Origin of the sequence: Rhodococcus olei (assembly GCF_039540555.1) — a bacterium.
GTDB lineage: Bacteria > Actinomycetota > Actinomycetes > Mycobacteriales > Mycobacteriaceae > Rhodococcus_G > Rhodococcus_G olei.
Genome location: NZ_BAABFB010000029.1, coordinates 515,025 through 571,610, shown reverse-complemented (window position 1 = coordinate 571,610; position 56,586 = coordinate 515,025). Strand labels below are relative to the sequence as shown.

Annotated in this window: 55 protein-coding genes (1 of these 55 cut by a window edge); 26 read left to right on the top strand and 29 right to left on the bottom strand. The window is 71.2% G+C overall.

Annotated features, from left to right (window positions below):
- Window positions 1-32: 32 nt before the first annotated feature.
- The 3 genes from ABD951_RS09185 to ABD951_RS09175 form a co-directional block, all read right to left on the bottom strand.
- Complete coding sequence (locus ABD951_RS09185) at window positions 33-1,616, bottom strand: MDR family MFS transporter (protein WP_345343805.1); 1,584 nt, start codon at window positions 1,614-1,616, stop codon at window positions 33-35.
- A gap of 104 nt (window positions 1,617-1,720) precedes the next feature.
- On the bottom strand, window positions 1,721-2,989 hold the full coding sequence (locus ABD951_RS09180) for a class I SAM-dependent RNA methyltransferase (protein ID WP_345343803.1): 1,269 nt from the start codon (window positions 2,987-2,989) through the stop codon (window positions 1,721-1,723).
- A complete protein-coding gene (locus ABD951_RS09175) occupies window positions 2,986-5,061 on the bottom strand; it encodes an APC family permease (protein WP_345343801.1) in 2,076 nt (691 codons plus the stop codon). Before ABD951_RS09175 ends, ABD951_RS09180 begins: the two co-directional genes overlap by 4 nt.
- Window positions 5,062-5,226: 165 nt before the next feature.
- Between ABD951_RS09175 and ABD951_RS09170 the strand changes: the two genes are divergently transcribed.
- From ABD951_RS09170 to ABD951_RS09155, 4 genes are all read left to right on the top strand, one after another.
- On the top strand, window positions 5,227-5,892 hold the full coding sequence (locus ABD951_RS09170) for a potassium channel family protein (protein ID WP_345343799.1): 666 nt from the start codon (window positions 5,227-5,229) through the stop codon (window positions 5,890-5,892).
- Window positions 5,893-5,952: 60 nt separating this feature from the next.
- Window positions 5,953-6,615, top strand: coding sequence for a potassium channel family protein (locus tag ABD951_RS09165; RefSeq protein WP_345343797.1), 663 nt, complete (start codon window positions 5,953-5,955; stop codon window positions 6,613-6,615).
- 83 nt (window positions 6,616-6,698) lie between these two features.
- Window positions 6,699-8,243 carry an MFS transporter gene (locus ABD951_RS09160; protein ID WP_345343795.1) on the top strand — a complete coding sequence of 515 codons (1,545 nt, stop codon included), beginning with the start codon at window positions 6,699-6,701 and terminating at the stop codon, window positions 8,241-8,243.
- The gene (locus tag ABD951_RS09155; RefSeq protein WP_345343792.1) at window positions 8,240-8,836 is read left to right on the top strand and encodes a TetR family transcriptional regulator; all 597 of its coding nucleotides are present in this window, start codon (window positions 8,240-8,242) and stop codon (window positions 8,834-8,836) included. Before ABD951_RS09160 ends, ABD951_RS09155 begins: the two co-directional genes overlap by 4 nt.
- A 212-nt stretch (window positions 8,837-9,048) precedes the next feature.
- On the opposite strand, the gene ABD951_RS09150 is transcribed toward ABD951_RS09155, so the two are convergent.
- On the bottom strand, window positions 9,049-9,804 hold the full coding sequence (locus ABD951_RS09150) for a DUF3159 domain-containing protein (protein WP_425569800.1): 756 nt from the start codon (window positions 9,802-9,804) through the stop codon (window positions 9,049-9,051).
- Between the two features lie 28 nt (window positions 9,805-9,832).
- Entirely contained in the window at window positions 9,833-10,207 is a 375-nt protein-coding gene (locus ABD951_RS09145) for an OB-fold nucleic acid binding domain-containing protein (RefSeq protein WP_345343787.1), read from the bottom strand.
- Window positions 10,208-10,363: 156 nt separating this feature from the next.
- On the opposite strand from ABD951_RS09145, the gene ABD951_RS09140 reads away from it, so the two are divergent.
- Window positions 10,364-11,077, top strand: coding sequence for an alpha/beta fold hydrolase (locus ABD951_RS09140; RefSeq protein ID WP_345343785.1), 714 nt, complete (start codon window positions 10,364-10,366; stop codon window positions 11,075-11,077).
- 13 nt (window positions 11,078-11,090) lie between these two features.
- On the opposite strand, the gene ABD951_RS09135 is transcribed toward ABD951_RS09140, so the two are convergent.
- Together ABD951_RS09135 and dut are read right to left on the bottom strand one after the other, a co-directional pair.
- A complete protein-coding gene (locus tag ABD951_RS09135) occupies window positions 11,091-11,921 on the bottom strand; it encodes a DUF3710 domain-containing protein (protein WP_345343972.1) in 831 nt (276 codons plus the stop codon).
- A complete protein-coding gene (gene dut / locus ABD951_RS09130) occupies window positions 11,921-12,379 on the bottom strand; it encodes a dUTP diphosphatase (protein WP_345343970.1) in 459 nt (152 codons plus the stop codon). Before dut ends, ABD951_RS09135 begins: the two co-directional genes overlap by 1 nt.
- A gap of 150 nt (window positions 12,380-12,529) precedes the next feature.
- Here dut and ABD951_RS09125 point away from each other — a divergent pair, with 150 nt between their 5' ends.
- The gene (locus tag ABD951_RS09125; protein ID WP_425569813.1) at window positions 12,530-12,958 is read left to right on the top strand and encodes a DUF3093 domain-containing protein; all 429 of its coding nucleotides are present in this window, start codon (window positions 12,530-12,532) and stop codon (window positions 12,956-12,958) included.
- A 222-nt stretch (window positions 12,959-13,180) separates the two neighbouring features.
- On the opposite strand, the gene ABD951_RS09120 is transcribed toward ABD951_RS09125, so the two are convergent.
- Window positions 13,181-13,483, bottom strand: coding sequence for a DUF4193 domain-containing protein (locus ABD951_RS09120; RefSeq protein WP_345343781.1), 303 nt, complete (start codon window positions 13,481-13,483; stop codon window positions 13,181-13,183).
- Window positions 13,484-13,997: 514 nt separating this feature from the next.
- On the opposite strand from ABD951_RS09120, the gene cei reads away from it, so the two are divergent.
- Entirely contained in the window at window positions 13,998-14,690 is a 693-nt protein-coding gene (gene cei / locus ABD951_RS09115; protein WP_345343779.1) for an envelope integrity protein Cei, read from the top strand.
- Between the two features lie 4 nt (window positions 14,691-14,694).
- Here the strand turns inward: cei and ABD951_RS09110 are convergent, their stop codons facing one another.
- Complete coding sequence (locus ABD951_RS09110; RefSeq protein WP_345343968.1) at window positions 14,695-15,528, bottom strand: inositol monophosphatase family protein; 834 nt, start codon at window positions 15,526-15,528, stop codon at window positions 14,695-14,697.
- A 141-nt stretch (window positions 15,529-15,669) separates the two neighbouring features.
- On the opposite strand from ABD951_RS09110, the gene ppgK reads away from it, so the two are divergent.
- Window positions 15,670-16,494, top strand: a complete 825-nt coding sequence (ppgK, locus tag ABD951_RS09105) for a polyphosphate--glucose phosphotransferase (protein WP_345343776.1) — start codon at window positions 15,670-15,672, stop codon at window positions 16,492-16,494.
- 120 nt (window positions 16,495-16,614) lie between these two features.
- Entirely contained in the window at window positions 16,615-17,961 is a 1,347-nt protein-coding gene (locus tag ABD951_RS09100; RefSeq protein ID WP_345343774.1) for an RNA polymerase sigma factor, read from the top strand.
- A 1-nt stretch (window position 17,962) separates the two neighbouring features.
- Here ABD951_RS09100 and ABD951_RS09095 read toward each other — a convergent pair whose 3' ends face one another.
- Genes ABD951_RS09095 through ABD951_RS09085 form a run of 3 tightly spaced genes read right to left on the bottom strand, consistent with a single transcriptional unit; the run spans window position 17,963 to window position 20,039 of the window.
- The gene (locus ABD951_RS09095) at window positions 17,963-19,183 is read right to left on the bottom strand and encodes a cation:proton antiporter (protein ID WP_345343772.1); all 1,221 of its coding nucleotides are present in this window, start codon (window positions 19,181-19,183) and stop codon (window positions 17,963-17,965) included.
- 3 nt (window positions 19,184-19,186) lie between these two features.
- Window positions 19,187-19,669 (bottom strand): cation:proton antiporter regulatory subunit, encoded by a 483-nt coding sequence (locus ABD951_RS09090; RefSeq protein WP_345343770.1) that lies wholly within the window; start codon window positions 19,667-19,669, stop codon window positions 19,187-19,189.
- Between the two features lie 37 nt (window positions 19,670-19,706).
- Window positions 19,707-20,039 (bottom strand): DUF952 domain-containing protein, encoded by a 333-nt coding sequence (locus tag ABD951_RS09085; protein WP_345343966.1) that lies wholly within the window; start codon window positions 20,037-20,039, stop codon window positions 19,707-19,709.
- A 227-nt stretch (window positions 20,040-20,266) separates the two neighbouring features.
- Between ABD951_RS09085 and ABD951_RS09080 the strand changes: the two genes are divergently transcribed.
- Complete coding sequence (locus ABD951_RS09080; RefSeq protein ID WP_345343768.1) at window positions 20,267-20,470, top strand: DUF7455 domain-containing protein; 204 nt, start codon at window positions 20,267-20,269, stop codon at window positions 20,468-20,470.
- Between the two features lie 89 nt (window positions 20,471-20,559).
- On the opposite strand, the gene ABD951_RS09075 is transcribed toward ABD951_RS09080, so the two are convergent.
- Complete coding sequence (locus ABD951_RS09075; RefSeq protein ID WP_345343766.1) at window positions 20,560-22,284, bottom strand: DEAD/DEAH box helicase; 1,725 nt, start codon at window positions 22,282-22,284, stop codon at window positions 20,560-20,562.
- Between the two features lie 226 nt (window positions 22,285-22,510).
- Here ABD951_RS09075 and ABD951_RS09070 point away from each other — a divergent pair, with 226 nt between their 5' ends.
- Window positions 22,511-23,815 (top strand): YihY/virulence factor BrkB family protein, encoded by a 1,305-nt coding sequence (locus tag ABD951_RS09070; RefSeq protein WP_345343764.1) that lies wholly within the window; start codon window positions 22,511-22,513, stop codon window positions 23,813-23,815.
- Here the strand turns inward: ABD951_RS09070 and ABD951_RS09065 are convergent.
- Window positions 23,788-24,024 carry a DUF3039 domain-containing protein gene (locus ABD951_RS09065; RefSeq protein WP_345343762.1) on the bottom strand — a complete coding sequence of 79 codons (237 nt, stop codon included), beginning with the start codon at window positions 24,022-24,024 and terminating at the stop codon, window positions 23,788-23,790. The two genes, ABD951_RS09070 and ABD951_RS09065, sit on opposite strands and share 28 nt — an antisense overlap.
- 107 nt (window positions 24,025-24,131) lie before the next feature.
- Between ABD951_RS09065 and ABD951_RS09060 the strand changes: the two genes are divergently transcribed.
- The 3 genes from ABD951_RS09060 (at window position 24,132) to ABD951_RS09050 (ending at window position 27,113) form a co-directional block, all read left to right on the top strand.
- Window positions 24,132-24,488: a DUF3099 domain-containing protein gene (locus ABD951_RS09060; protein WP_345343760.1), complete on the top strand. Its 357-nt coding sequence runs from the start codon at window positions 24,132-24,134 to the stop codon at window positions 24,486-24,488.
- A gap of 25 nt (window positions 24,489-24,513) precedes the next feature.
- Window positions 24,514-25,989 carry a DUF7782 domain-containing protein gene (locus ABD951_RS09055; protein ID WP_345343758.1) on the top strand — a complete coding sequence of 492 codons (1,476 nt, stop codon included), beginning with the start codon at window positions 24,514-24,516 and terminating at the stop codon, window positions 25,987-25,989.
- Between the two features lie 155 nt (window positions 25,990-26,144).
- Window positions 26,145-27,113 carry a sigma-70 family RNA polymerase sigma factor gene (locus ABD951_RS09050; protein ID WP_345343756.1) on the top strand — a complete coding sequence of 323 codons (969 nt, stop codon included), beginning with the start codon at window positions 26,145-26,147 and terminating at the stop codon, window positions 27,111-27,113.
- A gap of 179 nt (window positions 27,114-27,292) precedes the next feature.
- Here the strand turns inward: ABD951_RS09050 and ABD951_RS09045 are convergent, their stop codons facing one another.
- Window positions 27,293-29,974 (bottom strand): bifunctional acetate--CoA ligase family protein/GNAT family N-acetyltransferase, encoded by a 2,682-nt coding sequence (locus ABD951_RS09045; RefSeq protein WP_345343754.1) that lies wholly within the window; start codon window positions 29,972-29,974, stop codon window positions 27,293-27,295.
- Window positions 29,967-31,247, bottom strand: a complete 1,281-nt coding sequence (locus tag ABD951_RS09040) for an acetoin utilization protein AcuC (RefSeq protein ID WP_345343751.1) — start codon at window positions 31,245-31,247, stop codon at window positions 29,967-29,969. The genes ABD951_RS09045 and ABD951_RS09040 overlap by 8 nt, the downstream gene beginning before the upstream one ends.
- Window positions 31,248-31,385: 138 nt before the next feature.
- Between ABD951_RS09040 and ABD951_RS09035 the strand changes: the two genes are divergently transcribed.
- The 3 genes from ABD951_RS09035 to ABD951_RS09025 all read left to right on the top strand — a co-directional run bounded on the left by ABD951_RS09035 (window position 31,386) and on the right by ABD951_RS09025 (window position 34,200).
- Window positions 31,386-32,072 carry an iron-dependent transcriptional repressor DtxR gene (locus ABD951_RS09035; RefSeq protein WP_345343964.1) on the top strand — a complete coding sequence of 229 codons (687 nt, stop codon included), beginning with the start codon at window positions 31,386-31,388 and terminating at the stop codon, window positions 32,070-32,072.
- Between the two features lie 6 nt (window positions 32,073-32,078).
- Window positions 32,079-33,065 carry a UDP-glucose 4-epimerase GalE gene (galE, locus tag ABD951_RS09030; RefSeq protein WP_345343749.1) on the top strand — a complete coding sequence of 329 codons (987 nt, stop codon included), beginning with the start codon at window positions 32,079-32,081 and terminating at the stop codon, window positions 33,063-33,065.
- Window positions 33,066-33,177: 112 nt separating this feature from the next.
- Window positions 33,178-34,200: a phosphatidylinositol-specific phospholipase C gene (locus tag ABD951_RS09025; protein WP_345343747.1), complete on the top strand. Its 1,023-nt coding sequence runs from the start codon at window positions 33,178-33,180 to the stop codon at window positions 34,198-34,200.
- A 27-nt stretch (window positions 34,201-34,227) separates the two neighbouring features.
- On the opposite strand, the gene ABD951_RS09020 is transcribed toward ABD951_RS09025, so the two are convergent.
- Together ABD951_RS09020 and ABD951_RS09015 are read right to left on the bottom strand one after the other, a co-directional pair.
- Window positions 34,228-35,298: a DUF4192 domain-containing protein gene (locus tag ABD951_RS09020; RefSeq protein WP_345343745.1), complete on the bottom strand. Its 1,071-nt coding sequence runs from the start codon at window positions 35,296-35,298 to the stop codon at window positions 34,228-34,230.
- 106 nt (window positions 35,299-35,404) lie between these two features.
- Complete coding sequence (locus ABD951_RS09015; protein WP_345343743.1) at window positions 35,405-36,112, bottom strand: sensor domain-containing protein; 708 nt, start codon at window positions 36,110-36,112, stop codon at window positions 35,405-35,407.
- A gap of 253 nt (window positions 36,113-36,365) precedes the next feature.
- Here ABD951_RS09015 and ABD951_RS09010 point away from each other — a divergent pair, with 253 nt between their 5' ends.
- The 6 genes from ABD951_RS09010 (at window position 36,366) to ABD951_RS08985 (ending at window position 44,693) form a co-directional block, all read left to right on the top strand.
- Window positions 36,366-37,322, top strand: a complete 957-nt coding sequence (locus ABD951_RS09010; protein ID WP_345343741.1) for a proteasome assembly chaperone family protein — start codon at window positions 36,366-36,368, stop codon at window positions 37,320-37,322.
- A gap of 116 nt (window positions 37,323-37,438) precedes the next feature.
- Window positions 37,439-38,476: an alpha/beta fold hydrolase gene (locus ABD951_RS09005; RefSeq protein WP_345343739.1), complete on the top strand. Its 1,038-nt coding sequence runs from the start codon at window positions 37,439-37,441 to the stop codon at window positions 38,474-38,476.
- 53 nt (window positions 38,477-38,529) lie between these two features.
- Window positions 38,530-41,034, top strand: coding sequence for a DEAD/DEAH box helicase (locus ABD951_RS09000; protein ID WP_345343737.1), 2,505 nt, complete (start codon window positions 38,530-38,532; stop codon window positions 41,032-41,034).
- A complete protein-coding gene (locus ABD951_RS08995; protein ID WP_345343735.1) occupies window positions 41,031-42,473 on the top strand; it encodes an amidohydrolase in 1,443 nt (480 codons plus the stop codon). Before ABD951_RS09000 ends, ABD951_RS08995 begins: the two co-directional genes overlap by 4 nt.
- A gap of 262 nt (window positions 42,474-42,735) precedes the next feature.
- Entirely contained in the window at window positions 42,736-42,897 is a 162-nt protein-coding gene (locus ABD951_RS08990; protein ID WP_345343733.1) for a hypothetical protein, read from the top strand.
- 296 nt (window positions 42,898-43,193) lie between these two features.
- Window positions 43,194-44,693 carry a multicopper oxidase family protein gene (locus ABD951_RS08985; protein ID WP_345343962.1) on the top strand — a complete coding sequence of 500 codons (1,500 nt, stop codon included), beginning with the start codon at window positions 43,194-43,196 and terminating at the stop codon, window positions 44,691-44,693.
- Window positions 44,694-44,705: 12 nt separating this feature from the next.
- Here ABD951_RS08985 and ABD951_RS08980 read toward each other — a convergent pair whose 3' ends face one another.
- The gene (locus tag ABD951_RS08980) at window positions 44,706-45,140 is read right to left on the bottom strand and encodes a DUF5997 family protein (protein ID WP_345343731.1); all 435 of its coding nucleotides are present in this window, start codon (window positions 45,138-45,140) and stop codon (window positions 44,706-44,708) included.
- Between the two features lie 32 nt (window positions 45,141-45,172).
- On the opposite strand from ABD951_RS08980, the gene ABD951_RS08975 reads away from it, so the two are divergent.
- Window positions 45,173-45,916, top strand: a complete 744-nt coding sequence (locus ABD951_RS08975) for a LysR substrate-binding domain-containing protein (protein ID WP_345343729.1) — start codon at window positions 45,173-45,175, stop codon at window positions 45,914-45,916.
- Window positions 45,917-45,979: 63 nt separating this feature from the next.
- On the opposite strand, the gene ABD951_RS08970 is transcribed toward ABD951_RS08975, so the two are convergent.
- From ABD951_RS08970 to ABD951_RS08950, 5 genes are all read right to left on the bottom strand, one after another.
- Window positions 45,980-47,176: an acetyl-CoA C-acyltransferase gene (locus ABD951_RS08970; protein WP_425569799.1), complete on the bottom strand. Its 1,197-nt coding sequence runs from the start codon at window positions 47,174-47,176 to the stop codon at window positions 45,980-45,982.
- A gap of 11 nt (window positions 47,177-47,187) precedes the next feature.
- On the bottom strand, window positions 47,188-47,502 hold the full coding sequence (locus ABD951_RS08965; RefSeq protein ID WP_345343725.1) for a hypothetical protein: 315 nt from the start codon (window positions 47,500-47,502) through the stop codon (window positions 47,188-47,190).
- The gene (locus ABD951_RS08960; RefSeq protein WP_345343723.1) at window positions 47,499-48,728 is read right to left on the bottom strand and encodes an acyl-CoA dehydrogenase family protein; all 1,230 of its coding nucleotides are present in this window, start codon (window positions 48,726-48,728) and stop codon (window positions 47,499-47,501) included. Before ABD951_RS08960 ends, ABD951_RS08965 begins: the two co-directional genes overlap by 4 nt.
- A 446-nt stretch (window positions 48,729-49,174) precedes the next feature.
- A complete protein-coding gene (locus tag ABD951_RS08955) occupies window positions 49,175-49,771 on the bottom strand; it encodes a TetR/AcrR family transcriptional regulator (protein ID WP_345343721.1) in 597 nt (198 codons plus the stop codon).
- Between the two features lie 87 nt (window positions 49,772-49,858).
- The gene (locus ABD951_RS08950) at window positions 49,859-50,782 is read right to left on the bottom strand and encodes a hydrogen peroxide-inducible genes activator (protein WP_345343719.1); all 924 of its coding nucleotides are present in this window, start codon (window positions 50,780-50,782) and stop codon (window positions 49,859-49,861) included.
- Window positions 50,783-50,867: 85 nt separating this feature from the next.
- Between ABD951_RS08950 and ABD951_RS08945 the strand changes: the two genes are divergently transcribed.
- Window positions 50,868-51,542, top strand: a complete 675-nt coding sequence (locus ABD951_RS08945; protein ID WP_345343717.1) for a PhzF family phenazine biosynthesis protein — start codon at window positions 50,868-50,870, stop codon at window positions 51,540-51,542.
- 36 nt (window positions 51,543-51,578) lie between these two features.
- Here the strand turns inward: ABD951_RS08945 and ABD951_RS08940 are convergent, their stop codons facing one another.
- Window positions 51,579-52,148, bottom strand: a complete 570-nt coding sequence (locus ABD951_RS08940; RefSeq protein ID WP_345343715.1) for a transglycosylase family protein — start codon at window positions 52,146-52,148, stop codon at window positions 51,579-51,581.
- Window positions 52,149-52,576: 428 nt separating this feature from the next.
- Window positions 52,577-53,263: a hypothetical protein gene (locus ABD951_RS08935; protein ID WP_345343713.1), complete on the bottom strand. Its 687-nt coding sequence runs from the start codon at window positions 53,261-53,263 to the stop codon at window positions 52,577-52,579.
- 17 nt (window positions 53,264-53,280) lie between these two features.
- On the opposite strand from ABD951_RS08935, the gene ABD951_RS08930 reads away from it, so the two are divergent.
- Window positions 53,281-53,541, top strand: a complete 261-nt coding sequence (locus tag ABD951_RS08930; protein WP_345343711.1) for a hypothetical protein — start codon at window positions 53,281-53,283, stop codon at window positions 53,539-53,541.
- 37 nt (window positions 53,542-53,578) lie between these two features.
- On the opposite strand, the gene ABD951_RS08925 is transcribed toward ABD951_RS08930, so the two are convergent.
- The 3 genes from ABD951_RS08925 to ABD951_RS08915 form a co-directional block, all read right to left on the bottom strand.
- Window positions 53,579-54,772, bottom strand: coding sequence for an aminotransferase family protein (locus ABD951_RS08925; RefSeq protein ID WP_345343960.1), 1,194 nt, complete (start codon window positions 54,770-54,772; stop codon window positions 53,579-53,581).
- Window positions 54,773-54,804: 32 nt separating this feature from the next.
- Window positions 54,805-55,500: a Pr6Pr family membrane protein gene (locus ABD951_RS08920; protein ID WP_345343709.1), complete on the bottom strand. Its 696-nt coding sequence runs from the start codon at window positions 55,498-55,500 to the stop codon at window positions 54,805-54,807.
- A gap of 105 nt (window positions 55,501-55,605) precedes the next feature.
- Window positions 55,606-56,586, bottom strand: the final stretch of a protein-coding gene (locus ABD951_RS08915; RefSeq protein WP_345343707.1) for a glutamate--cysteine ligase. It continues 1,368 nt past the right edge of the window; the window shows 981 of its 2,349 coding nt (coding positions 1,369-2,349); its start codon lies off the right edge, out of view; it ends in the stop codon at window positions 55,606-55,608.

The following is a 56,586-nucleotide window of genomic DNA, read 5'->3' as shown; positions in this document are numbered from 1 at the left end:
GAGTGTGGGGCCGGGCCGCTGTCCGTGTGTGCCTAGACCTTGGCGTACTCCTCGTCCGCGGCGGAGGGCTTCAGGTCGATCGTGGTGCGCAGCGGCTTGTTGGGCAGCAGGCACACCGCGATCACGGTGATCACCGCGACCGCCGCCGCAACCAGGAAGATCCGTCCGGTCGCGTCGCCGTAGGCGACCCGGATCACGTCCTGCACGGGAGCCGGCAGTGCCTGCAGGTTGAGGTTCGCGCCGCCGCCGGGCGTGTGCGTGTCGATGCCCAGCTTCGCGAAACCGGCCGCGGTCAGGTCGGTGACCCGGGTGGCGAGAATCGAACCGAGCACCGAGACGCCGATCGCGCCACCGAACGTCCGGAAGAACGCGACGACGCTGCTGGCCGCGCCGACGTTGTGCACGCTGACGGTGTTCTGGACGGCGAGGACGACGTTCTGCATCAGCATGCCGGTGCCGAGTCCGAGGATCGCGATCATCACGCCGATCACCCAGATGGCCGTCTCGTGGTCGATCGTGCCCAGCATCAGGAATCCCGCGACCTGCAGCAGTGCGCCGCCGACCACGAATCCCTTCCACTTGCCGAACCGGGTGATGAGCTGGCCGGAACCGACGGAACCGGTGAGCATGCCGAGCACCATCGGGATGGTCAGCAGACCGGCCTCGGTCGGCGAGTAGCCGCGCGCGGTCTGGAAGTACTGGCCCAGGAAGGTGGTGGCACCGAACAGTCCGACACCGACCGCGACCGACGCGATGATCGCCAGGGCCGTGGTCCGCTCGGTGACGATCTTCAGCGGGATGATCGGCGACGAGGCCTTCGACTCGACGACGACGGTCGCGATCAGCAGCAGCAGACCGGCCCCGACCATCAGCGCCGACTCGGTCGAGATCCAGTCGTAGTAGGTGGCCTTGCCGGCGAAGGAGACCCACACCAGCAGCACCGAGACACCCGCGGTGAGCAGGGTCGCGCCGAGCCAGTCGATCCGCACGCCGTCGACCCGGGTGGTGTCGATGTGCAGGGTCTTCTGCAGCAGGAACAGGGCGATCACGGCCAGCGGGACACACACGTAGAAGCACCACCGCCAGCCGAGGCCGTCGGCGATGGCGCCGCCGAGGACCGGGCCGCCGGCCATCGACACGGCCATCACCGCGCCCATGTAACCGGAGTACCGGCCCCGGTCGCGCGGCGGGATGATCGTGCCGATGATCGCGACGACCAGCGCGGTCAGGCCGCCCATCCCGACACCCTGGATCACCCGGGCGCCGAGGAGGACCGGCACGTTCTGCGAGGCGCCGGCGATCACGGATCCGACGACGAAGACGACGATCGCGCTCTGGACGAGAACCTTCTTGTTGTACAGGTCCGAGAGCTTGCCCCAGATCGGTGTCGAGGCAGCGGTGGCGAGCAGCGACGTGGTGATCACCCACGCGTACTGGGTCTGGCTGCCGTTGAGGTCACCGATGATCGTCGGCAGGGCAGTCGAGACGATCGTGGAACTGATCAGCGCGGTGAACAGGGCCGCGAGGAGGCCGGCGAGCACTTCGAGGATCTCTCGGTGCGTCATCAGCTGCGCCGTCGGCGCCTGCTGCCCAGCGGTGATGTCGGCGTTGGTCACGAAACGATCTCCCCCAGGTTAGGTAAAGGCGAACTTTAATATGCTTGCGTTATGCAACTATATATTGGTTGCATTGTGCAATCAAGTTCTCCGGAGCCGCGCGGTCACCGCACCAGGCGGGCGATGCACTCCACGTGGTGGGTGAGCGGGAACGCATCGAACGCGCGCACCGCGTCGAGCCGGTACCCCTGTCCGAGGAACAGGCCGACGTCGCGGCCGAACGCGGCGGGGTCGCATCCGATGTGCACGACGGTGCGCGGGCCCGCCGCCGCGACCGACTCGACGACCGCCCGGCCGGCACCCGATCGCGGCGGGTCCAGCACCACGGTGGTCACCGGTCCGGACAACCCGGACACCGCCGCCTCGACGCGCGCCGCCTCCAGCCGCACCTGCGGCAGGTCCGCCAGCGCGCGGCGGCCGTCGTCGACCGCACCGCGCGCCGACTCCACCGACAGCACGGCACCGCGCTCCCCCACCTGCGCGGCGAGCGCGGCCGCGAAGACGCCGACACCGCCGTACAGGTCCCAAGCGACGTCCCCCACGCCGAGCCCGGACCAGTCCGCGACGACCTCGCTGTATCGCTCTGCGGCCCCGCGATGCGCCTGCCAGAACCCGGTGGCGGACAGCTCCCATTCGCGGTCGCCGACCCGCTGCACCGCCCGGCCGCCCCCGATCACGGGGTGCTCGCGCCGGGGTCGCGACACGGCGGCCCGCCGGGCGGTGGCTCCGCGCCGGCCCGGGCTGCGTCTGCCGGTCCGCGTCAGGTGGGCAGGTTCGATCTCGACGACGTGCCGCACGCCGTCGGCGTCGACCGTGACCTGCAGCTCGCCACCCGGACGCCAGGACCGTTCGGTCAGCCCGGCGTAGGTCCCCGGAACCGGTTGGGGGCACAGGAGATCCGGGACGACCCGGTCACTGCGGTAGGCGTGGAACCCGGCCCGGCCGTCGGCGTCGACCGCCAGCCGCACGCGGCTGCGCCACCCGGTCCCGTTCCCGGTCCCGGGCAGGTCCTCGACCTCGACGTCGCGGTCCACCCCGGCGAGCCGCCGCAGCTGTTCGGCGACCACCGACGCCTTGATCGCCCGCTGCGCGGGCAGCGTCGCGTGGGAGAAATCACAGCAGCCGGCGCCACCGGGTCCCGAGATCGGGCAGAGCGGGTCGACCCGGTCCGCGGACGGCTCGACGATCTCCACGGCGTCGGCGCGGCAGAACGAGCCACCGCGATCCTCGGTGACGGTGGCGCGCACCAGTTCTCCCGGCAGACCGTGCCGGACGAACACGACCCGACCCTCGTGCCGGGCGACACAGAACCCGCCGTGACCGGGGTTGCCGAGCCGGAGCTCCAGTTCCCTGCCGTGCCAGTCCTCGCTCACCGGGTGCCTTCCGCCCCGGTGCCCTGCGCCCCGCCGCCCTGCGAACCGCTGCCCTGCGAACCGCTGCCCTGCGAACCGCCGCCGTCCGGCGCGTCGAACCCGCGCCGGGTCCCGCCCGGGCCGGCGGGCACCGTGTAGCGCTTGACGCGTTCCGACGAGTTCAGCTGCCACGGCACCGACGTCACCATCACGCCGGGCTGGAACAGCAGCCGGCTCTTCAGCCGCAGCGCGCTCTGGTTGTGCAGGATCTGCTCCCACCAGTGCCCGACCACGTACTCGGGGATGAACACGGTCACCACGTCGCGGGGCGAGTCGCGGCGCACCCGGCGCACGTAGTCCAGCACCGGCTTCGTGATCTCCCGGTACGGCGACTCGATCACCTTGAGCGGCACCGTGATGTCGCTGCGCTCCCACTCCCGCACCAGCGCGCGGGTGTCGGGTTCGTCGACGTTGACGGTGACCGCCTCGAGCGTGTCGGGCCGGGTCGCGCGCGCGTACGCCAACGCCCGCATCGTCGGCATGTGCAACTTGGAGACCAGGACGATCGAATGGGTGCGGCTCGGCAGCACCCCGTCCCACTCCTGCTCCTCGAGTTCGGCGGCGACGCTGTCGTAGTGCCTGCGGATCGACTTCATCACCACGAAGATCGCCACCATCGCGACCATCGCGATCCAGGCACCGGCGGCGAACTTGGTGATGAGCACGATCACCAGCACCGCGCCGGTCATCGCGAGGCCGATCGAGTTGATGACCCGCGAGCGCTGCATGTGCCTGCGCTGGGCCGGATCGGTTTCGGACTTCAGGTGCCGGGTCCAGTGCCGGATCATGCCGGTCTGACTCAGCACGAACGAGACGAACACACCGACGATGTAGAGCTGGATCAGCTTGGTGACCTCGGCACCGAAGAACACGACGAACGCGATCGCGGCACCCGAGAGGAACAGGATGCCGTTGCTGAACGCGAGCCGGTCGCCGCGGGTGTGCAGCTGCCGGGGCAGGTAGCGGTCCTGCGCGAGAATCGAGCCCAGCACCGGGAAGCCGTTGAACGCGGTGTTCGCGGCGAGCACCAGGATCAGCGCGGTGACGGTCGCGATGAAGTAGAAGCCGACCGGGAAGCCGGAGAACACCGCCTCGGCGATCTGCGCGATCAGCGTCTTCTGCTGGTAGCCCTCCGGCGCCCCGACCAACTGGGTGGCCGGGTCGTGCGCCATCACCACGCCGATCTTCTGGGCCAGCACGATGATGCCCATCAGCAGCACGATCGCGATCGCGCCGAGCAGCAGCAGGGTGGTCGCGGCATTGCGCGACTTCGGCTTCCGGAAGGCGGGCACGCCGTTGCTGATCGCCTCGACACCGGTCAGCGCGGCACACCCGGACGAGAAGGCGCGGGCGATGAGGAACGCGAACGCGATCCCGTACAGATGCGAGTCCTCGGCTTTCAAATCGAAGCCCGCGGACTCGGCCTGGATGTCGTCGCCGAGCAGGAAGACCCGGAACAGTCCCCAGCCGAGCATCAGGAACATGCCGACGATGAACGCGTAGGTCGGGATCGCGAACGCGGTGCCCGATTCCCGGATGCCCCGCAGGTTCATCGCGGTGAGCAGGACGATCGCGGCGACCGCGAACAGCACCTTGTGGGTGGCCACGAACGGCACTGCCGAGCCGATGTTCGACGCCGCGGACGAGATCGACACGGCGACCGTGAGCACGTAGTCGACCATCAGTGCGCTGCCGACGGTCAGCCCCGCCGTCGGACCCAGGTTGGTGGTGGCGACCTCGTAGTCGCCGCCGCCCGACGGGTAGGCGTGCACGTTCTGCCGGTAGCTGGCCACGACCACCGCCATCACCAGGCAGACGGCCAGACCGATCCACGGCGTGAACGCGTAGGCCGAGATGCCGGCGACCGACAGGACCAGGAAGATCTCCTCGGGCGCGTACGCGACCGAGGACATCGCGTCCGACGCGAAGACCGGCAGCGCGATCCGCTTGGGCAGCAGGGTGTGCCCCAGCTTGTCGCTCCGGAACGGTCTACCCACCAACAGCCGCTTCGCAGCGGTCGAAAGCTTTGACACCGGCAAAGCGTAAGCCGTCGGAACCGATACAGCGCCATCCGCCACCTACGACGGCCAATTCGGCACGCATCCGGACGCCCACTCAGCGGGAGCGGTACGGTTCGGATCGAGGAGCGGTGGCGCGAGGGGCGAACCGCGACAGCGTCTGGAAAGCGGAGGCCACACGTGTACGTAGTCGTGATGGGGTGCGGCCGGGTCGGATCGGCCCTCGCGGCCGGGCTGGCCCGGATCGGCCACGAGGTCGCGATCATCGACCGGGACCCCGATGCGTTCCGCCGGCTCGATCCCGAGTTCACCGGCAGGCGGGTCGTGGGCATGGGCTTCGACCGCGACGTTCTGATCAAGGCCGGAATCGAACGGGCCGAGGCGTTCGCGGCCGTGTCGTCCGGCGACAACTCGAACATCATCTCCGCCCGCGTCGCCCGGGAGACCTTCGGCGTGAACCGGGTCGTCGCGCGGATCTACGACGCCAAACGTGCTGCCGTGTACGAACGCCTCGGCATCCCGACCGTCGCGACCGTCCCGTGGACGACGGACCGCTTCCTGCACCACCTGACGCGGGAGTCGCACACCACCAAGTGGCGGGACCCGTCCGGCACCGTCGCGGTCGCCGAACTGGACCTGCACGAGGACTGGGTCGGGCACAAGATCACCGAACTCGAGGAGTTCACGAACTCCCGGGTGGCGTTCCTGATCCGCTTCGGCACCGGGCTGCTGCCGAACGCGAAGACGGTGATCCAGGCCGACGACCAGGTCTACATCGCCGCGGTGTCCGGCACGGTCGCCGAGGCCGTCGCCCTCGGCGCCACCGCACCACCCGCCGACGAGTGAGCGCCCCGTGACCGCCACCGCACCGACCACCGTCTCCCCCAACCCGATCGGATGGACCCGATGAGAGTCGCTATTGCCGGCGCCGGCGCCGTCGGCCGCTCGATCGCCCGCGAGCTCGTCCGCGGCGATCACCATGTGATGCTGCTCGAACGCAACCTCGACCACGTCGACCCGGAGGCCATTCCGGACGCGCACTGGGTGCACGCCGACGCGTGCGAGCTCGCCCTGCTCGAGGCCGCGAAGCTCGAGTCGTACGACGTCGTGATCGCCGCGACCGGCGACGACAAGGTCAACATCGTCGTCAGCCTGCTCGCCAAGACCGAGTTCGCGGTCCGCCGTGTCGTGGCCCGCGTCAACGATCCCCGCAACGAGTGGCTCTTCGACGAGTCCTGGGGCGTGGACGTCGCGGTGTCGACGCCCCGGATGCTGGCCTCGCTCGTCGAGGAGGCCGTCTCGGTCGGCGACCTGGTGCGGCTGATGACGTTCCGTCAGGGTGAGGCGAACCTGGTCGAGATCACGCTGCCGCCGGACACACCGCTGGCCGGCAAGCCGGTGCGCAAGGTGCAGCTGCCGCGGGACGCGGCGCTGGTGACCATCATCCGCGGCGGGCGGGTGATCGTGCCGCAGCCCGACGACCCGATCGAGGGCGGCGACGAACTCGTGTTCGTGGCCTCCGTCGAGGTCGAGGACGAGCTGCGGGGAGCCGTCGGTCTCGTGCGGTGACCGATCGGTCCGCGACCCTTGTCGCGGACCGATCGTGAGAGTTACTCTCAGTTCGTCGTAACTCTCGTTTCGAGGTGACTGTCATGGTCGTCGCATCGAACACATCCCCGTACCGTCGCCGCTGGTGGGCCCTGGCCGCCCTCGCCGTCGCGATGCTCACGATCGGCCTCGACACCACGATCCTGATCGTGGCGCTGCCGACCCTCGCCGTCGACCTGCACGCCGGGACCGAGCAGCTGCAGTGGTTCGCGTCGTCGTACACGCTGGTGATGGCCGCGGTCCTGCTGCCCGCCGGCGCGATCGGCGACCGCGTCGGCCGCAAACGACTGCTGGTCACCGCGATGGCCCTGTTCGGTCTCGCGTCGGTTGCGTGTGCGTACGCCGACACCGCCGGACGGCTGGTCGCCGCGAGGTCGATTCTCGGCTTCGCCGCCGCGGTGATGATGCCGATGTCGATGGCCGTGCTGCCGGTCCTGTTCCCCGACAAGCGCGAACAGGCACGGGCGCTGTCGGTCTGGGTGACGGCCACCGCGATCGGTCTGCCCCTCGGCCCCCTGGTCGGTGGCTGGCTGCTGCGCAGCTACTGGTGGGGGTCGGTGTTCCTGATCAACGTCCCGCTGGTTGTCCTCGGCCTCGTCGCGGTCGCGGTGCTGGTTCCCGAGTCCCGGTCGCACGAGCGGCTGCCGTTCGACCTGCCTGGCGCGCTGCTGTCGAGCCTGGGACTGCTCGCCCTCACCTACGGCCTGACCCGTGCGGGCACGTCGGGATGGACGGACGCGACCACCCTCGCCGCACTCGCCGCGGGCACTGTCGCACTCGCCGCGTTCGCGGTCCGTCAGCGCACCGCCACCCACCCGCTGATCGATCCGGCGCTGTTCGGCAACCGCGAATTCACCTGGGGCGCAACGCTGGCCACGGCCATCAGCCTCGTCATGTTCGGGTTGTTCTTCGCGCTGCCGCAGCTGCTGCAGTCGGTCCAGGGCAACGACGCCCTCGCGACCGGCGTCAGGCTGCTGCCGCTGATCGCCGGACTCGCGGCCGGCGCCCGCGCGGGCGACGCCCTGAGCGGACGGTGCGGCCCGGGAGCGGTGGCGGCGCTCGGGTTCGCGACGCTGGCCGCCGCTGCCGTGATCGGCACCGTCACGCGTGTCGACACCGGATATCCGGTCACCGCGACATGGCTCACACTCGCGGGTGCCGGGCTCGGGCTCGCGCTGCCGACGGCGATGGCCGCCGCGGTCGGGGCGCTGTCCGAGGACCGGGCCGGGTCCGGGTCCGCGCTCGTGCAGGCGCTGCGCCAGGCCGGTGGCACGATCGGTGTCGCGGTTCTGGGCACCGTCCTGAACGCGACCTATCGGGCTCATCTGGACACCGGTCCCCTCCCCGAGCCACTCGCCGCCCGCGCCCGCGAGGGGGTGACCGCGGCGACCGAGATCGCCCGCACGCTGAACCTGCCGATGCTCGCGCGGTCCGCCGCCGACGCGTTCGTCTCCGGCCTCGACACCGTGCTGTGGGTGACCGCAGCGGTGTCCGCCGGTTGCGCGGTCGTCGCGGCGCTCGCGTTGTCGTTGCGACCGGCGCCGCCCACCGCCGACGCCCACCCCGACCGGGAAAGGCTGGGGACGTGACCGCGCGCGTCACGGCGCCGGGCCTGCGCGAGCGGAAGAAGGCACGGACCCGCGATGCGATCCGCGCGGCCGCGATGCGCCTGTTCACCGAGCGGGGCTACGACGCGACCACGGTCGAGCAGATCGCGGAGGCGGCGGAGGTCTCGCCGAGCACCTTCTTCCGGTACTTCCCGACCAAGGAGCGCGTGGTGCTCGCGGACGACCTGGACGCCCCGACGCTGGCCGCCCTCACCGCGATACCGCTCGACGTTCCCCCGCTCACCGCGTTCCGTCAGGCCTTCGAGACGACACTGGCGGCGATGAGCCCCGAGCAACTCCACCTCGAGACGGCGCGCAACCAGCTGCTACTGGCCGTCCCCGCGCTGCGAGCGGCGTTCACCGACGAGCTGTACCGCAGCATCGACATGGCCGCCGCCGTGATCGCGGAGCGGCAGGGCACGCCGCCCGACGACCGGGTCCGGGTGCTCGCCGGGGCGATGATCGGCGCGGTGGTGGCGATGGTCGAGACCGCGCCGGACGACCTGCGCTACGCGATCCGGGCCCTCGAGCTGCTCGAGGGCACCCTGGCGTCGCAGGCCCCCGATCCCCGGTGACGGCGGTCTCGCACCGGCGCGGACGGCACCCCGGACAATTCACCCGCATTTCACGCTGACACGAAATACACCCACACCGCGCAATACCCCCGCAAACAGCAAAACCGCAATTTCGGGCATGCTTTTGTCGCAAATTAATCTCATTGAACGACAAAACATTCCGGTGAGATCACAATTCGCACGCAACTCGATAACGCGCCCCCGGATCCGCCCTACGGGCGGCCGTCGGTGTCGCCGTCGCGCGCGCCCGCCGCGGGAGCGTCCGGGCCCTCCGCGACCTCCGGGGTGTCCACGGGGTCCGGGGTGTCGGGGGTCCCCTTCGGAGCCGCGTCGGCGTCGAGCGCGTCGGTGTCCACGTCGCGGTCCGCCCGGCGCACCGCCCACACCGTCACCAGCAACACCAGCGCCGTCAGCGGCCAGCCCATCCCGATCCGGGCCACCGCCAGCCATCCGGTGTGGTCGGTGTCGTAGAGCTGCGACTGCACGAGGTACCGGGCGCCGAACACCACCGCCCACGCCGCGGTCGCGACGTCGTACGCCCGGATCGCGTCCTTCGACCGCCGCCAGCTGTTGCCGTGGCCGTTGAGGAATCCCCACACGACGCCGACCAGCGGCCACCTCGCCAGGATCGACACCACGAACACGCCCGCATACAGCAACGACGTGTAGATGCCGAACAGGAAGTAGCCCTTGGCGCTGCCCGTGCGGTGCGCGATGAACGCGCACACCGCGACCCCCAGGAAGCCGGAGATGGCCGGCTGCACGGTGCCGCGCACGACCAGGCGCCACACCAGGACCGCCGCGGCCACCGCGAGAGCGGACCAGATCGCGGCGGTCAGCCCGAAGAATCCGTTGACCGGAACGAACACGAGGACCGGCAACGTCGAGTACACCAGCCCGCTGATGCCGCCGAGCTGTTCGAGAATCGTGGGCTGCTGCCTGTCCGTCACCACACGAGAGTGCCACATCCGAGCCGAGGCGCGGTGCAACCGGCTGTCAGTCGCCCAGCAGCTCGTAGTACGGGTTGTAGATCACCTTCTGACCGTTTCGGTCGCCGAGCCTGCCGCGGACCTTCAGGCGGGTGCCCGGTTCGATGCCCGGGATCCGGCGCCGACCGATCCACACCAGCGTCACCGGGTCGGTGCCGTCGAAGAACTCCGCCTGAACCGTCGCGTTCGACGACTTCGGACAGGCCTCGACGCTGCGGAGACGACCGAGCATCGTCACCTCTTCGCCGCGCTGACAGTCACAGGCGCGCTGCGCTCCAGACGCCTGCGACGACTCCGCCATCTCCTCGGCGTCGAGCTGATCGATGTCCTCGGTCAGTCGCCGGGTCAGTCGTCGGAAATATCCGTTGGCCGCGAGTGCCATTGCGCGCTCCTCCGAGCAGGTTTCGGAGCGATCCCTCGCTCCCGCTGTAGGTCTGGGTGGACTGTAGGTCCCTGTGATCGCCACTGTAGACCCAATGCCGAACCGGTCAACCAGACCGGTTCACACCGCGGGCGAACGACCGTGCACTATCGACGTATGGCGCAGCTGACGCTGCCACCGGTCGCGGTGGCGCTCCCCGGGACCGGATCCGACGCACACTTCGCCGCACGGGCGTTCACCGGCGCGTTGTCGCAGGTCGGGGTGCACGTCATCGCGGTCGAACCGGACCCGAGGCGGGTCGTCGGGAGCTATGTCGACGCGTTGAATGCCGCCGCGGAGAGCCACGGACCGGTGCTGGCGGCCGGCATCTCGATCGGTGCGTCCGTCGCGCTGCAGTGGGCGACCCGGCACCCGGAGCGGGCGACCGGGGTGCTCGCCGCTCTGCCCGCGTGGACCGGCGATCCGACCGACGCGCCCGCCGCACTCAGCGCGTCCCTGACCGCGAACCGGCTTCGCGCGGACGGACTCGACGCCGTCACCGGGGCGATGATCGAAACGTCACCGGCCTGGCTTGGCGGCGAGCTCGAGCGGTCCTGGCGGTCGCAGTGGCCGCACCTGCCCCGCGCCCTCGACGAAGCCGCGGCCTATCACGGCCTGACCGAGGAGGAGATGGCGCACACCGCGGTCCCGGTCGGGATCTGCGCGGCGGTCGACGACGCCGTGCATCCACTCGAGGTGGGCGCCCTGTGGTCGCGGGTGTTGCCGCACGCCGCCATCGACACCGTCACCCTCGACGACATCGGCGCCGACCCGGAGGTCCTGGGCCGCGTCAGCCTCGCCGCGCTGCGACGGGCCGCCGACCCGATCTGACCTGGGCCGACCGCTACCGACGGTCGATCTGCTGCATCGCGGACCCGCCGCCACCGGGGCGGTCCTCCGGCGGCGTCGCGTCGCGCTCCTGCGCGGCGAGCGCCGCGGCGGCCGCGGCCTGCTGTTGGGCCGCCTGCTGCTGCTCGGCCGCCTGCTGCTGCGCCTGCAGCTGCTGTTGCTGGGCCGCCACCAACTGCTCGGCCAGCATCTGCGGCAGGACCACCGGCAGCGGAGTGCGCACCGGATGCGGTTCGTCGCCGCGCCGGACCACGGTGTCGCGCAGCACCTCCCGCGCGACCTGGGCCAGTGGCGAATCCACCCCGGCCGTCCCGGCCGGACCGGCGACGACACAGCGGATCATCCAGCGGTAGCCGTCGACACCGATGAAACGCAGATCCGCGTTCGGGGTGACCGCGTGCAGTTCCCGGCCCCACGGACCGCCCTCGACACTGACCTGCGCACCGTCCGCGCGCAGCGACTCCGACAGATCGGAGGTGACCTCACGCCACTGGCCGGGCGACTTCGGTGCGGCGTAGGCCGCGACCGTGATCCGACCGTGCTGGGTGACCAGGTGCACCGCCTGCGGCGACCCGTCCGGCGCCATCTCCACCTGGATCTGGCCGCCCTCGGGCATCGGCAGCAGCACCGACCCCAGGTCCAGCCGGCCACCGGCGACCCCCTCGGCCGGGTCGGCGCCGTCCAGGTCGTCGATGTCGTAGGGGCCGCGGTCCTCGGTGCCGAGCGCCGGGAACTCGTCGGTGATCGGCTCGTCGAGGGTTCCCTCGGCGCCCTCCACCGGCAGGTTCTCGGTCGGCTCGGAATCCTTCTTCTTGCGTCCGAACATCATCGTGCCTCTCCGCCGTCGGGCACCGCGTGCAGCAGGGCATGGCCGCCACTCGAACCGTGCCCCGCGACGCCCCGGCTGGTGTCGTCGAGCGTGTCGACCTCCACGAACGTCACCAGTTCGACGCGCTGGACCAGCAGCTGCGCGATCCGGTCGCCACGCCGGATGTCGATCGGGGTGCGGGTGTCGTGGTTGATCAGACACACCTTGATCTCCCCGCGGTAACCGGCGTCGATCGTGCCCGGCGTGTTCACCACCGACAGGCCCGACTTCGCCGCCAGCCCCGACCGCGGGTGCACCAGTCCCACCATCCCGATCGGCAGAGCGACCGCGATCCCGGTACCGACGAGGGCACGCTCGCCGGGCGCGAGGGTGATGTCGACCGTCGAGCACAGGTCGACCCCGGCGTCACCCTCGTGGGCGCGTTGCGGCAGTGGTGTTTCGGGGTCGAGTCGCATCAGCTCGACGGCAGGAAGATCGCTCACGTGGACCGAGACTACTCTGGATGCGTGCCTGCGAAGCCTCAACCTGGGAACCACCGACCGACCTCCGACGACGCCCCCGTTCCGGCGGCGGCTCCGAGCTACTCCGAGCGGCTCTGGGTCCCGTTGTGGTGGTGGGCCGCCGGTCTCGTCGTGGCCGGACTGCTCGCCGCCGAGGTGAACATGGGCGCACCCGGCCTGATCGCGTGGCTGCCCTACGTCCTGCTGTTGCCGCTGCCCGCCTGGGGCCTGGTCTGGTTGAGCCGGATGCGCGTCGAGGTCGTGCCCGGGGCGCCCGGTGAACTGCGGGTCGGCCGGGCCCATCTACCGGTGGACGTGATCTCGCGGGTCGCGGTCGTGCCACCGTCGGCGAAGTCGGCGGCGCTGGGCAGGCAGCTCGACCCGGCCGCGTTCGTCCAGAACCGGACGTGGATCAAACCGATGCTGCTGATCGTGCTCGACGACCCCGACGACCCGACGCCCTACTGGCTCGTCAGCACCCGCCGGCCCCACGACCTCGCCGCAGCACTCGGCTGGAACACCACCCGGTCCTGATTCCCGGGACACGACGAACGCCCGTGCCGGATCCGACTCACGTCAGGTCCGGTACGGGCGTCGATGTATTCGGGCGTCGATGTGTCGGAGGTCGCGTCGCCGCGACCGGACCGCAGTCCACCGCACGGCCGCGGCCACGCTCCGGGCGTGACCGGGGCCGCCTGCACCGCCGCCGAGCTCGCGGCTCGACCCGGCGGTCCGCACGGCCGTGGTGCACCGCCGTCAGGCGGCGCAGTCCATGCAGATCATCACGCCGTTGGTGTCGCTCGCCAGCCGGCTGCGGTGATGCACCAGGAAGCAGCTCGAGCAGGTGAACTCGTCCGCCTGCTTGGGCACCACACGAACCGACAGCTCCTCGCCGGAAAGGTCGGCACCCGGAAGCTCGAACGACTCCGCCGTGTCCGACTCGTCGACGTCGACGACCGCGGACTGAGCCTCGTTACGCCGCGCCTTCAACTCCTCGAGCGAGTCCTCCGACACTTCGTCGGATTCCGAACGCCTCGGTGCGTCGTAGTCGGTTGCCATTTCGTCTACCCCTCGTCCTCTCTCGTCAACTGTCCCCGTCCCCACGCCCCGGTGGGCGTGCCGCCCGTCGCTGCACAACGCGTCGAAACGTGAAATCGTGCCCGGAAGTTAGCGGCGGAAAATATGATTCCCCTCACATTCTCCGCGACTTGCAGCACTCCCGGACCGTCGTTCTGTCACGATCAGGCGGCCAGACAATAGCCGAACTCGGCGAAAAAGTCGCGGTCCAATTCGCTGTGGCCCGAAAACCGTCCGGCAATCGAGACAAACACCGGCGCCGACCAAGACATTCCGGGTGCGCGCCGCCTTCTTCCGACATCCTCACCGCCGGGCGTGTCGCCCGAGGTGCACGGCCGTGTCACCCGATGTCTCCCGCCGTGCCGTTCGGTGGCCGGCGCCGTGTCGGGCACCTCCGACGGTCCGCACCGTGTCCTGTCGCTCGGCACGTCGAGGCGTTCACTACGCTGTGCGCAGCCAGCAGCACCCGACGAACACCGAGAGGTCAGGACGCAACGTGGTTTCACTGATCACCGAGGGCCGGTCCACGGACCCGGACGGCAAGCCGTTCCCGTATCGGCGCGCCACGCCGGTGGTCGTCCTGATCCTGGTGGTGGCCGTGCTCGGCGCCGGCGTGTGGTTCCGGATCCTGACGAAGCCGGAGGAACTGTCCGCGCCCGTCGTGTGCAACCCGCCGACGGCGTCCGGTCCGCAGGACCCGGGCTCCCCCGAGCCGCAGCCACTCGGCGAGCCGGTCCCGGCGACCACCCTCCTCGACGTCGAACCGGCACCGCTCGCCGCGACCCGGGTCCGGGTGTTCAACGCGAACGGCGAGCGCGGCCAGGCCGCCGACGTCGCGTCCCAGATGAGCGACTACGGCTTCGCGTCCGCCCCCGACGTGCAGTCCGGCAACGACCCGGTCTACGTCGACCAGAACATGCAGTGCCAGGGCCAGATCAGGTTCGGCACGAACGGCCGAGCCGCCGCCAGCGCGGTGTGGCTCGCGATGCCCTGCGCGGAGCTGATCGAGGACGGCCGATCCGACGACACCGTCGACCTCGCGCTGGGCACCTACTTCCGCAAGATCCAGCCCAACACCGACGCCGAGGAGGTGCTGGCGTCCCTGAAGAACACCGCGCCCGGCGGCGGCGCGGGCGCCGCACCCGTCGACATCGCACTGCTGAAGGCGGCGCGCACCACCCACTGCTGACCGGTCATTCCGGGATCGCGTCCAGCGCACCGACCTCGGACAGCACCGCGTCCAGCGCGGCCGCGACACCCGGAGCCGCGGCCACCACGACCGCGCCGTCGGCGGCCGTGGTGCGCGGCGACGGCACCCGCACCACGGCGCCCGCCTCCGCGGCGATCAGCGAGCCGGCCGCCCAGTCCCACGGGCTCAGCCCGTGCTCGAAGTGGGCGTCGACCCGACCGGACGCGACCATGCACAGGTCCAGTGCCGCCGACCCGATCCGCCGGATGTCCCGCACCCGCGGCAGCAGCGCCGCGATCAGTTCGCCCTGCCGCCGCCGCCGCGCCGGCGCGTACCCGAATCCGGTCGCCAGCAGCGCCATCGACACCTCGGTGACGTCGGTGCACCGCAGGGCGTGGACCGCGCCGTCCGCCTCGTGCCGCGTCGCGCCGTGCCCGCGTGCGGCCGTGTAGACGGCGCCGGCGGCGACGTCGACGACGGTCCCGGCGACCGAGACCCCGTCGACCTGCGCGGCCACCGAGATCGCGTAGGCCGGGATCCCGTACAGGAAGTTGACGGTCCCGTCGATCGGGTCGACGATCCAGCGCACCCCGTCGGTCCCGTCGTCGCCGCCCTCCTCCTCGCCGAGGACGGCGTCGCCGGGACGCAGTTCGGCCAGCCGACCGCGGATCAACTCCTCGGTCTCGGTGTCGACCACGGTCACCGGGTCGGTGCGGGTGCTCTTCGTGGTGACGGCCCGCGCCGCCGACTCCGAACCGACCGCGGTGAAGACCTGCGGCCGTCGGGTGGCCACGTGCGCGGCCGCCGCGACCGCCACCGTCACCGACACCGCGCGCAGCGCCCGCGGATCGTCTGCGGGGACCTGGGACGCGGCGTCGAGGGCGGTGCGGAGAGCGGGATGATCCTCGGAGAACGGCACGCCTCATGGTGCCTCACGGGTTCCCGCCGTGCAGGGCGCGCAGCCACTATCGTGACCGCCATGACCGAATCGGCAGTCGAACGGACATCGGACGAGTCGAGCCCCCGCACCCCGGTCACCCCGCCCGCCGGCGGGGGTCGCCGGGGCTTCGGCGTCGACGTCGGCGGCAGCGGCGTCAAGGGCGGCGTCGTCGACCTGGACACCGGGCAGCTGATCGGCGACCGGATCAAGATCCTCACCCCGCATCCCGCGACGCCGGCCGCGGTCGCCGCGACCGTCGCGCAGATCGTCGAGCAGGCCGGCTGGGACGGACCGGTCGGTGTGACACTCCCGGCGGTCGTCACCGCGGGTGTGGCCCGCACCGCCGCCAACATCGACTCGTCGTGGATCGGGACGGACGCCCGCGCGTTGTTCGCGGAGGCGCTCGGCGGGCGGCCGGTCGTCGTCCTGAACGACGCCGACGCCGCGGGGGTCGCCGAGGACCGGTACGGGGCAGGCAAGGACGTCGACGGCGTCGTCGTCCTGCTGACGTTCGGCACCGGGATCGGTTCGGCGATCCTCAATCACGGCGTGCTGCTGCCGAACACCGAGTTCGGGCACATGGAGGTGGACGGCAAGGAGGCCGAGCACCGGGCGTCGTCCGCGGTCAAGGAACGCAAGGGCTGGTCGTACAGGGAGTGGGCGAAGGAGGTGTCGCGGGTGCTCACCCGCTACGAGGACCTGCTGTGGCCGGACCTGTTCATCGCCGGTGGCGGCATCAGCCGCAAGAGCGAGAAGTGGATTCCGCACCTGACGAACCGGACACCGGTCGTGGCCGCCACCCTGCTCAACGAGGCGGGCATCGTCGGGGCCGCTCTCGCGGCCGAGACCAGCATCAAGACGTAGCTCTCCGCCGCGATAGTTACAATGGTGACGCCGACGTCCAAGCCGGCCGAACTCAACTGACCTCTCCGCCGGAAACCACTCTGGCGTGACGCCGCACGATTCCGTCACGAAAGGGCGTACGTGGCCGCCACCGAAACCAGTCCGACTGCCGACTCTGCGACCGAATCGGCGGTCACCGGTACCGCTCCCGCGGTGAAGAAGGCCCCCGCGAAGAAGGCGGCCGCCAAGAAGGCCCCCGCGAAGAAGGCGGCCGCCAAGAAGGCCCCGGCCAAGAAGGCCGCCGCCAAGAAGGCACCCGCCAAGAAGGCGACCAGCAAGGCCGCCGACCCCGACGCCGTCGACGAGGGCCTCGACGACGGTGACATCGGCGATCTCGAGGTTCCCGAGGGCGACCTGACCGACGAGGTCGTCGAGGAGGTCACCGTCGAGGACGAGGAGGAGACCACCGCGGAGCCGTCCGAGAAGGACAAGGCGTCCGGTGACTTCGTCTGGGACGAGGAGGAGTCCGAGGCGCTGCGGCAGGCCCGCAAGGACGCCGAGCTGACCGCGTCCGCCGACTCGGTGCGCGCCTACCTCAAGCAGATCGGCAAGGTGGCGCTGCTCAACGCCGAGGAGGAGGTCGAGCTCGCCAAGCGCATCGAGGCCGGCCTCTACGCGACGCACATGATGGAGCAGTTCGCCGAGAAGGGCGAGAAGCTCCCGGTCGCGCAGCGCCGCGACATGAACTGGATCACCCGGGACGGCAACCGGGCGAAGAACCACCTGCTCGAGGCCAACCTGCGTCTGGTCGTCTCGCTCGCGAAGCGCTACACCGGCCGCGGCATGGCGTTCCTGGACCTGATCCAGGAAGGCAACCTGGGCCTGATCCGCGCGGTCGAGAAGTTCGACTACACCAAGGGTTACAAGTTCTCCACGTACGCGACGTGGTGGATCCGGCAGGCGATCACCCGTGCGATGGCCGACCAGGCCCGGACCATCCGCATCCCGGTGCACATGGTCGAGGTCATCAACAAGCTCGGCCGGATCCAGCGCGAGCTGCTCCAGGACCTGGGCCGCGAGCCCACCCCGGAGGAGCTCGCCAAGGAGATGGACATCACGCCGGAGAAGGTGCTGGAGATCCAGCAGTACGCGCGTGAGCCGATCTCCCTGGACCAGACCATCGGCGACGAGGGCGACAGCCAGCTCGGCGACTTCATCGAGGACTCCGAGGCCGTCGTGGCCGTCGACGCGGTCTCGTTCACGCTGCTGCAGGATCAGCTGCAGTCGGTGCTCGAGACGCTGTCCGAGCGCGAGGCCGGTGTGGTCCGGCTGCGGTTCGGCCTGACCGACGGTCAGCCGCGCACCCTCGACGAGATCGGCCAGGTCTACGGCGTCACCCGTGAGCGGATCCGGCAGATCGAGTCGAAGACGATGTCGAAGCTGCGGCACCCGTCGCGCTCGCAGGTGCTGCGGGACTACCTCGACTAGGTCAGATCTCACCCAGTTCGTCACGTCCGGCCGTCGGCTCCTGAGCCGACGGCCGGAGGCGTAGCTGAGGCACCACGAACCGGGCGACCGGTTCGACGATGCGCGCGGCGACCGGTCCCAGGATGGCCATCAGCAGCACGTACGCGGTCGCGAGTGCGGCGATCTCGCCGTCGACGGCGCCCGCCGACACCGCCAGCCCGGCGATCACGATCGAGAACTCGCCGCGGGCGACGAGGGCGGCGCCGGCGCGGGCCTGGCCCATCCTCGCGACCCCCTGGCGGCGCGCGGCCCACACACCGGTCCCGACCTTCGTCACGGTGGTGACGACGGCGAGGGCCACCGCCCAGCCGAGGACCGGCGGAACGGTCGCCGGGTCGGTGTTGAGTCCGAACACGACGAAGAACATCGCCGCGAAGAGGTCCCGGAGCGGCTCGAGCACCTGGGCGGCGTTGCGGGCCGTCGCCCCCGAGATCGCGATGCCGAGCAGGAACGCACCGACCGCGGCCGACACCTGCAGCGAGGACGCGAACCCCGCCACCAGCAACGCCGCGCCGAGCAGTTTCAGCAGGAACACCTCGCGGTCCTTGGCGTCGACGATCGCGGACACCAGGTGGCCGTAGCGCAGCGCGACCGTCAGTACGAGGGCCAGCATCACCAGGGCGACGACCAGCGCCTTCACTCCCCCGACGAGCCCGACCCCGGCCAGGATCGCCGTGAGGATCGGCAGGTAGACCGCCATCGTCAGGTCCTCGAACACCAGGATCGAGAGCACCACCGGGGTTTCGCGGTTACCGAGCCGACCGAGGTCGCCGAGTACCTTGGCGACGATGCCCGACGACGAGATGTAGGTGACACCGGCCATCACCAACGCGCCGACCGGACCCCAGCCGAGCAGCAGCGCGACGGCCATGCCGGGGGCCGCGTTGAGAACCAGGTCGAGCACGCCGGCCATCCACGACTTGCGCAGTCCGGTCATCAGTTCCGACGCCGAGTACTCGAGTCCGAGCAGCAGCAGCAACAGGACGACACCGATCTCGCTCGCCACGTGGCCGAAGCCGCTGATGTCACCGAGCGAGACGAAGCCGCCCGCGCCGAAGCACAGACCCCCGATCAGGTACAGCGGCACCGGGGACATGCCGACGCGGCCGGCGAGGCGACCGAGCACACCGAGGACGAAGAAGACCGCACCCAGCTCGATGAGCGCGAGCGCGGTGCTATCCACGGCTCACCCGTGGTGCAGGATCTTGGTGGCGGCGTCCAGGCCGTCGGAAGTACCGACTGCGACCAGCAGGTCGCCCTCGGTGAGGTTGAAGTCCGGGTTCGGGGACGGGTACACCTGCCCCGCCCGCATCACGGCGACCACCGACACACCGGTCCGGGTCCGCATCGCGGTCTCCCCCAGCGTTCGGCCGTCGTACGGCGACTCCTCGCTGATCGGCAGCTGCCGGGTGGTGATCCCGGGCAGGTCCCGGTGCTCCTCGACCAGCTGCGACACCAGCTGCGGTGCCCCGAGCAGGTTCGCCAGCACCGCGGCCTCGTCGTCGGTCAGCCGCACCGACGCCTGGCAGGCGTCGGGGTCGTCCTTCTTCGAGACGATCAGGTCGGTCCCGCCGTCGCGCAGCGTCACCACACCGACGCGTCGCCCGGTCGCGAGTTCGAAGTCCTTGCGGACCCCGATCCCGGGCAGGGGCGTCACTTCCACGTTCATGTCTCAACGGTAGCCCCGGATGAGGTACGCCCGCCGGTCATCGCGCCGGTGGTGGTTCGAACGCGCCGTCCGGTCCGCGGCGGTACGGCCGGACCGCGGTCACCGCGTGCGCCGGAAGCGGCCCGTACAGGTGCGGGAACAGCATCGAAGCGGGGTCGGTCGGCACGCCCGGTTCCCACCGGACATCGGATCCGAGCGCGGACGCGTCGAGGTACAGCAGGACGATGTCGTCGCGGCCGGCGAACAGCCGGTTGGCCGGCAGGTGCACCTGCCCGGTCGTGGACAGGTGCACGAACCCGTCGGCGGCGAACGTGTCGGGAATCCGATGCCCGGTGGCGCGGCACCGCTCCCACTCGTCCGCGCTGCACATGTGCACGAGTGTCGTATCGGTCACGACCCGAACCCTAACCCGCGCAGCGTCGGTGATCCGCGTCACGTTCCGGCCGATGTTCCCTGTTAGTGAAACCACAAAGAAACGCCGCGGGGAACATCCCCGGGAGCCCGAACGTCTGACAGAGTGATGCCACCGCGTCATCCCGACGCGGCGGACCAGCCCCCAGGTCCCCGGGTCACACCGGGAGCCAGTACGGAGGAGTCATGCCCGGAACACTGACCAGCCCCCCGTTGACCGCGGCCGACCGGTGCGACCGGTGCGGTGCCGGAGCCCGCGTCCGCGCGGTCCTCGCCACCGGTGGCGAACTGCTCTTCTGCCAGCACCACGCGAACGAGCACGCCGACCGCCTCCGCGCGATGAACGCCACGATCGTCACCGGCACCGACGACGACGACGAAGCGATCTAGGCCGTCAGATCCGGGCGGCCTGAGCGCAGACCCCCGACAACAGAAGGAGCCCGCACCGTCACGGTGCGGGCTCCTTCGTCATCCGGCCGTCACCACTTCCGCAGCGTCGCGATCCGTTCGGTGAGCTGGTCGACGGTCGCGATCGCGGTCGGCGGTCCGCCACAGACACGCCGCAGCTCGCCGTGGATCCAGCCGTGTGGTTTGCCGGTCCGGTGGTGCGTCATCGCGACCAGGCCGTTGAGTTCCTTGCGCAGCGCCGCGAGCTGGGCGGCCGACCCGACCCGATCGGTCACGGCGGGCGGCGGCACCGGTGCCGCCTCGGCCTTGGGCTTGTCGAGTTGGGCGGCCTGCCGTTCCCGCAGCAGCGCCCGCATCTGGTCGGCGTCCAGCAGGCCGGGCAGGCCCAGGTAGTCGGCCTCCTCGTCGCTCCCGGCGAACGTGGCGGTGCCGAACGAGGACCCGTCGTAGATCACCTGGTCGAGTTCGGCGTCGGCACCGAGCGAGGTGAACGCCTTCTCCTCCTCGCCGGGTTCGTCCTTCTGCTTGTTCGCGTCGGCGATCAGGTCGTCGTCGAGGCCGTCCTTCTCCCGGTGCGGCTTGCCGAGGACGTGATCGCGCTGCACCTCGAGCTGGCTGGCGAGGTCGAGCAGCACCGGCACCGACGGCAGGAAGACGCTGGCGGTCTCCCCCTTCTTCCGCATCCGCACGTACCGGCCGATCGCCTGTGCGAAGAACAACGGAGTCGAAGAGCTGGTCGCGTACACGCCGACCGCAAGGCGCGGCACGTCGACGCCCTCGGACACCATCCGCACCGCGATCATCCACGGCTCGGTGTTGTCGTTGAACTCGGCGATCTTCTTCGAGGCGGTCGGGTCGTCGGAGAGGACGACCGTGGGAGCCCGCCCGGTGAGCGCTTCCAGGATCTTCGCGTAGGCGCGCGCGACGGTCTGGTCGGTGGCGATGACGAGGCCGCCGGCGTCGGGCATGCCGCCGGACCGCAGCTGCTGCAGCCGGGTGTTCGCGGCGGACAGGACCGCGGGAATCCAGTCCCCGGCCGGGTCCAGCGCGGTGCGCCACGCGCGGGCGGTCTGTTCGGCGGACAGCGGCTCACCGAGCCGGGCCGCGAACTCCTCGCCCGCGTTGTTGCGCCAGCGCGCCTCGCCCGAGTACGCGAGGAACACCACCGGGCGCACGACGCCGTCGGCGAGCGCGTCCGAGTAGCCGTACGCGTGGTCGGCCTTCGACCGCAGCAGACCCTCCTTGTCGGGTTCGTACTGCACGAACGGGATCGCCGAGTCGTCGCTGCGGAACGGCGTGCCGGTCAGTGCGAGCCGCCGGGTGGCCGGCTCGTACGCCTCGCGGATCGCGTCGCCCCAGCTCTTCGCATCGCCGCCGTGGTGGATCTCGTCGAGGATCACGAGGGTGCGACGGTTCTCGGTGCGGACCCGGTGCTTGGTCGGATGCGAGGCCACCTGCGCGTAGGTGACGGCGACGCCGTGGTAGTCGGCCGACGTCTGGCCCGTCGAGTTCGTGAAGTTCGAGTCCAGCGCGATACCCATGCGGGCGGCGGACTCGGCCCACTGGTGCTTGAGGTGCTCGGTCGGCGCGACGACGGTGACCTGGTCGACGGTCCGGTCACCGAGCAGTTCGGCGGCGACCCGCAGCGCGAAGGTCGTCTTGCCTGCGCCCGGGGTCGCGACGGCGAGGAAGTCCCGCGGCTTCGTGGACAGGTACTTGGTCAGCGCACGCCGCTGCCAGGCTCGGAGGTTCGTGACGGGTGCGGGGGCTGGTGTTTCGGTGTTACCCGTGAGCACTGTCGCTTCCGCTCCTTCTCGACTTGCTTCGATCCCCGTTGCGGGATCGTGACGACCGCGGTCGAGCCTAACCCCGAGCGCCGACGTTCCCCGCATCCGGCGACGTCCGTCACGCCGGTGTCGCGGACGCGACGCCCGGACCTCGTGACACCGCCGACAATTCCGCCCGACACGGCCGCGACCGGTGCACCGGGTTGGCACGCGGTCAGGGATGCTGGGGGGCGACATGAGCGAACCGATCGGCCGAGAGCACCCCGGGCAGGTCCCCGAGGTGCTCGACGATCTGCCCACTCACCATGCGGTTCCGGGGCGGCGACATCCGCTGCGGATCGCCTGGCAGGTGGTCGTGCGCACCGCGGACAAGGCGTGGGCGGACTCGATCTTCGGCAAGGCCGCGACGGCCGCGTTCTGGCAGACCCTGTCGCTGCCTCCGCTGCTGCTCGGTCTGCTCGGCACCCTCGGCTACGTCGGCGGCTGGTTCGGGCCCGACACGGTGCGGATCATCGAGTCCAAGATCGTCACGTTCAGCAGCACTGTGTTCAGCGAGAACGTGGTCGACCAGATCATCTCGCCGACGGTCACCGACGTGCTGGGGCGGGGTCGGCCCGAGATCATCTCCGGGGGCTTCCTGCTGTCCCTGTGGGCCGGGTCGTCCGCGATCTCGACGTTCGTCGACTCGATCGTCGAGGCGCACGGACAGAAGGACGCCCGGCACCCAGTGTGGCAGCGGATCTTCGCGCTGCTGCTCTACGTGATGTTCCTGATCGTCGCGGTGTTCGTGCTGCCGTTGGTGGCGCTGGGTCCGACGATGATCGGCCGGGTGCTGCCGGAGGCGTGGTACGACGTCGGATCCCGGACGGTCGACACGTTCTACTACCCGGCGGTCGGGCTGCTGCTGATCGTGGGGCTGACGACGCTGTACAAGGTGGCGCTGCCGAAGTCGCTGCCGTGGCATCGACTCCTCGGCGGGTCGCTGCTGGCCGGTGTGTTCTTCATGGCCGCGAGTGCGATCCTGCGCCGCTACCTCACCTGGGTGACCGGCACCGGGTACACGTACGGGGCGCTCGCGACCCCGATCGCGTTCCTGCTGTTCACGTTCTTCCTCGGGTTCGCGGTCGTGCTCGGCGCCCAGTTCAACGCCACGATCCAGGAGTTCTGGCCGGCCCGCGCCACGCGCATCGAGCAGATGCGGGACTGGCTGGCCGCGCAGGCGTCGGGTGCCGCGACGAGCGGCGCCGTGGTGACCAGCCTGACCCGCAGGCTGGCGAGCGGGCCGATCCGGATCGTCAATCCGGACCGCGGCCGGCACGAGGACATCGGCCCCGACGAGTCCCCGGATGCGTGCGACCTGCCCGGGACGCACGAGTCACACGGCGGGCCGCCGCGTTCTCCCGTCGGCGGGTCGCCTTGTCTGCCCGGCGGCGGGCCGCCTTGTCTGCCCGGCGGCGGGCCGCCTTGTCTGCCCGGCGGCGAGGCGCCTTGTCCGCCCGGCGGCGGGTCGCCCTACTCGCCCGGCCGAAGTCCGTCGTAGATCTTCTTGCACTCCGGGCACACCGGCGACCCGGGCTTCGGGGACTTCGTCACCGGGAACACCTCGCCGCACAGCGCGACGACGTGGGTGCCCATGACCGCGCTCTCGGCGATCTTGTTCTTCTTGACGTAGTGGAAGTACTTGGGGACGTCGTCGTCGGTGGATTCGTCGGTCGTCGTGTCGGGACGTTCCTTGGTCACAGTGCTCACGGATCCATGATGACGCATCCCGCGTGGCGCGTGCATCGCCCGACGCCGTCGGATTTCGAGCGAGCCCCGGTGGTGCATCCTGACGCGCCGAGTGGGACGCTTGAGGCATGGCTTCGAGTTCAGGTTTCCACGCTCAGGACGAGGGCGACGAGAACTCACGGAATCCGATCCTGATCACCGATGCGGCTCAGTCGTTCGACGAACAGCACCGGGCCCGCGTCCGCAAGTACTCGATCATGATGGGGGTCCGGATCCCCGCCCTGGTGCTCGCCGCGATCGCGTACAGCGCGTGGGGCAGCGCCTGGATCAGCCTGCTGATCATCGGGGCGTCGATCCCGCTGCCCTGGATCGCGGTCCTCGTCGCGAACGATCGTCCGCCGCGCCGTGCGGACGAGCCGCGCCGCTACGACCACCGGCCGACCACGGCGATCGAGTCCGCGGAGCACCGCACGATCGAGGGCTGACGACCCGGCTGGGAGAATGGCCGCCGTGAACCGCGACCTCCTCTCCCTCTGCGGCCCGCTGCGCGAGGCCCTGCACCGCACCGACTACACCGCCGACGCGTTGCTGGATGCTCTCGGCGAGGACGCACACGCGGCGCTCGGCCGCGGCGAACCGGTGCCGGTGCGGCGCGCCACCCGCGACGCCGGCGAGTTGGGTCTGCTGGCCCGGCTGTTCCTCCTCGGCGACGACTGCCCGGTGTCCGAGGTCGCCGCGGCACTGGCACCGGTCGACCTCGACCACGCGGTCGCCGCGGGGCTGCTCGAACGAGACGGCGACGTGGTGCGTCCGGCGCTGGACCTGCGGCCGATGGACCTGGGCGACGGCAACCTGTGGGTGCTGTCCGACCTGGACGGCAGCATGCGGCCGCGGACCACGGCGCCCGATCACGTGCTGGGGGTCGGGCACGCGTCGCTGTCCCTGCTGCGGGGCACCCCGACCGCGGCGACGGGCACGGTGCTCGACGTCGGGACGGGGTGCGGCATCCAGGCGCTGCACGCGGCCGGATACGCCCGAGCGGTCACCGCCACCGACGTCAACCTGCGTGCCCTGGACCTGTCGGCCGCGACGTTCGCACTCAACGAGGTCGAGGTCGAGCTGCGGTCGGGGTCGTGGTTCGAGCCGGTCGAGGGCCGGACGTTCGACCGGGTGGTCGCGAACCCCCCGTTCGTGGTCGGGCGGGCGCGGGTCGAGCACACCTACCGGGACTCGGGTCTGGACCTCGACGGCGCGAGCGAGTTGATGATCTCGCGGGCGGCGCAGCACCTGAACCCGGGCGGAACCGCATCGATGCTCGCGTCGTGGGTGCACGTCGCCGGTGAGGACTGGCGGTCGCGGGTGGCGTCGTGGCTGCCCGCGCACGGCGTCGACGCGTGGATCGTGCAGCGTGACGTCGCGGATCCGGCGTTGTACGTGGGGACGTGGATGCGGGACGCCGGCCTCGATCCGCGGGATCCGGCGGCCGCCGCGCAGGCGGAGTCGTGGCTGGCGCACTTCGCCGACAACGACGTCGAGGGGATCGGATTCGGGTTCGTGTACCTGCGTCGCACCGACGAGCCGTCGGACGTGCTCGCGGAGGACCTGCGGCACGGTTACAGCGATCCGCTCGGCGGCGAGGCCCTCGGCTACCTGGACCGGGTCGGGTGGCTGCGGGAGCGGGACGTGCTCGAGGAGCGATTCGCCGTCGCGCCGGCCACCGCACTGGAACGGGTGTACCTGCCGGGCGACGAGGGCTGGCGGCAGGTGGTGGCCCGGGTGCACCGCGGTGACGGTCCCCAGTGGCAGCACGAGGTGGACGACCTCGCGGCCGCGCTGCTCGGCGGAATGCGGGCGGACGGGCTGGTGTTGGGTGAGTTGGTCGACCTGCTCGCGGCCGCGCACGGCGAGCAGCCGGGACCGCTGACCGACGCGGCGACGTCGCTCGTGCACGGACTGGTCCGGCACGGGCTGGTGCTCCCCGCGTGACGGGCCGGTTCCCGGTGACCGCTGTTCTCAGCTACTTCTCAGGACGGGCCCCACAAACCCGCAGGTCAGCGGCGATGTGACGCAGGTCGCTCGGGAACTTTGCCTGGTGGCGCGGCGTTGAACCTCATGAGAGACCACCGATGAGGAGGCAGGTCATGACGAGCCCCACCACCCGCCGCGCGCAGCCCACCGCCGAGGATCTGGACGCCCAGTCCCCGGCAGCCGACCTGGTTCGCGTCTACCTGAACGGGATCGGACGCACCGCGCTGCTGACCGCCGCGGACGAGGTCGAGCTCGCGAAGCGGATCGAGGCGGGCCTGTATGCCGCGCACGTGCTCGAGAACGGCAAGCGACTGACCGCCACCAAGAAGCGTGACCTCGCGGCGCTGGTCCGGGACGGCGAGCGGGCGCGCAGCCACCTGCTGGAGGCGAACCTGCGCCTGGTCGTCTCGCTCGCGAAGCGCTACACCGGTCGCGGGATGCCGTTGCTGGATCTGATCCAGGAGGGCAACCTCGGGCTGATCCGGGCGATGGAGAAGTTCGACTACGCGAAGGGTTTCAAGTTCTCCACCTACGCGACGTGGTGGATCCGGCAGGCGATCACCCGCGGCATGGCCGACCAGTCGCGCACGATCCGGCTACCCGTCCACCTCGTCGAGCAGGTCAACAAGCTGGCCCGGATCAAGCGGGAACTGCACCAGCAGCTCGGCCGGGAGGCGACGGACGACGAGCTGTCGGCCGAGTCGGGCATCCCGGCGGCGAAGATCGCCGACCTGCTCGACCACAGCCGGGACCCGGTGAGCCTGGACATGCCGGTCGGCTCCGACGAGGAGGCTCCGCTCGGAGACTTCATCGAGGACTCGGAGGCGACGTCCGCGGAGAGCGCCGTGATCGCCGGCCTGCTGCACAGCGACGTCCGCAGCGTGCTCGCCACCCTGGACGAGCGCGAGCAGCAGGTGATCCGGCTGCGCTACGGCCTCGACGACGGGCAGCCGCGCACCCTCGACCAGATCGGCAAGATCTTCGGACTCTCCCGCGAGCGGGTCCGGCAGATCGAGCGTGAGGTGATGAGCAAGCTGCGTCAGGGCGAGCGGGCCGATCGTCTGCGCGCCTACGCCAGCTGACCCGACCACCCGATGGACCGGTGGACGGCGGCCGTCCAGGTCCCTCGTCCACCCCCCGCGCCGGCCGATCCAGCGCTCCTCCCCCCTCAGGAGCATGGATCGGCCGGCGCGCGTGTGTCCGGACCCGACCGCCGCAACCGACGCGGCCCCCGGGCCAGCAACCGACGCGGTCCCCGCGTCTAACGCAACCGACGCGGTCCCCGGTCTACGGGGCTGGGTTCGGGGCCGATGCGGACCCGCGCGTCGGTCAGCTCCGCGCCCGTCGGGCTCGCCAGCACCGGCTCGCACACCAGCTCTCGGACCTCCGGCAGGTCGTCGCCGAGCGCGGACACCCGCTGCACGAGGTCGACGAGCGCGGCCTTGTCGACGGCCGGGGCGCTGCGGTAGCCGGACAGCAGCGGCGCCGCCTTCGGGGCGTCGATCAGCTCGACGGCCTCGTCCTCGGTGAGCGGCAGCACCCGGTACGCCCGGTCGCCGAGCAGACCGGAGATCAGTCCGCCCAGACCGAACGAGATCAGCGACCCGAACGACGGGTCGTCCTGCATCCCGACAGCGCAGCCGATGCCCTTCGTGGCCATCTTCTGCACGTACAGCAACGGATCCCCGGACGCGGCGGCGAGGTCGCGGTAGGCGCGGCGCACGGCGTCGGCGGTGTCGAGGTCCAGGCGCACCCCGCCGAGGTCCGGCCGGTGCCGCCACTGTTCGCGGGTCGCCTTCACCGCGACCGGGTAGCCGAGCGCGTCCGCGGCGGCGACGGCCTGCTCCTCGTCGGACGCCGCCGCGAACTGCGCGATACCCACCCCGTAGCAGGCGAGCAGTTCCGCGGCCTCGAAATCGGTGAGCCAGCGGCCCTCTCCCCCGGCCTCCTCGAGCCAGCCGTGCACGAGCTGCCGGGCCCGGTCGGTGTCGATCCGCTCCGGCCGCACGACGTTCGAGACGGGCTTCTCCCGCCACTGCGCGTACCGCCAGCCGCGGGCCAGCGCGAGGGCGGCCCGTTCCGGGCCCGGATAGGAGGGCACCGAACCCCGTGCGGGGTTGCCGTCGGGCCCGAGCACCGCGAGGACGTCCGGAATACCCTCGGCGGCCAGGAATGTCGTGACGATCGGCTTGTCGTAGTCGCGGGCGGCGTCGCGCAGCGCCTTCGCGTACGGCTCCGGGTCCATCGCGACCGGCGGGACGAACACCGCGATCACCGAGTCGGTGTCGGGGTCCTCGATCGCGGCGCTGACGGCGCCCGCGAACTGTTCCGGTGTGGCCTGCGGGCCGAGGTCGACGGGGTCGCCGACGACGAGTCCCTCGGAGCGGGCGGCGTCGGCGGCCAGCACCCCGAGGGCCGAGGAGTTCCCGACGACCGCGAGGCGTGGTCCCGCGGGCAGCGGCTGGTACCCGAAGAAGACGGCGCAGTCGAAGAGCTGCGCGATCGACCCGACCTGGATGACGCCTGCCTGCTCGAACAGGTCGGAGACGATCGAGTCGTCGATCTCGACGCTGGTGGCCTTGAGTGCGGGCGGGACGGCGTGCCGTCCGGACTTCACGGCGACGATCGGCTTGGTGCGGGCGACGCGGCGCGCGATCCGGGAGAACTTCCGCGGGTTGCCGAACGACTCCAGATACAGCAGCACGACCTCGGTGTCGGGGTCGGTGTCCCAGTACTGCAGCAGGTCGTTGCCGGAGACGTCGGCGCGGTTGCCCGCGGAGACGAACGTGGACAGCCCGAGGCGGCGGCGGGCGGCCTCGTCGAGGATCGCGATGCCGAGGGCACCGGACTGGCAGAAGAAGCCGACCTTCCCCGGGTGCGGGAGCACCGGGGCCAGGGTCGCGTTCAACTGCACCGCGGGGCCGGTGTTCGCGACGCCGAGCGCGTTCGGCCCGACCAGCCGCATGCCGTGGGCTCGGGCGGCGTGCACGAGCCGGCGCTCGGCAGCGACGCCGTCGGGGCCGGTCTCGCTGAATCCGGAGGAGACGACGACGAGGGCCTTGACGCCCTTGGCGAGGCAGTCGTCGAGGACCGCGTCGATCGACTCCGCGGGCACCGCGACCACACCGAGGTCGACGTCGTCGGGGATGTCGCGGACGGAGGCGTAGGCGCGTACCCCGCGCACCGACCGGTGTTCGGCGTTGACCGGGTACACCGGTCCGGTGAAGCCCGCGCCGAGCAGGTTCCGCAGCACCGCGTTGCCGACCTTCGCGGAGTCGCTGGACGCGCCGATCACCGCCACCGACTGCGGGCTGAGGAGGTTGCGCACGCTGCGCGCCTCCGCGGCCCGCTCCCGGGAATTGCGGACGGTCAGCAGCGCCTCGGTCGGGTCGATCGCGAACTCGAGCCGGAGCACACCGCCCTCGAAGCTGCGACTGACCTGGTAGCCGGCCTCCCGGAACACGCTGACCATGTTCCGGTTCTCGGCGAGCACCTCCGCGACGAACATCGTCAGCCCGTTCTCGGCGGCCGCGCCGGCGAGATGTTCGAGGAGGATCGGCCCGAGCCCTCGGCCCTGGTGTTCGTCGGCGACGACGAACGCGACCTCGGCGGACTTTCCGTCGCCGACGTCGAGGAGCCGTTCGTACCGTCCGACCGCGATGATCTCGTCGCCGAGGATGCCGACGAAGGCGACCCGGTTGTGGTGGTCGACGGTGCTGAAGTGCACGACGTCGCGTTGCGACATCGTCGGATACGGCCCGAAGTACCGCAGGTAGCGGGTGCGCTCGGACAGCTTGGCGTGGAACGCGACGAGCCGGTCGGCGTCGTCGGGGGTGATCGGACGCAGGTGCACCACGCCGCCGTCGGAGGCGAGGACGTCCGCGAGCCAGTGCGCGGGAAACGGCGGCCGCAGCGGCTGCGGGGTGGAGTCGGGGTCAGTCACGGGGGTCCTCCGGGTCCAGGCCGAGCAGCGGGAAGGTGGCCCTGCGGGTGGCGATGATCGCGGCGTCGACGCGCACCAGCGCGCGGTCCATCGCGGCCACCCCGGTTTCCGGTGTGCCGCCCGGGCCGTCCCACGGCTGGTAGTCGACGACCCCGCCGTCGCTCATCGTGGTAGGCAGGTCGACCGCCGGCGCCATCGCGGCCACCCGCTCGCGCCAGGACTCGGGGACCGCGGCACCGGGATCGAGGTCGCGATCCAGCGCGGTCGCGATCAGATGCGTCCACGCCCGCGGAACGACACGGACCAGTCCGTATCCGCCGCCGCCGACCGCGATCCAGCGACCGTCGGCGTAGCGGTCGGCGAGCTCGCGCATCGCCCGGAACGCCGCCCGCTGACCGTCGACGGTCAGGCTCAGGTCGGCGAGCGGGTCCTCCCGGTGGCTGTCGACGCCGCACTGACTGATCACGATCTGCGGCCGGAACGCCGCGACCGCGGCCGGAACAATGGCGTGAAATGCCCTCTGCCACACCGAGTCCACCGTCCCGGGCAGAACCGGCACGTTGATCGCGGTGCCTTCGCCCGCACCGGAGCCGACCTCACTGGACCAGCCGGTGTTGGGCCACAACGTCGCCGGGTGCTGGTGGATCGACACCGTCAGGACCCGCGGGTCGCCGAGGAACGCGTGCTGGACGCCGTCGCCGTGGTGGGCGTCGACGTCGATGTAGGCGATGCGGTCGAATCCGTTGTCCAGCAACCACGAAATGGCGATCGCCGCGTCGTTGTACACGCAGAAGCCGGACGCCCAGTCGGCCATCGCGTGGTGCATGCCGCCACCGATGCTGACCGCCCGGCGGGTACGGCCTGCGGCGACCTCGCGGGCCGCGGCGAGGGTGCCGCCGGCGAGAATCGCACTGGCCTCGTGCATCCGCGGGAAGATCGGGTTGTCCTCGCTGCCGAGTCCGTGCGGGGCGGCGTCACCCTCGGCGCGGGCGTCGGCGAGACCCTGGACCGGCCCCTCCCCGGCGGCCTTGACCGCCGCGATGTAGCCGGGGGTGTGGATCCGCAGCAGTTCCGCGTCGCTCGCCGCCTCCGGCCGGACGATCTCCGCGCCCTCGATCAGACCGAGACCCCGTGCCAGCGACATCGTCAGGTCGAGGCGCGTCGGATTCATCGGGTGGTCCGCGCTCCACCGGTAGTTCAGGTAGTCCGGACTCCAGACGACGACGCCGTCGGAGCGGCGCCCGGGAGTGACGGGACTGGACGTGTCGGCCATGTGCGCCACGCTACTGGCGGCGACCGCGCGGACGCGAGCGGCACGCGCGCTCGCGTGGTGCGCACCGCCCGTGTTCCCGTGCAACAACGATTCCCCGGGTCAGCCCGGTAGAATCGAGCGAGACGAAGGGGCGTGAGCGTGAAGGATCTGGTCGACACCACGGAGATGTACCTCCGGACGATTTACGACCTTGAAGAAGAAGGTGTTGTTCCGCTGCGTGCTCGGATCGCCGAGCGCCTGGAGCAGAGCGGACCGACCGTGAGCCAGACCGTCGCCCGCATGGAGCGGGACGGACTGCTGACGGTGGCCGGTGACCGGCACCTGGAGCTGACCGACAAGGGCCGCGATCTCGCGATCGCCGTGATGCGCAAGCACCGGCTCGCCGAACGACTGCTGGTCGACGTGATCGGCCTCGACTGGGACCAGGTGCACGCGGAGGCGTGCCGCTGGGAGCACGTGATGAGCGAGGATGTCGAGCGCCGGCTGGTGCAGGTGCTCAACAACCCGACCACCTCCCCGTACGGCAACCCGATTCCGGGTCTGGCGCAGCTCGGCCTGGACCGGACCCCGGACAACGGCGAACCGCTGATCCGGCTGACGGAGGTGCCTGCCGGGCAGCCGACGGCGGTCGTCGTGCGCCGGCTCGCCGAGCACGTCCAGTCCGACCCGGAGATCATCGGCCAGTTGCGCGACGCCGGCGTGGTGCCGGACGCGCGGGTCACGGTCGAGACCCGTCCGGGATTCGTGACGATCACCGTGTCGGGCCACGACGGCGTGGACCTGCCCGCCGAGATGGCGCACGCGGTCCAGGTCAAGCAGGTCTGATCGCCGGTGCGGCTTCTGGTCACCGGCGGTGCCGGTTATGTGGGCAGTGTGTGCGCGACCGTGTTGCTCGAACGCGGTCACGAGGTGGTCGTCGTCGACGACCTGTCGACCGGGAACGCGGATGCGGTCCCCGGCGGCGCCGAGTTCGTCGAGGGCGACGTCGCCGCGGTCGCGGGCCGGGTGCTCGGCGACGGCCGCGGGTTCGACGGGGTGCTGCACTTCGCGGCGCAGTCGCTGGTCGGCGAGTCGGTGCTGGAACCGGCGAAGTACTGGCAGGGCAATGTCGTCACGACGCTGGCACTGCTGGAGGCGATGCGGCAGGCCGGCACCCCGAAGTTGGTGTTCTCGTCGACGGCCGCCACGTACGGCGAGCCCGAGCGCACGCCGATCACCGAGGACGACCCGACCCGGCCGACCAATCCGTACGGCGCCACCAAGCTGTCGATCGACCACGCGATCACCTCGTACGCCACCGCGTACGGGTTGGCGGCGACGAGCCTGCGGTACTTCAACGTCGCGGGCGCCTACCGCGGGGCGGGCGAGAACCGGGTCGTGGAAACACATTTGATTCCGCTGGTGCTGCAGGTGGCACTCGGTCAGCGCGAGAAGATCTCGGTGTTCGGCACCGACTGGCCGACCCCGGACGGCACCGCGGTGCGCGACTACATCCACGTGCTCGACCTCGCAGACGCGCACCTGCTGGCACTGGACCAGGCGGTCACCGGGACACACTCGATCTACAACCTCGGCAGCGGAGCGGGTTTCAGTGTCCGCGAGGTGATTTCGGCGTGCCGTCGGGTGACGGGGCTGCCGATCACCGCCGAGGACGCGCCGCGCCGGGCGGGCGACCCGGCCGTGCTGGTCGCGTCGAGCGAGAAGGCGATCCGTGAACTCGGGTGGCAACCGCAGCACACCGATCTCGACGAGATCGTCGCCGACGCGTGGACGTACCTGCAGGAACTCGGGGACCGCTCGCACGCGGCCAGGCGCTGACGCCGATTCCGCCCGCGACGAGGGGCAGGCGTGCCATGCTGCCCCTCGTCCCGAGCGGGACTCGGCGCGGCCGCCGGGCCGCTCTCCCGTTCGCAGGTGAGGTGTCCCCCCGATGCTGTTGTCCCCCGGCCTCCGTCGGCGCTGCCGCGGCGCGTTCGTCGGTCTCGTGATCACGGCCGCGGTGCTGCCGGCGCCACTCGCGTCCGCGGCATCGGCCGGGCCGTTCACGGGTTCGCTCGATCCGGGCTCGAGCACGGCGTCGCAGGCACCCAGCGGACTGGCGGACGCGAACAACGCCGACTGGATGTCCGCACTGCCGGACGACGTCGCACTGCCGGCCCTGTCGTTGCCCGGCACCCACGACACGATGGCCTCGCGGGCGTCGGTGTTCGCCGAGACCCAGGACACCGATCTGCCCACCCAGTTGCGGGCCGGTGTCCGCGCCCTCGACATCCGCACCCGGCACTTCCGGGACGCGTTCCCGATCCATCACGGCGTCGAGTACCTGGACGCGAACTTCACGGACGTGGTCGTGCAGGTGACCGACTTCCTGCGGGCGCACCCGTCGGAAACGGTGGTGATCCGGCTCAAGGAGGAGTTCACACCCGCGGAGAACACCCGCAGCTACGAGGACACCCTCGACTGGTACCGGTCCGGCAATCCGGAGACCCGGGACCGGCTGCAGCAGCACCTGTGGCAGCCGGCGTCCACCGGCTATCCGCGACTGGGCGCGGTCCGCGGAAAGATCGTCGTACTGCGCGACTTCGCGGCCGAACGCTGGACCGGGCCCCGCTTCGGGGACGCGAGCATGGACGTGCAGGACACGTACGAGTTGTCCGGGCTCGCAGACGTCGAGCGCAAGTGGGGCCTGGTCCGCGCCCAGTTCGAGGACGCCCGCGCCGGCTCCCCGGGCCTGCTGTTCGTCAACCATCTGAGCGCCACCGGCAGCCCGGCGGGCATGGCCACCGGCACGCTGCCGGTGACGGTGGCCCGGGGCGTGCCCGGCACCCCCGGGATCCTCGACCGCGCCGAGGCGTACCTGCGGTCGGAACCGGCCGGCCGTGTCGGGATCGTGATGGCCGACTTCCCCACCGCGGCGCTCGTCGAGTCGGTGATCGCCCACAACTTCCGGTGACGCCGCCGCGGGCGACTCGACGCCCGCTCACGCCGCGGCCACCGGCGGCAGCGTGACCCCGAGGTCCGCGGCGATGCCGCGGCCGGTGTGGGCGAGGTCGACGATCGCGTCGGGCCGGACGCCGCCCCGCAGGGCCGCGTCGAGCAGCCCGGCGAGCCGGTGCCGCGGGTCGGCGGCGAGGGCGGCGGCGAGCGCGACCCCGGCCATCGGCCCGTCGCCACGGGCGTAGGCGCTGAACGCCAGCAGGGTCGCCGGGTCGGCCCGGGACCGGCCGGGCAGTGCGCGGGTCATCTCGACCCACGCCTGCTCGACCCCGTCCGCCTCGGCGGTCACTGCGAGCCCGAGCATGCAGTCGCGGACCACGAGGTTCTCGAGGGCCACCGCGATCGCGGCGACGTCCTCGTCGGCGAGCGGGCAGGCGGCACCCCGGCCCGCGACGCGCGCGAGCACGAATTCGAGGGCGGCGCGGTTGCCGCGTGGCACCGTCCGCGACGACGGGTGCCGGGCCGTGGCGAGCAGTCGGGCCATCCGGCGCCGATCCGCGTGGCCCCGCGGACGCAGGAGGTGTTCGAGTTCGGCGCGCGAGGTGCGTATCTGGCGGCCCCGGAGCACCTGCGCCGCCGCGACCTCCGACGCCCTCGGGTCCGCGACCACGCCGCACCTCGGGTCGCCGAGCACTCCCCACCAGGGTCGGCCCGCGTCGATGCCGGTGGTCGCGTACGCCGCGACGAGCGGGACCCCGACCTCGGAGAGGCACGCACCGAGGCAGTCGAGCGGGGCGTCCACGACCGGCACGCCCGGGGCGCGATCGTCGTCCAGTGCAGCGGTTCGGTCGTCCACGACCACGGCGATCACCGCGTCGCAGTCCGCGCCCTCGCAGACCAGCGCCATCCGATCGAGGGCGACGTGGTCGCCGGTCGTGAGGGCGCCCTCCGGGAGGTCGTGGCGCATCACGGTCCGGATGACCGACGGTGTGCCGCCGAGGCAGAGCGCCACCAGGGACCGGTGCGGCCGGAAGCCGAGGAGCGCGGGGATCGCCGCGATCAGGTCTGCGGGGTCGCTGATCCGGACCGACTGGTTCGGGTGCATGGTTGCCATGCACGTACCGTCCCCGACGGCACCGTCGTCACCGGGCGGTCGGCGGCCGGATTCGCCCGCCCTGTGGACGAATTCGCGCGCGGTCCACAGAACCGCCCGAGGGCCTTCACCTTCCGGCCGCGTTGACCTTCCCGACCGCCTCGGTGAACACCTGGTCGAGTGCCGCCCCGTCCGGCTTGCCGTCCCCGAACGTCATGTAGGTCGCGGAGATGCGCACGTCGTGAACCTGACCGAAGAGCCGGAGCATCGACTGCGTGACCTTCGCGGCGGCGTCTCCGGAGGTGACGGTCTGCCGCACCGCCATCGTGTCGTCGGCGTTCAACGGCGGCGCGGGCAGCAGTGTCGTGGTGACCTTCGCGGTGGCGCCGTCCTTGGTGGTGGTCACCGCGCTGCATTCGCGGATCTCGGCCTCGCGGGTCGACAGCGGTTGGTCGACCCGGGTCAGTTCGACGGAGATGGTGGCGCGCGCGGCGTTGTCGGTACCGACGATCATCGCGGTGGCGTCCGGCCCGAAGCTCTGGGCCGGCGGCTTGCATCCCGCCGGGTCCACCTTCGCGCCGGCCGGGATGCCGTCGAGATCGGCGGCGGCCTGCTCGATCGCCTGTTCCGGCAACACGATCGCCTGGTAGGGGGCGGGGAAGTCCGCGGGTGTGAGCAGCATGGACGTCAGCGGCGCGGCGATCCGTTCGGACGCGGCCGCGGCGGCTCCCCCGGAACCACCCGACGGTTCCGCGACACCGGACACCGTGGACGAACAACCGGCCGCGAGCAGGGCCACGGCGGCGGCACCGGCCGTGAGAAAGCGGCGTGTCAACGAAGGTCCTCCTGTTCCTCCGGGGGCGCAGTCGGCGTGGCCGCCGCGTGTGCCCGTCGACCCCAACTCTGCCAGGTCGGGACCGGATCGGGCGACGAGGCCGGCCGCGCGTCGCGGGCGGGGGCGCGGGGGAATGAACCCCGCACGCGGGCACGTTGACCGTAACGACAGTGCGTGCGCGGAACCGGGGGTGGCGCTCGCCGTGGGCCGGTGAGGGACACTGGTCCACAACGAAGACGCGAAGGGGTTCACGATGGACGAGCAGTCGAGGATGTACGAACTGGAGTTCCCGGCACCGGTGGTGTCCGCGCAGGACGGCCGCGGCCCGGTCCTGGTGCACGGGCTCGAGGGCTTCTCCGACGCCGGTCACGCCGTCAAGCTCGCCACGACGCACCTGCGCGAGAGCCTCGAAACCGAACTGGTCGCCTCGTTCGCGGTGGACGAGCTGATCGACTACCGCTCGCGCCGGCCGACGATGACGTTCAAGTCGAACCACTTCACCGACTACGACGCCCCGGAACTGAACCTGTACGCCCTCCGGGACACCGCGGGCACACCCTTCCTGCTGCTCGCGGGCATGGAACCGGACCTGAAGTGGGATCGCTTCACGACCGCGGTGCGGCTGCTGGCCGAGCAGCTGGGGGTGCGCCGCACGATCGGCATGAACTCGATCCCGATGGCGGTGCCGCACACCCGGCCCCTGGGGGTGACCGCGCACTCGTCGAACCCGGACCTGGTCGGCGAGAACCAGGGCTGGCCCGGTGACCTGCGCATCCCCGGCAGCGCGTCGTCGCTGCTCGAGCTCAGGATGACCCAGCACGGTCACGAGTCGATGGGGTACTCGGTGCACGTTCCGCACTACCTGGCGCAGGCCGACTACCCGGCCGCTGCGGAGACGCTGCTCGAGCAGGTCGGCGAGATCGCCGAGCTGCAGCTGCCGCTGGCCGCGCTCGGCGAGGCGGCTGCCCGCGTCCGCGAGCAGGTCGACGCCCAGGTCAACGGCAACGAAGAGGTCGAGGCCGTGGTCAAGGCCCTGGAACGGCAGTACGACACCTACGTGACCGCACAGGAACGGCAGGCCAGCCTGCTGGCCACCGAGAACGACCTGCCCAGCGGCGAGGAGCTGGGTGCGGAGTTCGAGCGCTTCCTCGCACAGCTCGACGGCGAGGGCGGAGGAAACGACACCGGCAGCGGCGAGCACGAGCTGTGAATCCGTTTTACAGTTATCCGGCGCGTACAGGAGTTCATCTATACGATCGTCCAACATCATCGCTCGATAGGTCGGCCAACGAAAGTTCCACGGCCGACGGACGACAGGAGTGAACCATGGGTGGTGGCCGTTCTCGTGCACTGCGCACGGTGCCGGACACCGAGCCGCGGCTCGAGTTCCGGACCATTCACGGATACCGGCGCGCCTTCCGGATCGCCGGTGGCGGCCCCGCCCTGCTCCTGATCCACGGAATCGGTGACAACTCCTCCACCTGGAACGAGGTCATCCCGCACCTGGCGAAGAACTTCACGGTGATCGCGCCGGACCTGCTCGGGCACGGCCGCTCCGACAAGCCGCGGGCGGACTACTCGGTCGCCGCGTACGCGAACGGCATGCGCGACCTGCTGACGGTCCTCGGCTTCGAACGCGCCACCGTGGTCGGGCACTCCCTCGGCGGCGGTGTCGCGCTGCAGTTCGCCTACCAGTTTCCGCAGATGATCGAGCGGTTGGTGGTCGTCGCGCCGGGCGGCGTCACCCGGGACGTCAATCCGGCTCTGCGATTCGCGGCGACGCCGATCGCGAACGAGGCGCTGCGGCTGCTGCAGGTGCCCGGCGCCGTCGAACTGCTCGGTGTCCTCGGACAGGTCGCGGACCACCTGTACCGGGGTCCGTTCAAGAACGTCGACATCTTCCACGACGCCCCCGACCTGGTGCGGGTCATGCGCGATCTGCCGGACCCGACCGCACGGGAGGCCTTCCTGCGGACCCTGCGGGCGGTGGTGGACTGGCGCGGCCAGGTCGTCACGATGCTCGACCGCTGTTACCTGACCGCAGACCTGCCCGTCCAGATCATCTGGGGCGACAAGGACTCCGTGATCCCGGTCCGGCACGCCCACCTCGCGCACTCCGCGCTCCCCCATTCCCGGCTGGAGATCTTCCCCGGCAGTGGCCACTTCCCGTTCCACGACGACCCGATCCGCTTCCTGCAGGTCGTCGAGGACTTCGTCGCGACGACCCGGCCGATGGAGTTCGACCCGACACGCTGGCGCGAGACCCTCGTCAACGGCGTCGGCGAGGCGGAGATCACCGGCACCAGCGCCACCCGTGAGGCCGTGCTCGACGCGATGGGCGCCGACGAACGCAGCGCCACCTGATGCCCGGCGCCACCAGCGGTCGCCGCGACACCGCGCTCGCATAGCCTGTATCGGTGCTGCTCTCCGATCTGGTTCCCGACTCCCCCGACGCCGACACTCTCTTCGACGCCTTCGCCGGCTGGGCGTCCGGCCGCGGCCTGACGCTGTACCCGGCGCAGGAGGAGTCGCTGATCGAGATCGTCTCCGGGGCGAACGTCATCCTGTCCACCCCGACGGGGTCCGGGAAGTCGATGGTCGCGATCGGTGCACACTTCGCGGCCCTGGCGGACGGGCGGCGCACCTTCTACACCGCCCCGATCAAGGCCCTCGTGAGCGAGAAGTTCTTCGCGCTGTGCGAGGTGTTCGGAGCCGAGAACGTCGGCATGATGACCGGTGACGCGTCGGTGAACTCGTCGGCACCGATCGTCTGTGCGACCGCGGAGATCGTCGCGAACCTGGCGTTGCGGCAGGGCGCCGACTCCGACATCGGACAGGTCGTGATGGACGAGTTCCACTACTACTCCGAGCCGGACCGTGGCTGGGCGTGGCAGGTGCCGTTGATCGAACTCCCGAACGCCCAGTTCCTGTTGATGTCCGCGACGCTCGGCGACGTCTCGTTCTTCCGCGACGACCTGACCCGCCGCACCGGTCGGCCCACGACCGTCGTCGGGGGCACGGAAAGGCCGGTGCCGCTGACGTTCTCGTACGCGAAGACGCCGATCGGCGAGACCATCGAGGAGCTCGTCACCACCCACCAGGCGCCGGTGTACGTCGTGCACTTCACCCAGGCCGCCGCACTCGAACGCGCGCAGGCGTTGACGAGCGTCAACATGTGCAGCAAGGAGGAGAAGGCGGCGATCGCCGACGCGCTCGGCGGATTCCGCTTCACCACCGGTTTCGGCAAGACGCTGTCCCGGCTGGTACGGCACGGGATCGGCGTGCACCACGCAGGCATGCTGCCGAAGTACCGGCGCCTGATCGAGCGACTCGCACAGGACGGCCTGCTCAAGGTCATCTGCGGCACCGACACCCTCGGTGTCGGCATCAACGTCCCGATCCGCACGGTGCTGATGACCGGCCTGACGAAGTTCGACGGCTCCCGCACCCGGCACCTGCGCGCCCGCGAGTTCCACCAGATCGCCGGCCGCGCCGGCCGCGCCGGGTACGACACGATGGGCACCGTCGTGGTTCAGGCGCCCGAGCACGAGATCGAGAACCACCGGCTCGTCCTCAAGGCCGGCGACGACCCGAAGAAGCTCAAGAAGATCCAGCGCAAGAAGCCGCCGGAGGGCTTCGTGTCGTGGGGTGAGCCGACGTTCGAGCGACTGGTCGCCGCGTCCCCGGAGCAGCTGACGTCCCGGTTCCGGGTGTCGAACTCGATGCTGCTGAACGTGATCGCCCGACCCGGCAACTGCTTCACCGCGATGCGGCACCTGCTCGAGGACAGCCACGAGCCGCGGCCGCAGCAGCGCAAACACATCCGCCGCGCGATCGCCCTGTACCGCGGACTGCTGCAGGCCGGGATCGTCGAACAGCTCGACGGGCCCGACGAGAACGGCTCCTGGGCGCGGCTGACCGTCGAGCTGCAGCGTGACTTCGCGCTGAACCAGCCGCTGTCGCCGTTCGCGCTCGCGGCGATCGAACTCCTCGACGCCGACTCCGTCACCTACGCCCTCGACGTGGTGTCGGTGATCGAGTCCACCCTCGACGACCCGCGGCAGATCCTGATGGCGCAGCAGCACGCCGCCCGCGGCGAGGCCGTGCAGCAGATGAAGGCCGACGGCATCGAGTACGACGAGCGGATGGAACTGCTCGAGGACATCACCTGGCCGAAGCCCCTGGAGGAGTTGCTCGTTCCGGCCTTCGAGACGTACCGCGGCGGGCACCCGTGGGTGTCGGAGTTCGCGCTGTCCCCGAAGTCGGTGGTGCGGGACATGATCGAGAAGACGATGACGTTCGCCGAACTCGTCAGCCATTACGGACTCGCCCGCTCCGAGGGCCTGGTGCTGCGGTATCTCGCCGACGCGTACCGGGCACTGCGGCAGACCGTTCCGGAATCCTCGCGCACGGAGGAACTCGACGACATCGTCGAGTGGCTCGGCGAACTGATCCGGCAGGTGGACTCGAGCCTGCTCGACGAGTGGGAGCAGCTGACCAACCCGGGCGTCGAATCCGACGACCAGCAGGTCGCGTTCGGCGCCGACATCCCGCGTCCGGTGACGGCGAACGTGCGCGCGTTCACGGTCATGGTCCGCAACGCGATGTTCAAGCGGGTCGAGCTGGCGTCGCGGCAGCGCTGGGACCTGTTGGCCGCGTTGGGCGACGGGCTCGAGGAGCAGGACTGGTCGGAGCTGATGGAGCTGTACTTCGACGAGTACGACGAGATCGGAACCGGACCCGACGCCCGCGGCCCGCAGCTGTTCGCGGTGTCGCGGGAACCCGAACTGTGGCGCGTGCGGCAGACGATCGCCGACCCGAACGGGGATCACGGCTGGGCGCTGGTCGGCGAGGTGAACCTGGCCGAGTCCGACGCCGCCGGTGAGGTCGTGTTCGACGAGTTCGAGGTGGTCGAGGGGTGAGCGGCGGGTTGCTGCGAGGCGCACGACTCGCGCCGGGTGAGGCGCCGGTCGATCTCCCCGTTTCCGACGGCGTCGTCGGTGGGGACCGCGGCGGCGAGCCCGTCGACCTGGGTGGCCGCCTGGTGCTGCCGGGGTTGTGGGACAACCACGTCCACTTCGACCAGTGGGCACTCGCGCAGGCGGGTCTGGACCTGTCGTCGGCGACGTCGGCCGCGCACGCGGTCCGGCTGATCGGCGAGCACCTGCCGACCGCCGACACGGACGTGGTGATCGCGCACGGGTTCCGGGACGGGTTGTGGCCGGACTCCCCCACCGCCGGTCTGCTCGACGCGGTCGCAGCGGACCGGCCGGTGGTCGCGCTGAGCGGTGACCTGCACAGCGGCTGGTTCAACACCGCGGCGCTGCACCGGTTCTCGCTCGCCCCGCACGAGACGGGGCTGCTGACCGAGACGGAGTTCATGCCGATCATGAACGACGTGCAGCAGGTGGATCCCGCGGTGCGCGGCCGGCGGGTGGATGTGGCGGTGCGGGCCGCGGCGGCGCGTGGCGTCGTCGGGGTGACGGATTTCGAGATCGCCGACAACCGGGCGGTGTGGGCGCGGCGGATCGCCGCGGGCACCGACCGGCTGCGGGTGCGGTGCGGCATCTGGCCGCAGTGGCTCGACGCCGCGCTCGCCGACGGGGTCCGCACCGGCGACGTGCTCCCCGGAACCGAGGGGTTGGCGACGGTCGGGCCGCTGAAGGTGATCGTCGACGGGTCGCTCGGCACCCGGACCGCGTACTGCCACGACCCGTATCCGGGCGGCGGTCACGGGGTGCTCTCCGTGTCCCCGGAGCACCTGGACGACCTGATGGGTCGGGCGGGGCGGGGCGGGCTCGAGACCGCGATCCACGCGATCGGCGACCGGGCCTGCGAGCAGGTGCTGGCCGCGTTCGCCGCCACCGGGGCTCGTGGATCGGTCGAGCACGCACAGCTGGTGGCGGAGCGGGACTTTCCCCGCTTCGCGGAGCTGGGTGTGGTGGCGAGCGTGCAGCCGGCGCACGTGCACGACGACGTCGACCTCGCCGAGGCCTACTGGCCCGGCCGCACCGGCCGGGCGTTCCCGTACGGCACCCTGCTGTCCTCGGGGGCGTCGTTGGTGCTGGGCTCGGACGCTCCGGTGGCGCCGCTGGACCCGTGGCTGACTCTCGCCGCGGCCGTCGACCGCACCCTCCCCGACGGCCGCGTCTGGCACCCCGAGCACGAGATCCCGTTCGACATCGCCCTCGCCGCGTCCACCGGCGGCCGTACGCGGGTCCGGACCGGCGACGTCGCCGACCTGGTCGTTCTCGACACCGACGAGATCCCCTCCACCGGAGCCGAACTCGCCACGACGCCGGTGTGGGGCACGATGCTGGCGGGCCGATGGACGGCGGGCGGACCCGGCGCCGATGGGTGACGTCAGCATGACACCGACGACGCCCGCACCGCCGCACTCTCCGTAGCCGGGGAACCGCGTCTCCGATGGTCCGCGCCTTTTCACGGCAGGACCCCGGGTGCGGCGATGCGCCGCCTCGATCTGCATGTCGCGGTGACCGGTGCGGGGCAACCGGTGTCGCCCTTCCACGCGTTCAGCCCTTCCCGCACTGCGATTGCCGCGATGCCGAGGCCCGCGATCGGGTCGGGTCTATCGGGAATTCCGCGCATCCAGGCCGTGCCGAATGACTCGGATCGCCTGGTGGCTCGATTCTGCGGCGTCGATCGGCTGGAGCGTCACCCTGGTCACGGCGTTCGCCGTGCACACCATCGCCACCGGACGGGTCCTCTGGCCGCACCGCCGGCAACGCACGAGGTCCGTCGAGGACATCGAGTTCTGCCCGTAGACCGCGGCGACGCGACGGGTGGCCCGCGTTGCGCGCGGCGGCGGCCGGGATCTCGGGCGCGGCACCGCGGATGCGCCGCGGCCCACGCAGGAGGTGGTGGCGTCACGGACCTCGGGAGCGGGAGCCCAGGATCAGTCGGGGTGTGCGGGCCCGTGCTTCCTGCTCGGTTCTACGCCGTACGGGGTGGATTCGTGTGCCGGGCGTAGCATCAGCCGGCAGGTATGTCGGTCTTGTCCGAGCCGCCGGCACCCGGCGGCGCCGCGTGAGGAGCCGGGACCATGCCAGATCCGAACGCGATGTGGGGACGGGCGCCGCGGCGCGACGGGCGACCCGGGTGGGATCTGTCCCGGCGGCGGTTCCTGCAACTCGGGCTCGGGGCGTCCGCGCTCGGCCTCGTGGCGGCGTGCTCGTCCACACGAAGCGGCGGCGAGGCGACGGTGGGTCCCGATTCGCCGCAGGTCGGCGACTTCGCCTCCGCCGAGGAGCAGCGGTTCCCCGCCGGCGGCCGGGTGACACGGACGGTGGTCGCGGCACCGGCCGACGTCGACCTTGCCGGGATCCGCGACACCGCATGGCTCTACGACGGGCAGCTGCCCGGTCCGGTCCTGCGCGCCGACGTCGGCGACCGGGTGCAGATCCGCTTCCGCAACCAACTGCCCGACCCGACCACCGTGCACTGGCACGGTCTGGCGATCCGCAACGACATGGACGGGGTGCCGGACGTCACGCAGCCGCCGATCCCGGTGGGCGCCGAGTTCGTCTACGAGTTCGTCCCACCCGACCCGGGCACGTTCTGGTACCACACGCACGGCGACCTCCAGCGTGGCCGCGGACTGTACGGGGCGCTGATCGTCGACGACCCCGCCGCGCCCGCCGACCACGACGCCGAGTTCGTCGTCGTGCTGTCCGACTGGCTGACCGGGTCGACCCCGACACAGATGTACGACCGGTTGCGCGGCGGGTCCATGGAATCGTCGCCGATGACCTCGACCGCGCTCGGGGGTGACGCGGGCGACGTCCGGTACCCGCTGTACCTGCTCAACGGCAGACCGCCGGCCGACCCGGCGGTGTTCACCGCGACCCCCGGTCAGCGGGCGCTGCTGCGCATCGTCAACGCGTCCGACGACACCGCGTTCCGGGTGGCGCTCGGCGGACACCGGCTCACCGTCACCGGATCGGACGGCTTCCCGGTCGAGCCGGTCCGCACCGGCTCCGTCCTGCTCGGGATGGGCGAACGCTACGACGCCGTCGTCGCCCTCGGTGACGGGGCGTTCCCACTGGTCGCGGCCGCTGAGGGCAAGGGGGCGCAGGCGTTCGCGATGGTCCGCACGGGCGGCGGCGCTCCACCCGACCCGGCGGCGTCCCCCGACGAACTGCGAGCGCCACCGCTGACCGTCGCCGACCTGCGCGCCGCCGCCGCGGTCCAGCTCCCGGCACGGGACCCGGACGTCACACTCGGCGCGTCACTCGGCGGGAACATGGAGACCTACACCTGGACCGTCAACGACCGGGCCTACCCGACGTACACACCGCTGACCGTGGGGTCCGGCCGGCGGGCACGGATCGTGTACACCAACACCACGAAGATGTACCACCCGATGCACCTGCACGGGCACACGTTCGCCGTTGCCCGGCCCGGCGGGACCGGCCCCCGCAAGGACACGGTCATCGTGCTGCCCGGGCAGACCATCGCCACCGACTTCGACACCGACAACCCCGGCCAGTGGATAGTCCACTGCCACAACGACTATCACCTCGCCGCGGGGATGGCGACGATCGTCTCCTACCGGAGCTGACGCGGGTGGGTCTCAGTCCTGCGGACGCAGGATCGGCTTCGCGTTGCGCTGCTTGCGGTTCGACGCCTCCCGCTTGGCGATCTGCTGCTCGCGGATTCGCTTGTCCTCCTTGCGGACCTCGACGAGGCTGGCGCGCTCGGCGACGAGCCAGTCCGGCTGGTCTGCGAGCAGGGCGTCGATCTGCTCGGTGGTCAGCGCCTCGGCGACGCCGCCGCGGGCCAGGCCGGCGATCGAGACGCCGAGCTTGGCGGCAACGACGTTCTTCGGGTGCGGGCCGTTGGCGCGCAGGTCCTGCAGCCACTGCGGCGGGTTGGTGCGCAGCTCGGCGAGCTCCTCACGGGAGACGACGCCGTCCTGGAACTCGGCCGGGGTGGCCGCGAGGTACACGTCCAGCTTCTTCGCGGCGGTCGCCGGCTTCATCGTCTGGGGTGTCTTCTGCGCACTCATGGGTCCAGCGTATCGACCGGTAACCTGACGGGATGACCGAGCCCGCTGCACCGTCCCCGTTCCGGCTCGCGTACGTGCCCGGCGTCACCCCCGCCAAGTGGGTGCGGATCTGGGGCGAGCGCCTGCCGGACGTCCCGCTCGAGCTCGTCACGGTGACCGCCACCGACGCACCGGCACTGCTGCGCGAGGGCGGCGCCGACGCCGGGCTCGTGCGGCTGCCGATCGACCGGGACGGGCTGAGCGTGATCGCGCTGTACGAGGAGACCCCGGTCGTCGTGGTGCCGAAGGACCACGTGATCACCGCCGCGGACGAGGTGTCGACGGCGGACCTGGCGGACGAGGTGGTGCTGCACCCGCACGACGACATGCTCGACTGGGCGACCCGGCCGGGCACCGCGGCACTGCACCGTCCCGACACGACCGCGGATGCGATCGAACTCGTCGCCGCCGGCGTCGGGGTGCTGGTGGTGCCGCAGTCGCTCGCGCGGCTGCACCACCGCAAGGACCTGACGTACCGCACCGTCGCCGACGCGCCCGTCTCCCCGGTCGCGCTGGCGTGGCCCGCGGGTGCGACGACCGATCTGGTGGAGGAGTTCGTCGGCATCGTGCGCGGGCGCAGCGTCAACTCCTCCCGCGGCCGCGGCGCCCCGGAACCGGCACCGAAGCGCACCGCGTCCCAGAAGGCGGCCGCCAAACGCGCGTCCCGTGCCGAGGCCGGGAAGGTCCCGACGCAGCGGAAGCCGAAGTCCGGCAAGGCGAAACGCGGCCGGCGCTGACGCGCCCGTGAGTGGCCTTCACGCCGATTCAGGGTGAGATCACTCACGGGCGGCGCAGCCGCACTACACGGACAGGATCATCGCGATGCCCTGACCGCCACCGCCACACAGTGCCGCGGCACCGGTGCCGCCCCCGGCCGCCTTCAGCGAATGCGCCAGCGACAGCGCGATCCTCGCGCCGGACATGCCGACCGGGTGCCCGACCGCGATCGCGCCGCCGTGGATGTTCACCTTGTCGGCGTCGACGCCGAGCTGCCGCATCGACGCGATCGCGACACCGGCGAACGCCTCGTTGATCTCCAGCAGGTCGAGGTCGCCGACGGTGGTCTCGCCGTCCCGCTTCAGCGCCGCCTCGATCGCGTTGGCGGGCTGGTGCAGTAGCGAGGTGTCCGGGCCGGCGACCAGCGCGTGCGCCCGGATCTCGGCGAGCCACTCGATCCCGCGGGCCTCGGCGAGATCCTTGCGCATCACGACGACCGCGGCCGCGCCGTCGGACAGCTGTGAGGACGCACCGGCGGTGATGGTGCCGTCCTTCGCGAACGCCGGGCGCAGCCTGCCGAGCGACTCGGCCGTGGTCTCGGCGCGGATGCCCTCGTCGGAGGCGACGGTGACGGTGCCCTTACGGGAGGTGATCTCGACGGGCGCGATCTCCCCGGCGAACGCCCCGGACTCGGTCGCGGCGGCGGCCAGCCGGTGCGAGCGGGCCGCGAACTCGTCCTGCTCGTCGCGGGAGATGTTCTCCGACGCCTGGTAGCGCTCGGTGGAGGCACCCATCGAGATGCCGTCGAACGCGCAGGTCAGGGCGTCCCGGTCGAGGGCGTCCTCGAATCCGGTGGAGCCGTACTTGAGACCCTGCCGGGCGCCGCGCACCAGGTACGGGGCGTTCGTCATCGACTCCATGCCGCCGGCGACGACGACGTCGGCGGCGCCGGTCGCGATCAGCCGGTCGGCCTGCATGATCGCCTCGAGGCCGGAGAGGCAGAGGTTGTTGACGGTGGTCGCCGGGACGGTCATCGGCAGGCCCGCCGCGACCGCCGCCTGCCGCGCCGGGTTGGGTCCGACACCGGCCTGCACGACCGTGCCCATCACGACGGCGTCGACACCGTCGACGCCGACGCCGCTGCGCTCGACGGCCGCCGCGATCGCGCGGCCGCCGAGGTCCGCCGCGGTCAGCGACGCCAACGCGCCCGACAGCTTGCCGATCGGGGTCCGGGCCCCCGCCACGATGACACTGGTGCTCACGACTGCTCTCTCCTTCATCCGGTTGATGCTCAGGTGTCCGCGAGGCCGCTGAATCTGCCCCGAAGGTCCAGTTTGACGATCTTCCCACTCGGGTTCCTCGACAATTCGTCCAGGACCACGACGAATGTGGGCACCGTGTCCCCGGCCGGCGCGGCGCGGCAGTGGGCGATCACGTCCGCCGCGCGCCGGGTCCCGGCGCGGTGCACGACCGCGGTCCTGGTCGGGTGCCGCGCAGCGGATCGCCGCGGAATGTCGCCGAGCGACGGGCTGCGCACGGCGCCGATCGGACCACCGGTCGCGGTTGCGTTCCCGGCCCGTCGCTTCCCGAAGCGCGTCGCGTTCATCCGCGTACCTCCCGCAGGACCGGCGCGGCGGCGAACTCGGCGCGCGCGAGCGAGCGCCGGTGCACCTGGTCGGGGCCGTCGGCGATCTGCAGGAACCGCGCGTGCGCGTAGAGCATCGCGAGCGGTGTGTCCTGGGACAGTCCGGCGCCGCCGAAGATCTGGATCGCGTCGTCGACGACCTTCTTCACGGTCGACGGGACGAGGACCTTCGCGGCGGCGATGTCGTGGCGGGCGGCCTTCGCGCCCTCGGCATCCATCCGCCACGCCGCGCGCAGGACCGTCAGCCGGGCGGCGTCGACCGCGATCCGGGCGTCGGCGACGGTGGCCTGCACGACACCCTCCTCCGCGAGTGGACGACCGAACGCGACGCGGGTGCGGGCCCGCGCGGTCATCAGCGCGATGGCACGCTCCGCCGTGCCGATCAGGCGCATGCAGTGGTGGATGCGGCCCGGGCCGAGCCGCGCCTGCGCCACCGCGAATCCCTTCCCGCGCGGGCCGAGCAGGTTGCCCTTCGGCACCCGCACCCCGTCGTAGACCAGCTCGCCGTGCCCGCCCTCGTGGCGATCGTCGAAGCCGAGCACCGAGGTCGAGCGCACGACGGTCAGGCCCGCGGTGTCCATCGGCACCAGCACGATCGAGTGCCGCGCCCCGGCCGGCGCATCGGGGTCGGTGACGCCCATGACCATCGCGACCCGGCAGTCGTCTCGCAGCGCGGCGGTGGTCCACCACTTGCGGCCGGTGAGCACCCACTCGTCGCCGTCCGCGGCGATCTCGAGACGGACGTTGTTCGCATCGGAGCCGGCGGCGTCCGGTTCGGTCATCGAGAAGCAGGACCGGATCTCGCCGTCGAGCAGCGGAGTCAGCCACTGCTGCTTCTGGTCGGGCGTGCCGTACCGGGCGAGCAGCTCCATGTTGCCGGTGTCCGGCGCGCTGCAGTTCAGCGCTTCGGGAGCGATGGCCGGGCTCCACCCGGTCAGCTCCGCGAGCGGCGCGTACTCGAGGTTCGTCAGGCCTGCTCCCCCGCTCTCGGGGAGGAAGAGGTTCCAGAGGCCCTGCCGCTTCGCCGACGCCTTCAGGTCGGCCATGATCGGCGGCGCATCCCACCGGTCGGGCCGGCTCGCCAGCTGCTCGGCGGCGATCGCCTCGGCAGGCAGCACCCGCTCCTGCATGAAGGTGGCGAGCCGGGACTGCAGGTCCACGACCTTCGGGCTGTACTCGAAATCCATTGCGACAACTCCTTGTTCGACGCGTGCGGCGTCGGTGACGACGTTCGGGGACCGCGGCCCGGGGTGGCCTCACCCTGCGCGCACCGGGCGGCGATGCCCCCACGGCCACCGCGATCCCGACGTCCCGCGAACACGACGAACCGCGCCTCCGGTCATGCTGCCGAACGCTCGTTCGGCCGTGATGAATGCATACCGGCCACGATCGGGACGTGTCAACAGTGCGCCCGATTGATCACAAAATTGCAGCTGTTGGCCAAAACCGGACACAGACCTCGACCGCGCGGCCCGAATCGGTACCCGATCGCTCGTTCGTCCGTTGGCCGTTCGACGATCGGCGGCCGCCGGCCCGTCGGCCCGTCGGCCACCCGGCGGGGACCCTCGGCGCCGACCACGACCGGGCCGAGGATGGGCCGGTTCGGCGCCACCCGGCCTCCTGCCCGCGGGGATCAGGCGGTCGGTTCGACCATCGCCAGCGCGAGGGCCGCGTAGCGGTCCGCGAGGTCCTCGGGCGTCAGTTCGCCGTCCGGCCGCCACCACGTGCACACCGACTGGCCCATGTGAATGATCGCGCGGGCCGCGTCGAGCGGCACGGCGGTCCCGAACGCATCCTCCTCGACACCGCGCGCGACGATGTCCCGGAACATCGACTCCTGCTCGTCGCGCAACGCCACCACGAGGCGCCGCCCCTGGTCGTCGAGGCTGCGCAACTCGGTGGCGCCGACGAGGGCCTCCGACTGACGGGTGGCATGGAACAGGACCCACGCCCGCATCACGGCCCGCAACTGGTCGGCGGGGACACCGCCGGAGCGCAGGAGGGCGCCGCGCGTCATCGCGATCACGTCCTGGAGGGTGCGGATCATGATGTCCTGCAGGATCTCCTGCTTGGACGCGAAGTGGTGGTAGATCGACGCGACGGTGATGTCGGCACCGGCCGCGATGTCGCGCATCGACGTCCCGTGGTAGCCGCGCTCGTGCATGTTCCGCAGTGCCGACTCGAGGATCACCCGTCGTCCGCTGCCGTTCACGGCCACCTTCCCACTCACGGCGTCACCGTACCGCCGCAGGCCGCGCGACGTCGGCACCGGCCGGCGACCCCGGGAATCGACACGCGCCGGGGCGCGGCGGCACGATCAGGTCCGCGGGACGCCGGGCGCAACCGACCGGATCAGGTCCGCCAGCCGCTCGTACGCCTCGACGCGACCGCTGGAGGCCCGGAACACCAGACCGACCGTCCGCCCGGGTGCGGGTGCGGCGAAGCGGGCGGTGGTGAGGTCGCCGCGGGCGGTTTCGACCGCGACCGCCGACGCGGGGACCAGCGTCACCCCGAGCCCGCCGGCCACGCACTGGACGACGGTCGTCAGCGACGTCGCGCGGGTGTCCCCGGCGATCGGGTGCGCGTCCACCGACCGGCACAGGTCGAGGGTCTGATCGCGCAGGCAGTGCCCCTCGTCGAGCAGCAGGAGCGGCAGTTCGTCGAGCACGCCGGGGGTCAGGTCGGCGCGTCCGGCCAGCGGGTGCGAGCGCGGTACCACCATCACGAATTCCTCGGTGTACAGCGGTATCTCGGCCATCCCGGCCGCGTCGGACGGCAGTGCGAGCACCGCGACGTCGAGGGCGCCGCCGCGCAGCGCGTCGAGCAGTCGGGCGGTCTGGTCCTCGACCACCTGCGGGGTGACGGCGGGCAGGTCGGTTCGGATCGCGGGCAGCAGCGCCGGCAGCACGTACGGGGCGATCGTCGGGATCAGGCCGATGCGCAGCGGACCGGACAGCGCATGGCCGACCCCCGCGGCGGACACGACGAAACCGTCTGCGGCCTCGAGGATCTGCTTGGCCTGCTCGAGCAGCGCCTCGCCCGCCGTGGTGACCAGGACCCGGCGGGTGCTGCGTTCGATCAGCTGCACGCCGAGGCCGTTCTCCAACGCCGCGAGCCCCTGCGAGAGGGTGGGCTGACTCACGCCGAGACGCGCTGCGGCGGTGCCGAAGTGGCGGCACTCGGCGACCGCGACGAAGGCACGCAGCTGCGACAGTGTGGGTTGATACGCCTGATCGGCCATGCCTATCAGTGTAGCGACATCTATCGCCTTTGCTTTTGAATGGTTGGGGGTCCACCCATCTCCACTCCGGCGGTATCGTTTGACGATGAGCATTCAGGTAGATGTCGTCCGGGTGTTCACCGATCGAGACGGCCGGCACGGGAATCCGCTCGGCATCGTCGACGCGACGCAGGTGCCCCCGGCCGACCGACAACGTGTCGCCACCACACTCGGCTACAGCGAGACGATCTTCGTCGACGTCCCGGCCCCGACAGCGTCCTCGGCGGCCGCCCAGATCTTCACACCCGCAACGGAACTCCCGTTCGCGGGTCATCCGACGGTCGGGCTGTCGTGGTGGCTGCGCGAGCGGGGTCTCGGTGTCGACACCCTCGACGTGCCGGCCGGACCAGTCGCCACCCGCACCTCGGACGGCGTCACGTGGGTCCGCGCGAAGGCGGACTGGGCTCCGGAGTTCACCCTGCACTGCCAGCCCGACGCCGAGGCCGTGCGCGCCGCACCGGCCGCCTCGTACGGCGCGGGCCACCACTACGTGTGGGCGTGGGCCGGTGAAGGCGCGATCAGCTCACGAATGTTCGCCCCCGACTTGGGCGTCCCCGAGGACGAGGCCACCGGCGCGGCGGCCATCCGGATCACCGAACACCTCCGCCGGAACCTGCACATCACCCAGGGGCGCGGGTCGAAGATCGTCACCCACTACTCCCCCGACGGGTGGATCGAAGTCGGCGGCCTGGTACACCGCGACCGCCCGGTCACCGTCTGACGCGGCGACCGGGCGGCCCGGGGGTGTGGTGAACGCTCAGGAGAGCGACAGGGTCTGACCCGGGAAGATCAGGTCGACGTTCTGCACCTGCTTGGCGAGCGCCGACATGTCGATGCCGTGATCCTTGGCGATCTGCGACAGGGTGTCGCCGAGCTGGACGACGTAGGTCGACGCACCGAGGGTCTGCACCGGAGCGGACTCGGCGACCTGGGTCGCGGCCTGCTGCACCGGGGTCTGCGCCGGCGCCTCGTACGCGACCGGCTCCGACACGCCGGACGTCAGGTACTGGCCGCACACCGGCCACGCACCGACGCCCTGCCCGGCCAGGACGTTCTCCGCGACGCGGATCTGCTCGGCCTTGCTGGCGTTGCTGGCGCTGCCGGAGCCGCCGTAGGCGTTCCAGGTGCTCTGGGTGAACTGCAGGCCGCCGTAGAAGCCGTTGCCGGTGTTGGTGGACCAGTTGCCGCTGCTCTCGCACTGCGCGACGCCGTCCCAGTTGTGGGTGGCGGCGTTGGCGGCACCGGTGCTCAGGGCCATCGGGATGGCGGCAAGGGCGGCGGTCGCGGCGACGGCGCCGACGGCGCGCTTGGGGGTGAAGCGGGTCATTCGGATGAATCCTCTCCTTGCCGCCGGCGGGGACGGGCTCGGCCGCGTCGGTGCGCGGGCGGGCTTCGGTCCGACTCACTCCTGTCCCGGGGATGGCGGTTGCGTCCGGCCCGCGGGACAGGGTGTGGCGGTAGCGGGTCGGCGGCGCCCGGCTGTTTCGGGCTGAACACGACCGTAGGCGATCATCACGAGATGGTCACGGCGCACGTGTCACGGTCTGATGCAACACAATTGCTGCTATAGAACGCCGTCACCCCAGGGCATCCCGGCAAACATCGGGAAAACCGACCGGATGGTTTCACGGCCGATTGTGACGACAGACACGACGAAATGGTGACCCCGGTCACCGATTCGCGACCCCGCGGCGGTGATGCGGCGTAAGAATCACGCGCAGGCAACGGTCCGTCGGCGGCCCTGCGGGCGCCCGATCACGGGCGCGGGGCGCGTCCGGCGGCCAGGTCGGCGTCGCTGAGCAGCACCGCGATCTCGGCGCCCAGCCGCACCCCCTGCGCGAGCGGCAGGCGGTCGCCGCTCCAGAACTTGCCGGGGTCGTACCAGTTCGTCTTCCGGCCGCCGGCCAGCAGCCCCATCGCCTCGTACGTCTGCGCGACCACCTCCGCGCAGTACGCGCTCTCGAGGCCGGCGGCCTTCCCCTCCGGCCGCCGGCGTATCGCGGGCAGGCGGCCGCCGAACCAGCGCGTCGCCAGCGTGGCGCTCGACGGGAACGGGGTGCCGTTCAGCCGGGCGATCGCGCGCAGCAGCTCGTCCTCTTGTCCCGGGGTCACCGGCGTCTCCAGCTGCCGCAACCATCCGCGTTGCCCGTACCGGGCACCCCACACCTGGACCGCGGCCCGCAGGTCGTGCAGTTGCACCCCGCGCTGAAATCGACCGGTCCACATGTCCTGCAGGGAGTGACCCAGCTCCGCGTGCCACATGAGCGGCGGCATGTCGTCGAGCACCACCGACATGCCGACGTGGTTGACCGGACTGTTGGTCAGCGTCTGAATGGCCCGGTCGGCGCCGGAGTGTCCTCGGAAGATCCAGATGTCCCCGGTGCGGGTGGCGTCGACCGCCACGTCGAGGCTGATCTGCGATTCGTGCATTCGCCGACTCATCCCCCTAGGTTAGAGCGATGTCATCGCAACCCAGCCACCTGTGGAAGCTCGTCGGACTCGCGGGTGTGGTCGGGCTGGCCGCGACCGGGGCGCTGGCAGTCCGCGCGGAACGCAAACGCCGCGCCTACACACCCGACGAGGTGCGTGCCCAGCTGCACGCCCGGTACGCCCAGGCCACCGCCGACGCCGACGCGCGCCCGACGCTCGAACTCGCGGCCGTGAAACCGAGCCTCCGCCAACGGATCAGGCGACTCGCCGATCGCGTCCGCCGGCGCTGACCGGGCCGGACCGCGGCGCCGGCCCGGGCGCGCTCCCCTACCCCAGCGCGGCGCGCACTCCGGCGGCCATCTCCGCGACCTGCTCGTCGGTCATCACGAACGCCGGCGAGAACTGCATCGCGCCGACACCCGCCGCCCGGCCCGAGATACCGTACTCACGAAGCGTTTTCACGAAGGGCAACGCCTCCGCCGGATCGGCGAGCTGCACGGCAGCGACCGCACCGAGACCGCTGCGCACCTCCTGCACCCGCGGATGGTCCGCCAGCGGCGCGAGGTGCACGTGCAGCGAACGCTCCAGACGCGCCGACTCGGCCAGCAGGTTCTCCCGCTCGATGATCTCCAGGTTCGCCAGCGCCGCGGCGGCCGCGCCCGCGTGCCCGCCGTAGGTGTAGCCGTGCCGCCACCACACCCCGCCCGCGAAGAACGGCTCGGCGACCCGTGGCGCGATGAACACCGCGCCCATCGGCACGTAGCCCGACGTCAGGCCCTTGGCGGTGGTGACCATGTCCGGCTGCAGGTCGAATCGCGTGGAGGCGAACCAGGATCCGCCGATCCGGCCGAAACCGGTGACGACCTCGTCGACGACGAACAGGATGTCGTGGTCGCGGCAGATCTCCCGGACCTCGGCCAGGTAGCCGTCCGGCGGCAGGTAGACGCCGCCCGCGCCGATGATCGGCTCGCAGAAGAACGCGGCGATGCTGTCGGCGCCCTCGCGTTCGATCAGCGCGAGCAGACTCTTCGCGTCGTCCCACTCCACCGTCCGGGTGTCGGGCATCAACTCGCCGTAGCCCTCCCGGTTCACCGGAATCCCGGCGAGGGCGGTGCCGGCGACGTGCATGCCGTGGTACGCCTTCTGCCTGCCGACGACGATCCGCTTGCCCGGCCTGCCGACCTCGTTCCAGTAGCGCCGCGCCAGCTTTGCGGCCGTGTCCACCGAATCGGAACCACCGGAGGTGAAGAAGATCTTGCTGCCCGGCACCGGCGCAAGCGCCGCGAGCTTCCCGGCGAGCGCGATCGTCGGCTCGGACGCGAAGTCGCCGAAGTTGGAGAAGTGCGCCATCGTGGCGAGCTGCCGCGCCACCGCGTCCGCGATCTCGGTGCGCCCGTGCCCGACGTTGGTGAACCACAGCCCGGCGGTCGCGTCCAGGTAGCGGGTGCCGCCCGCGTCCCAGATGTACGCGCCCTCACCGCGACTGACCACGAACGCACCGTCCCGCTGGACCGCACCCATGTCCGCGAAACCGTGCCACAGTGCACCGTCATTCACGACTCGATCACCCTCTCGCCGACCTCGATCTCCTCCGGCGTCGCCGGACGCGTCCGTCCACCGTAGCGCCACCGACCGGCCAGGCGCCCTGCCGCGTTCACCGCCAGCGCCATCAACACGAACGCCAGAAGCAGAACGACGAGTCCGATCGCCATCTGCCAGTAGCCCTGCACTCGGGGGTCGATGAAGGGGTAGGGATACCAGTCGACGATCGGTCCCCGGACCAGGGTGTAGACCCCGTACGTGAGCGGGAACCACAGCCAGGTGACGGACTGCCTGTCCGCGATCGGTGTCCGCGGCGGGTTGATCATCCAGTCCAGCAGGATCACCAGCGGAAGGTACCGGTGGAGTGTGTCGTTGATCCACCGGTCGGTCAGCTGCACGTCCACGTCCGCCAGCAGGACCGCGTAGATGATCCCGGTGATCACCATGTAGAGGGTCGTCGCTCCACGGAAGAGCTGCCAGCGCACCGTCTGCGGGTCGACGACGGCACCGACCAGCAACACGGTCACCGCGAGGACGTTGCTCAGGATCGTGAAGTAGCTGAAGTAGTTGGCGATCGAGAAGGTGTCGACGCCGATGTTGCGGACCGGGATCCACGCCAGCGCCACCACACCCAGCGCGGCGAAGACCAAGCGCAGGACGCGGAACACCGGATGCGTGCGCACGGGGGCGTCGAGGTCGGCGGTCATGCCGCGATCGTCGCACGCACGCGCGCGGGACCGCCGGATTTGCCCGCGTCCCGCCCCGCCGCTGCGCGTCGCGCAGCGCATTCACCAGCGCGACACCCACGCGCGCTACGACCCGAACGGGTTCGCACGGTGATGGATTCGAGTCAGCGCGACAAGCGTGCGGACGCCGTGGACCATCGCGCGCTCGTCGAGCACGAATCCGGGATGGTGCAGGTCCTGACGGGGACCGGTGCCGCCCCACACGCCGAGTCGAGCCATCGCCCCCGGCACGTGTTCGAGGTACCAGGCGAAGTCCTCGCCGCCGCTGGACTGCGGCGCCTCGGCCAGGTTGTCGTGTCCGACCGCGGCCTCGATCGCCAGCCGCAGCTCGGCAGCGCAGTCGGGGTCGTTGACCACCGGTGGCACCCCCTGCTGATAGGACAGCTCGTGGCGGACGTCGTACGGAGCGAGCAGTTCACCGATCGTCCGGGCCACCAGCGGCTCGAGCGTCACCCAGGTCTCGTGCGAGGCGCTGCGCAACGTGCCGACCAGCTCACCCGCCTCGGGCACGAAGTTGCCGACCTGCCCGGCCGCGACCCTGCCCCAGGTCAGGACCGTCGCCGTCCGGGCGTCGAGCCGTCGGTCGAGCACCGAGGCCAGGCCGGTCACCAGGACCGCGGCCGCGTGGATCAGATCACCAGTCAGATGCGGCCGGGCGGTGTGACCGCCGGCCGACCACAAGCGCACCGTGACGGCAGCGTTGGAGGAGGTGATCGGTCCTGCGCGGGTCGCCAGGCTGCCGACCTCCAGGTGCGGATCACAGTGCAGTGCAAAGATTTTCGAGACTCCCTCGAGTGCCCCGGCGGCGATGGTGTCCACCGCGCCGCCCGGCGTGGTCTCCTCGGCCGGCTGGAAGATCAGCCGGACCCTGCCCCGGGGCGGGTCCCTGGTCAGCGCGGCGGCGGCGCCCATCAGCATCGCGGTGTGGGCGTCGTGCCCGCAGGCGTGGGACACACCCGGAACCGTCGAGGCGTAGGGCAGGCCGGTGGTCTCGGTCACCGGCAGCGCGTCGAGATCGGCGCGCAACGCGACACACCTCGGCGTGGC

Coding starts and splice junctions, on each gene's coding strand:
- ABD951_RS08940 (WP_345343715.1), bottom strand. CDS start 52,148: ATGACCCGCTTCACCCCCAAGCGCGCCGTCGGCGCCGTCGCCGCGACC.
- dut (WP_345343970.1), bottom strand. CDS start 12,379: ATGCGACTCGACCCCGAAACACCACTGCCGCAACGCGCCCACGAGGGT.
- ABD951_RS09005 (WP_345343739.1), top strand. CDS start 37,439: ATGGGTGGTGGCCGTTCTCGTGCACTGCGCACGGTGCCGGACACCGAG.
- ABD951_RS08990 (WP_345343733.1), top strand. CDS start 42,736: ATGACTCGGATCGCCTGGTGGCTCGATTCTGCGGCGTCGATCGGCTGG.
- ABD951_RS09120 (WP_345343781.1), bottom strand. CDS start 13,483: ATGGCAACCGACTACGACGCACCGAGGCGTTCGGAATCCGACGAAGTG.
- ABD951_RS09025 (WP_345343747.1), top strand. CDS start 33,178: ATGCTGTTGTCCCCCGGCCTCCGTCGGCGCTGCCGCGGCGCGTTCGTC.
- ABD951_RS09145 (WP_345343787.1), bottom strand. CDS start 10,207: ATGGCACTCGCGGCCAACGGATATTTCCGACGACTGACCCGGCGACTG.
- ABD951_RS09080 (WP_345343768.1), top strand. CDS start 20,267: ATGCCCGGAACACTGACCAGCCCCCCGTTGACCGCGGCCGACCGGTGC.
- ppgK (WP_345343776.1), top strand. CDS start 15,670: ATGACCGAATCGGCAGTCGAACGGACATCGGACGAGTCGAGCCCCCGC.
- ABD951_RS09020 (WP_345343745.1), bottom strand. CDS start 35,298: ATGGCAACCATGCACCCGAACCAGTCGGTCCGGATCAGCGACCCCGCA.
- ABD951_RS09160 (WP_345343795.1), top strand. CDS start 6,699: ATGGTCGTCGCATCGAACACATCCCCGTACCGTCGCCGCTGGTGGGCC.
- ABD951_RS09090 (WP_345343770.1), bottom strand. CDS start 19,669: ATGAACGTGGAAGTGACGCCCCTGCCCGGGATCGGGGTCCGCAAGGAC.
- ABD951_RS08985 (WP_345343962.1), top strand. CDS start 43,194: ATGTGGGGACGGGCGCCGCGGCGCGACGGGCGACCCGGGTGGGATCTG.
- ABD951_RS08970 (WP_425569799.1), bottom strand. CDS start 47,176: ATGAAGGAGAGAGCAGTCGTGAGCACCAGTGTCATCGTGGCGGGGGCC.
- ABD951_RS09165 (WP_345343797.1), top strand. CDS start 5,953: ATGAGAGTCGCTATTGCCGGCGCCGGCGCCGTCGGCCGCTCGATCGCC.
- ABD951_RS08975 (WP_345343729.1), top strand. CDS start 45,173: ATGACCGAGCCCGCTGCACCGTCCCCGTTCCGGCTCGCGTACGTGCCC.
- ABD951_RS09085 (WP_345343966.1), bottom strand. CDS start 20,039: ATGTGCAGCGCGGACGAGTGGGAGCGGTGCCGCGCCACCGGGCATCGG.
- ABD951_RS08965 (WP_345343725.1), bottom strand. CDS start 47,502: ATGAACGCGACGCGCTTCGGGAAGCGACGGGCCGGGAACGCAACCGCG.
- ABD951_RS09060 (WP_345343760.1), top strand. CDS start 24,132: ATGGCTTCGAGTTCAGGTTTCCACGCTCAGGACGAGGGCGACGAGAAC.
- ABD951_RS08960 (WP_345343723.1), bottom strand. CDS start 48,728: ATGGATTTCGAGTACAGCCCGAAGGTCGTGGACCTGCAGTCCCGGCTC.
- ABD951_RS08925 (WP_345343960.1), bottom strand. CDS start 54,772: ATGGGTGCGGTCCAGCGGGACGGTGCGTTCGTGGTCAGTCGCGGTGAG.
- ABD951_RS08950 (WP_345343719.1), bottom strand. CDS start 50,782: ATGGCCGATCAGGCGTATCAACCCACACTGTCGCAGCTGCGTGCCTTC.
- ABD951_RS09010 (WP_345343741.1), top strand. CDS start 36,366: ATGGACGAGCAGTCGAGGATGTACGAACTGGAGTTCCCGGCACCGGTG.
- ABD951_RS08935 (WP_345343713.1), bottom strand. CDS start 53,263: ATGAGTCGGCGAATGCACGAATCGCAGATCAGCCTCGACGTGGCGGTC.
- ABD951_RS09140 (WP_345343785.1), top strand. CDS start 10,364: ATGGCGCAGCTGACGCTGCCACCGGTCGCGGTGGCGCTCCCCGGGACC.
- ABD951_RS08980 (WP_345343731.1), bottom strand. CDS start 45,140: ATGAGTGCGCAGAAGACACCCCAGACGATGAAGCCGGCGACCGCCGCG.
- ABD951_RS09070 (WP_345343764.1), top strand. CDS start 22,511: ATGAGCGAACCGATCGGCCGAGAGCACCCCGGGCAGGTCCCCGAGGTG.
- ABD951_RS09150 (WP_425569800.1), bottom strand. CDS start 9,804: ATGTGGCACTCTCGTGTGGTGACGGACAGGCAGCAGCCCACGATTCTC.
- ABD951_RS08920 (WP_345343709.1), bottom strand. CDS start 55,500: ATGACCGCCGACCTCGACGCCCCCGTGCGCACGCATCCGGTGTTCCGC.
- ABD951_RS09135 (WP_345343972.1), bottom strand. CDS start 11,921: ATGTTCGGACGCAAGAAGAAGGATTCCGAGCCGACCGAGAACCTGCCG.
- ABD951_RS08945 (WP_345343717.1), top strand. CDS start 50,868: ATGAGCATTCAGGTAGATGTCGTCCGGGTGTTCACCGATCGAGACGGC.
- ABD951_RS08930 (WP_345343711.1), top strand. CDS start 53,281: ATGTCATCGCAACCCAGCCACCTGTGGAAGCTCGTCGGACTCGCGGGT.
- ABD951_RS09050 (WP_345343756.1), top strand. CDS start 26,145: ATGACGAGCCCCACCACCCGCCGCGCGCAGCCCACCGCCGAGGATCTG.
- ABD951_RS09040 (WP_345343751.1), bottom strand. CDS start 31,247: ATGGCCGACACGTCCAGTCCCGTCACTCCCGGGCGCCGCTCCGACGGC.